Origin of the sequence: Streptomyces sp. NPDC000594 (assembly GCF_040299965.1) — a bacterium.
Taxonomy (GTDB): domain Bacteria; phylum Actinomycetota; class Actinomycetes; order Streptomycetales; family Streptomycetaceae; genus Streptomyces.
Genome location: NZ_JBEPCY010000001.1, coordinates 115,343 through 173,013 on the forward strand (window position 1 = coordinate 115,343; position 57,671 = coordinate 173,013).

Below are 57,671 nucleotides of genomic sequence, written 5' to 3' on the forward strand. Positions count from 1 at the left end.
GGAAGGCGTTCAGCCGCTGCTGATAGCCGGCCGACTCCGGGCGCTCCAGCGCCTGACCGCGCTCGATGTAGTTGTTCCCCGGCACCAGACCGGACATGAAGATGGTCAGCTCGGTGCCGAGGGAGATCCCCACGCCGGGGTGGCGGGCGCGCAGCACCTCGGCGGCGGACGCCACCGAGGTGACCAGGGCGAGCGTCTCCTCGGCGCTCCGGTCGAACTGCCGGGGCTCGAACCAGACGAAGAGGCCGTGCTCCGCCGCGATGGCCGCCGCCTCCGTCAGCCGGTCGAGACGGTGCCCGAGCAGCATGACCGCGTTCGCGCCCAACTGCCGCGCGATGGCCGCGATCTCCCGGCGGACGTACTCGGTGCGCCAGACCTCGCCGTCCGTGTCGTAGTTGACGCCCCGGACGGCGAGCGGTCCGGGGGTACGCGGCGACGCCGGGGCGGAGGTCTCCGCAGGGGCCGCCGTACGGGCCCGTGCGGGGTCCGCGACAGAGGCGGCGGCGAGGGCGGCGGCACCCACGAGCAGGGGGCGGCGGGGGATCGGTACAGAGGTCATACGACCACCCTGGCGGCGGGGCGGCCGGCGGGGCATCGGCCGAAGGGATACCGGGTACCGACCGAAGTCGACCCCCCGCCCGACTTTCGGCGCGCCCCGGGGCAGCCGTGAAGGAAGCCATGGGGAAAGCCGTGGGGGAAGCCGGGTACCCCCGGCTCTTTCGGGCGCTCCGGCGGGGGAGCACACCAGGTCCCGGATACGGGACCGGCGGCCGGGCGACTCGAACGTGTGCGGGAGTCCCTAGTACCACCGGAGCGTGTTCCAAACCTCCAAAGGATCAAGTTCACCGTATCGAAGGACGAAAGGCGCCTTCCAATGGCTGAACGGCAGTGCCAAAGCCTACGGTTCTCGCGGATCCGGGACGGACTTCCCAGATACCTCCTCCTCTTCCCTCTGTACCTCAGTACACCCAACTGACGTGCGCCTACGCAGAACGCCGTCCTGATGAAGGAGAGCCCCGCACGATGAGCGTGGACACCAGCCCGGAGCCGCGACCGGAAGCACGCCCGCAGAGCAGCCTCAGTACAGCGGCGGCTCGTAATCTCGCCACCACGACCAAATCCGCGCCGCAGATGCAGGAGATCACCTCCCGCTGGCTGCTCCGGATGCTCCCCTGGGTGGAGGTCGCCGGTGGCACCTACCGGGTGAACCGCCGGCTCACCTACACCGTCGGCGACGGTCGTATCGACTTCGTCCAGGACGGCGCACAGGTCCGCGTGATCCCCAGAGAGCTGGGTGAACTCTCCCTGCTGCGCGGCTTCGACGACGAGGAGGTGCTCACCGCGCTCGCGGAGCGCTGTGTGCAGCGCGACTTCCAGGCCGGCGAGGTGCTGGTCGAGCGGGGGACCCCCGCCGACCGGATCCATCTGATCGCCCATGGCCGTATCGACCAGATCTCCGTCGGCGCCTACGGCGACGAGACGGTGACCGCCGTCTTCGCCGACGGCGCCCGCTTCGGCCAGGAGGCGCTGCTGGACTCCCACGCCACCTGGGAGTACACCGCCGTGGCGCGCAGCTCCGGCACCCTGCTGACCCTCTCCCGTGAGGAGTTCGCCGCCGTCCTGGCCGGCTCGTCCGCCCTCCAGTCCCATGTCCAGGAGTTCCGGGCGCTGCCGGAGCAGCGGCAGAACCGCCAGGGCGAGGCGGAGATCGCCCTGTCCGCCGGGCACGAGGGCGAGGCCGAACTCCCCGGCGCCTTCGTGGACTACGAGTTGAAGCCGAGGGAGTACGAACTCTCCATCGCGCAGACCGTGCTGAAGGTCCACACCCGGGTCGCGGACCTCTACAACCAGCCGATGAACCAGACAGAGCAACAGCTCCGGCTCACCATCGAGGCGCTGCGCGAGCGCCAGGAGTTCGAGCTGATCAACAACCGTGAGTTCGGTCTGCTGCACAACGCCGCCTTCAACCAGCGGATCCAGTCCCACTCGGGCCCGCCCACCCCGGACGACCTCGATGAGCTGCTCTGCCGCCGCCGTGGTTCCAAGTTCTTCTTCGCCCACCCCCGGACCATCGCGGCGATCGGCCGCGAGTTCAACGCCCGGGGGCTCTACCCGGACCATGTCGATGTCGGCGGACAGCAGGTGCCGGCCTGGCGCGGGGTCCCGATCCTGCCGTGCAACAAGATCCCGATCACCAAGGAGAACACCAGCTCCATCCTGGTGATGCGTACCGGCGCGGACAACCAGGGCGTCGTCGGACTGAACCAGACCGGCCTTCCGGACGAGTACGAGCCCGGGGTCTCGGTGCGTTTCATGGGCATCGACGAGAAGGCGATCATCTCCTACCTGGTCACCACGTACTACTCCGCCGCCGTTCTGGTGCCCGACGCGCTCGGTGTGCTGGAGAACGTGCAGATCGCCCGTTCCAGCGCCTGACCGGACCGAGCGACGACGTGTTCCCCCACGGCCCCGTGGGGGAACACGGGACGGGCGTATGAGCGGGTACGAGGGAACCTCCCCGCCGGGAAGACGCCCCGGGCCCGGACGCCGGGAACAGACCAACTCACTCAAGGAGTCGTGGTGCCGTCATGAGCACCGAAGCCCTACAACGCATCCTGCGCGGCCCGAACGGTCTGGGCACGGCGGGCCTGCGCCTGGCACGGCGGGAGGAGGCGCCGGCGCCCGTCGGCGGGGATCCGGCCGGTGACGACCTCCGGGCCGGTGACCAGGGACCGGCCGGTGACGCGGGCCCGGCCGGGGAGGAGCCGCCCGCCGGGGGGCCGCCGCGCACCGGCACCCCGGTCCCCGGCCTCTATCACCACCCGGTGGCGGAGTACGACACCGTGCGCGCCGACGAGGTCGGCCGCAGGGTCAAGGCCTGGGCCATCGACGAGATCGAGCTGTATCCCCCGGAGTGGGAGGAGGAGTTCGACGGGTTCGGTGTGGGGACCTATATGACCGTCTGCCACCCCGACGCCCCGACCGTCGACCATCTCATGGTCGCGGCCCGTCTGATGGTCGCCGAGAACGCGGTGGACGACTACTACTGCGAGGACCACGGAGGATCGCCCGTCGGGCTGGGCGGGCGGCTGCTGCTGGCGCACACCGCCCTCGATCCGCTCCACACGGCCCCGGAGTACCAGCGCCCCTGGGCCGAGTCGTTCGCGTCGGACGCCCCCCGGCGGGCCTACCGCTCCGCCATGGAGCACTTCCTCCAGGTGGCCTCGCCCTCACAGGCGGACCGCTTCCGGCATGACATGGCCCGGCTGCACCTGGGCTATCTCGCCGAGGGCGCCTGGGACCAGATCGGCCATGTGCCCGAGGTGTGGGAATACCTCTCCATGCGGCAGTTCAACAACTTCCGTCCCTGCCCCACCATCACCGACAGCGTCGGCGGCTATGAACTCCCGGCGGATCTGCACGCCCTGCCGGCGCTCCAGCGGGTCATCGCCCTCGCCTCCAATGCCACCACCATCGTCAACGACCTGTATTCCTACACCAAGGAACTCAACAGCCCCGGTCGTCATCTGAATCTGCCCGTGGTGATCGCCGAACGGGAGCAGCTCCCCGAGCGCGAGGCCTATCTGAAGGCGGTCGAGGTCCACAACGACCTCATGCACAGTTTCGAGGTCGAGGCCGCGGCGCTCGCCGCTGCCTGCCCCGTACCCACGGTGGTGCGCTTTCTGCGCGGGGTGGCCGTCTGGGTCGACGGAAATCACCACTGGCACCAGTCCAACACCTATCGCTACAGCCTCCCCGATTTCTGGTAAGGAAGGAACCCGCACATGTCCGTAGACGACATGACCACTGTCCCCGACACGGTCACCATGCCCGCTCCCGCCACGCCCTATCAGGGCGATATCGCCCGCTACTGGGACGGCGAGGCGCGGCCCGTGAATCTGCGTCTCGGGGATGTCGACGGCCTCTACCACCACCACTACGGCATCGGTGAGGTCGATCACTCCGCACTCGGGGGCGACGGCCCCGACCGTGAGAAGCGGCTGATCACCGAGTTGCACCGGCTGGAGTCCGCACAGACCGATGTGCTCCTGGACCACCTCGGGACCGTCCAGCGGGACGATCTGCTGGTCGACGCCGGCTGCGGCCGGGGCGGCTCCATGGTCATGGCCCACCAGCGCTTCGGCTGCGATGTGGAGGGCGTCACCCTCTCGGTCAAGCAGGCCGATTTCGCCAACCGGCGCGCCCATGAACTCGGTATCGAGAAGTCCGTGCAGGCCCGGGTCTGCAACATGCTCAGCATGCCTTTCACCACCGGGCAGGCCACGGCCTCCTGGAACAATGAATCCAGTATGTATGTCGATCTGCACGACCTTTTCGCCGAGCATGCCCGTATTCTCGCCGTCGGCGGCCGCTATGTCACCATCACGGGCTGCTGGAACCCTGTCTACGGCCAGCCCTCGAAGTGGGTCTCGCAGATCAACGCGCATTTCGAGTGCAATATCCACTCACGCCGTGAGTACATGCGCTCACTGATCGACAACCGTCTGGTACCGCAGGCCGTGGTCGACCTGACCGAGGCGACCCTGCCCTACTGGGAGCTGCGGGCCACCTCCTCCCTGACCACGGGGATCGAGGATGCCTTTATCAATTCCTACCGGGACGGTTCCTTCCAGTACCTGCTGATCGCCGCCGACCGCGTCTGACCGGACGCGCCTCCCGTCTGGGACCATGGCGCCATGACCGAACGCAAACCACCGGGTATCAGCTTCGAGTCATGGGTCGACCGCCAGATCCGTGAAGCCGAGGCGCGGGGTGAGTTCGCCGCGCTTCCGGGAGCGGGACAACCGCTCCCGGAAGGCGTGGAAGCTCCCTACGACGAGTTGTGGTGGATCAAACGGAAGATGGTGCGGGAGGGGCTGGCCTGTCTGCCGCCCGCGCTCGCCCTCCGCAAGGAGGCGGAGGACGCGCTGGAGGCGGCCTGGGCGGCGCCCACCGCCGAGGCCGCCCGCCGGATCGTCGCCGAGGTGAATCCCCGGATCCGCGAGATGATGCTCAAGCCGCCGCCGGGCCCGCCGCTCGGCCTGAAGCCGTACGACCTCGACGAGATCGCCCGGGGCTGGCACGCCCGCCGTGCCGACCGTCCGGGCGGCGGCCCGGGGTAGCAGCGCCCGTCGGGTGGCCTTCGTCGGGCAGCCCCGTCGGGTGGCCCCCGTCGATCAGACCCCTTCCCCCCCGCACCGCTCACCCCCGGTGCCCCCGCCCTCATCGGCGGTGGGTGCCGGGGGTGAGCGGTGTGCCGGTACCCGGTCCTGTGTGCGGATCGCGGTTCCCCCGATGGGCTGGAAATGAACAGCGGAGGTGACGGCGGGCCGGAACCAAGGGGTAATCTCCGGCTGCCCTCTGAATGATCATCACGGTGAGGACCTCCGTATGAATCGCACACGTACCGCGCTCGCCGCGCTCGGCGTCACCGCCGGACTGCTGACCGCCCCGGTCGCGCACGCCGCTCCCCAGCAGCCCGCCGAGCGGACCGTGGCCGCCGCACCGCAGAGCAAGCAGTGCACCGGGAAGTTCAAGAACGACGCCCGGCTCGGCCCGAAGTGGCTGCCGAACAAGAAGCTCGCACCGGTCGGACCGCTGCTCAAGGGATATGAGCGGACCGGTGGGCTGAAGCCGGCGGACTTCCTGAAGAAGTACTGGGAGGGTCCCGCCGACACCGGCAGCTGGAAGTACCCGCCGAACGACGGCTTCGCCGAGGTCAACGGCGCCCTCGACAAGGAGCCCGCCAAGCTGCGGACCGGCCAGCGGCTGGACCGCTTCGGCTCCGAGTTCGGCAGCTATCTGGCACCCGCCGGAGACGCCTACTCCGAGCGCGCCCTGCCGCCGCAGAACCTCAACACCCGTGACGCGGCCGTCCCCTGCGACTACCGCGTCTACAAGGTGAAGAAGCCGTTCTGGGTGTGGCAGGGCAGCATCGCCCCCTGGTTCGAACAGCCCGGCGGCGGCCAGCAGATCAAGCTGGACCCGGTCTTCCTCGACCCCGGCCAGGGGCAGCGGCTCAATGTGAAGTGGCTCCTGGACAACGGCTATCTCACCGCCGTGGCACTGTAGCCCCCGGCACATGGCTGAAGAACGGCCGGAGCACCCGGGGCACCCGGATCACCCGGAGCTGGACCGGTACGCCCTGCGGGAGGCCCTGCGGGCGGCGGGCGTAGCCGACGCGTACTACCACGTCGAGGGCGTGCACGAACCCGTACCCACGCCGCCCGACCATGTCTTTCTGCGCAGGGGCCCGGAGGGAGGGTGGGAGACCGGGGTGTACGAGCGGGGCAGCCATGAGGTCATGGCACGCCATTCGCGGGAGTCCGACGCCTGTGACCGGCTGTGGCGGATGCTCGCCCCGCAGCGCTGAACCGCGACGCCGAAACCGCTGGTCGGGCGGGTGGGTGCCGGGAGCCCGGCGCTCGTGGCACCCACCGGGGCCGCTGTGCCACCGATCAGATCCGGCCAGAGAACGGGACGGCCGGGCCCCACCGTCGCATCGGCACGGATCAGCGGTGAACGACCGCGCCCGGACGGCCGTGCACACGGTGGGAGGGATGTCCGGCTCAGTGACCCGGCGTTTCTCCTGGACCGCCGGCGCGGATTGCGGCATCCGCGCCGGTATCCGTCCATCGAGGTCTCCGGAGGCAGCCGGATGTCCGGGAACGTGTGGGGTGTCCGGCGGGTGCCGGGACGGCGGCGGCGCCCTGAGCGCGTGACGCTACCCGTGCGCACCCGGCGTGACCCGCGCGCATTCGGAACCGCCCCGTACACACCCGGACCGGCCCGGACGGCCCGTCGCGGGCGGGGGCCACGGCTGCCCCTCACCCACCCCCTCCTCAGGAGTGCATATGGCCCGGCCCGAGCCGGAGTTACCCCCGGCGAGCGGAGCGGACGCCCGGCGTCTCCACGCCCTGGCCCAGGACGCCCTGCTCGCCGACCTGATCATCAGGGAACGGAGCCGCCGACTGCCCGCCGGAGTGCGCCCCTCCGGTCGCCCGGGGCCACAGCGGGCGCGGTCCCACGGAGGGCTGCTGCGTCCGATGCTGCTGGTCCGGAGCGCGCTCGCCACCGGGGGGTCCACCACCCCGGTGGTGCCCGCCGCCGTCGGCCTTGAGTTCCTGCTGACCGGCGATGGGCGCCCCGGCGACGACCCGGTGGCACGCGGACTGCCGGGGGCCCCGGCCCCGGGCGGCGCCGTCCATGACCGGCTGGGGTCGGCCACGGCGGTGGTGATGGGGAGCCTCCCCTTCCATGCTTGGTTCGAGGCGCTCTCCGAGTGTGCGGCCCGTGGGGTCCCGGAGGCGCGGATCGCCGCCGCCTGCCGGATCCAGGGCTGGTCCGCCCGCGCCGTCCGGGCCGGGCTGGCGCGGGAGCGGTCCCAGGCCGGCCGGCTGGACACCGAGGCCCGGCGCTGGCTGGAGGCGGCCCGGCTGACCACGGCCGCCCCCTTCGCCGCCGCCTGCCGGATCGGGGCGACCCTCGCCGGGGCCCGGCCCGAGCAGGCGGACGCGCTCGCCGCCTATGGCGAGCATCTGGGCGTGGCCCTGCTGATCCAGCACGAGACCCGTCCGTTCGTCCTGGCACCGCCACCGGAACCGGGCGCTCCGGAGGGACGGGAGGGCACCGGCAGCCCTCGTACCCCACGGGGAACGGGTGATACGGCCGGAGCGGGGGAGACGGCCAGGTCAGGAGAGGCAGCCGGAGCAGGGGATGCAGCCGGAGCGGGAGACACGGCCGGGACGGGGGAGACCGCCGGGACGGCGGAGGCCGAGGATGCCGAAGGGCCGATCCCGGCCGGACCATGGCCCGGGCCGCCGCCCGTACCCGTGCGCGGAACGCCCTCGCTGCCCGTGCTGCTCGCCCGCGACCGGGCCGATCCCGAGCAGCGGGCCGCCCTCCACCGGGCGTTCGCCGACCCGTATGGAGCCGGAGCCGATCGTTCCGTCCACTCCCTGGTGATCGAGACCGGCGGTCACCGGGCGGCGGCCGGGCTCGCCCGGCGCTATGCCATGCGCGCGGCGGGGGCCCTGACCGTCCTGCCCGACTCGGCCCACCGCAGACGCCTGGAGACCCTGGTGCCGGCGGTGGCGGGCGGCGCCGGACCGTTGCCCGGAACGCTCCCCTGAGCAGCACCTCGTACGACGCATCCGTCTCCCGCGCACCAGCGGCCGTCCAGCGCCACCCCAGCTCCGTACCGTCGCACTCCCGTAGATTCCGTGCCCCCTGAAGGCATGCCCTTCGAAGCCCCGTCCCGTACGCCCCTGCTCCGTACGCATCTGTCCCATGTGCCCCTGCTCCCGCTGTCCCTGCTCCCTCTGCTCCCTCTGCTCCTGTGCCGTCCCCGCGTGGCCGTACCTCGTGTGTCCGTACCTCGTTGGCCCGTACGCCCTGTGTCCGTACCCCGTGTGTGTCCGTACCCCGAGAAGGAGAGTGGCGATGAGCGCCGTCACCGATATGCCGACCGCACCCGGGGCCGTACCCGGTCTGGGGCATGCCCTGCCCCTGCTCCGGGATCCCATCACCTATCTCGACTCGCTGATCGGGCGCGGTGATCTGTTCGGTCTGCGGCTCGGGCCGAACCGGGTGGCCTTCCTCTGCGATCCCGCCACGATCCGCAAGGTCCTGGTCGACGACCGGACCTTCGACAAGGGCGGCCCGATCCTCAAGCGCACCCGGGAGGTGGTCGGCGACGGCCTCGCCACCTGCCCCCATGCCCGCCACCGCCGTCAGCGGCGGCTCTGCCAGCCGTCGTTCCAGGCGAGCCGGCTCGGCGCGTACGGGCAGATCATGGCGGAGGAGGGCGAGGCCTTCGCCGCCTCCTGGAGCGACGGCCGTACCGTGGCGGTCGCCGCCGAGACCGCCGCCCTGACCCTGCGGGTCGCGGTGCGGACGATGTTCGCCTCCGCGTACGCATCCGGGCTGCCGTCGGACTCCCGGCACCGGATCACCGATGACTTCTCCCTGCTGATCCGCGGCGCGATCCGGCGGTCCGTGATGCCGCACTGGATCGGACGGCTGCCGACCGCCGACAACCGCCGCTACCGGCAGGCGGACGAACGGATCGCGGAACTGGTCGACCGGACCATCGCCGCCCGCCGTGCGGACGGCGTCGACCACGGCGATCTCTTCTCCGCCCTGCTCCAGGCGCGGGACCCGGAGGGGGCGGGGGAGCAGCGGCGGCTGACGGACGGGGAACTCGCCGGGCAGGTCCGTACGTTCTTCATCGCGGGCGCGGAGACCACCGGGGGCACCATCGCCTGGGCCCTGACCCATCTCGCCACCCGCCCCGATCTCCAGACCCGGCTCCAGGAGGAGACCGACCGGGTCCTGGCCGGCGGACCGGTCACCCATGACGCCCTCTCCGGTCTTGAGCTGACCGCACGGGTGGTCACCGAGACCCTGCGGCTGCATCCGTCGGCCTGGCTGATGCACCGCTTCCTCACCCAGGACACCGAGCTGGCCGGGGTGGCGCTGCCCGCGGGCACCGTGGTGGCCTTCAGCCCCTATGTGGTCCACCGGAGGCCCGAGTTCTATCCCGATCCGGATGCCTTCGACCCCGACCGCTGGGCCGGCGGTCCGCCCGACCGTACCCGCTACATGCCCTTCGGCGGTGGCCCGCGGATCTGTATCGGTGAGCGGTTCGCGCTGATGGAGAGCGTCCTGGTGCTCGCGGCGATCGTGTCCCGCTGGCGGCTGGCCCCGCTCTCCCCGCTGCCGGTCCGCCCCCGGCTCAAGGCGCTGATGGCCCCGGAGGTCACCCTGCGGGTCCTCGCCCGGGACCGGGTACGGCCCGTGGGACGGGGCTGAGCGCGGGGTACGGATCCGGTACGCGGGGTTGACCCGGCGCCCGGGGCATGACCGGATGCGGTGTCATGGACACCGTCACCGTGGGGGAGTTCCTGGCGCTCGCGTGCGCCGCCGTCCTGGTCGGCTTCGCCAAGACGGCGGTCGGCGGCGCCGGGACCGTCGCGCTCGCCGTCTTCGCGGCCGTCCTCCCGGCGCGGGAGTCCACCGGGGTCCTGCTGCCGCTCCTGCTGACCGCCGATCTGATCGCCGTCCGGGCGTACCGGGGCCACACCCACTGGCCCACCCTGCTGCGGCTGTTTCCGGCCGTCGTCGCCGGGGTGGTCGCCGGGACCCTCTTCCTCGCCCATGCCGACGACCGGGCGGTGCGGACCTCCATCGGGACGATCCTGCTGCTGATGCTGGCGGTCACCCTGGCCGGGCGCCGCTCACGGGCCGCGCCTCCCGGGGGTGCCGCCGAGACACCCGCCGCGTCGCCCGGGGTCCCCGCGGCCACCGGCCGGGTACGGACCGGGGCGTACGGGCTCCTCGGCGGCTTCACCACCATGGTCGCCAACGCCGGCGGCCCGGTGCTCTCCCTCTATCTGCTCTCCGCCCGCTTCCGTGCCCTGGGCTTCCTCGCCACCTCCGCCTGGTTCTTCCTGGTCGTCAACGCCGCCAAGGTGCCCTTCAGCGTCGGCCTCGGACTCATCGACCGCCAGTCGCTCCTCCTCGACGCCGCCCTGGTGGGATTCGTCCTCCCGGGTGCCGCCCTCGGCCGCCGCTGCGCGGGCCGGATCGACCAGAGGCTCTTCGAACGGCTGGTTCTCGCGGCGACCGCCCTCGGCGCGCTGCATCTGCTGGCCCCGGTGGGGTGAGGGACCTATCCTCCGACCATGCGTGTGGCCCTCTTCGTCACCTGTGTCAACGACGCCCTCCACCCGTCCACCGGCATCGCCACCGTACGGCTCCTGGAACGCCTCGGTGTGGAGGTGGACTTCCCGGAGGAGCAGACCTGCTGCGGACAGCCACAGTTCAACACCGGCTACCGGCGCGAGACCGCACCCCTGGTACGCCGCACCGCACGGGCCTTCGCGGGGTACGAGTACATCGTCACCCCCTCCGGCTCCTGCGCCGCGATGGTGCGCGAGCACTATCCCTCCCTCGGTGAGCACACCCTCGGACCCCGGATGTACGAGCTGACCGAGTTCCTGACCGATGTCCTCGGCACCGTGGAGGTGGGCGCCTACTTCCCGTACACCGTCACCTATCACCCCTCCTGCCACGGACTGCGCTCCCTGCGCCTGGGCGACCGGCCCGTGCGGCTGCTGCGCGCGGTGCGCGGGCTGACCCTCCGCGAGCTGCCCGGGGCCGAGGAGTGCTGCGGCTTCGGCGGCACCTTCGCCGTCAAGAACCCGGATGTCTCCGCGGCGATGGGCCTGGACAAGGTCGGCAACGCCGCCGCCACCGGGGCGACGGTGCTCTGCGGCGCCGACAACTCCTGCCTCCTCCACCTCGGCGGGATCATCCGGCGCCGGCGCGAGCCCCTGCTGCCCCTGCATCTCGCCGAGATCCTGGCCGCCACCGAGGAGCACCCCTACCGCCCGCCGAGGGCCTGGGCCGGTGCCACCGCCCGGCCGTCCGCTGTCCCGGAGAGGCGGCCATGACCAGGACCGATCTCGGAATGCCGGCCTTTCCGCCCTTCCCCCGGGCCGCGGCGGAGGCCGTCCATGACCCGGTGCTCCGCGCCAATCTGCGCCATGCCACCCACACCATCCGGGAGAAACGCGCCCGTGCCGTCGCCGAACTGGACGACTGGGAACAGCTGCGCGAGGCCGGCCGCCGGATCAAGGACCACACCCTGCGCCATCTCGACCGCTATCTGCTGGAGCTGGAGGCCGCCGTCACCGCCGCGGGCGGTACCGTCCACTGGGCCGAGGACGCCGCGGAGGCCAACCGGATCGTCTCCGGGCTGGTACGGGCCACCGGCGAACGCGAGGTCATCAAGGTCAAGTCGATGGCCACCCAGGAGATCGGACTCAACGAGGCCCTGGCCGCCGACGGGATCCGGGTGTACGAGACGGACCTCGCCGAACTCATCGTCCAGCTCGGCGACGACCGGCCCTCGCACATCCTCGTCCCCGCCATCCACCGCAATCGCGGCGAGATCCGGGACATCTTCCGCGCGACCATGGGCGACTGGGGCCGGCCCGCCCCCGAGGACCTCGGGGACAGCCCCCGGGAACTCGCCGAGGCGGCCCGGCTGCATCTGCGGGAGAAGTTCCTGCGGGTCAAGGTCGCCGTCTCCGGGGCCAACTTCATGGTCGCCGACAGCGGCACCCTGGTGGTCCTCGAATCCGAGGGCAACGGCCGGATGTGTCTGACCCTGCCGGAGACCCTGATCTCCGTCGTCGGCATCGAGAAGACCATCCCGACCTGGCGCGACCTGGAGGTCTTCCTCCAGACCCTGCCGCGCTCCTCCACCGCCGAGCGGATGAACCCGTACACCTCCCTGTGGACCGGCACCACGGACGGCGACGGGCCGAGCGCCTTCCATCTGGTCCTGCTCGACAACGGCCGCACCACCGCCCTCGCCGACGACATCGGACGGCAGGCCCTGCGCTGCATCCGCTGCTCGGCCTGTCTCAATGTCTGTCCGGTGTACGAACGGGCCGGGGGGCATGCGTACGGCTCCGTCTACCCCGGGCCGATCGGCGCGGTCCTCAGCCCCCAGCTGCGCGGGATCGAGAATCCGGTCGACGCCTCGCTGCCGTACGCCTCCTCGCTCTGCGGCGCCTGCTACGAGGTGTGTCCGGTCGCCATCGACATCCCCGGGATCCTGGTCCATCTGCGGGAGCGGATCGCCGAACGCGGCGGCCCGGGACACCGCGTGGAGAAGGCCGCGATCCGGGCGGCGGGGTGGCTGCTGGACCACCCGGGGGCCCTGGCGGCGGGGGAGCGGCTGGCGGGGGCCACCCGTGCGGTCCACCCCTCCCGGCTGCCGGGGGCGGGGGCCTGGACGGACAGCCGGGAGCTGCCCGAGATGCCGCGGGAGTCGTTCCGCGCGTGGTGGCGGAGGAACCGCCGATGACCGGTTCGGCGCGCGACCGCGTCCTCGCCCGGATCCGTGCCGCCGTCGCGGACGCGCCGCCCGCGCCACCGCCCGAGCGCGACTACCGCGACAGCCATACGGGGGGTGATCCGGCGGCCCTCATGGATCTGCTCGACCGCAATCTCACCGAGTACCGGGCCACCGTGCACCGCACCGACCCGGCCGGTCTCGCCGCACTGATCGGGGAGATCCTGACCGGGCACGGCGCCCGCACGGTGGTGGTGCCCGAGGGGGTGCCCGACGGCTGGCTCGCCGCCACCGCCGCCGAACCGCGCCATGACGGTCCGCGCCGCGAGGGCCCGCGCCGGCCGGGTGGGTCCGCCCCGCTCACCGCCGCCGAGCTGGACGCCTGCTCCGCCGTCCTCAGCGGCTGCGCCCTCGCCATCGCCGAGACCGGCACCCTCGTCCTGGACGGGGGAGCGGCCCAGGGGCGCCGCGCCCTGACCCTCGTACCCGATCTGCATCTGTGCGTGGTGCGCGCCCCCGGCCAGATCGTGCCCTCGGTGCCCCGGGCGCTGCCGCGTCTCGATCCGACCCGCCCGCTCACCTGGATCTCGGGGCCGTCGGCCACCAGCGACATCGAACTCGACCGGGTCGAGGGGGTGCACGGGCCCCGGCGGCTGGAGGTGATCCTGCTGCTGGAGGAGTGAACCCCGTGCCGGGCCCCCGGTGTCAGCGGGTCAGCCGGGGGGACTCGGCCACCGGGTCGACCGGGCCCGCCCCGCTCTCCACCCGTGCGGCGAGGGAGCGCGCCCAGACGGCCAGGCCGGCGGTGTCCACCCCGTACGGACCGGTGCTCTCCTCCGTGATCCGGTCCGCGCCCCGGCGCAGCAGCCGGGCCCCGCCCCGGGCATTGCCGCGCGCGGCATGGGTCAGCCCCACCGCCAGCTGCGCGAGCCCCCGCCAGAGCTCGCGCTCGGCCTCCGGCCCGGACTTCCAGGCGTCCTCGAAGACCTCATGGGCATGGAAGGGCAGGCCCGCGTCGAGCAGCCGCTGCGCCTCCGCCAGGGTGGCGCCCGGGGTCCGCACCACCCCCTCGGGCTGCCGGGCCACTCCCGGTGCCCCATAGGGCAGCGGTCGGCCCAGCCCGTCCCGGGGCCGCGCACTGCGGGCCCGCCCCTCGGTGTCCCGGTCCCTCGCCGCGCCACTCTTCCGTCGTTCCACCCCTCGATTCTCCCCCCTCGCCCTCAAGGCTCCCTGGCACGCTCCCCGACCCCGCCGCGGACCACCCCGGCGGCCCGCCCGGTCATGGTCCACAGCGCCCCCCTACGTGGGGTAATGTTGTCTTGCACGCCGGGCCACAGGGCCGGAAGGCGAGCAAACGGGACGTGGCGCAGCTTGGTAGCGCACTTGACTGGGGGTCAAGGGGTCGCAGGTTCAAATCCTGTCGTCCCGACCAGCGTTTTCGCAGGTCGTAGGCGGTATCGGAGAAATCCGGTACCGCCTTCCGGTTTTTCTTGGGGACCAGTTGGGGACCAGCGGATCCAGCGGTGCCTGGCGGGTCCTGCCGGGGACACGGGCAGGGCGACCGGTGCGCGGACAGGGCTGGGATAGACGCTGAGGGATGGGCCGGCGTCGGTGATCTTGTGCATGTCGGGGTGGAGGTATCTCGGTACCAGGGAAGTTCACGCTGGAAAGTGCCCTCTTGGCAGAAGACGCTCATCTCCGCCGCTCTGGTAACCATCCCGAGGACTGCCGACTCCGCGAGCTCAGGGCGGGGAGTGTGCCCCGCGCCTTCTGTCGGCCTTTTGGGCGCCGAAGACCCGGGACCGAACGGCGTGTGCATTCCACGAGCTGGTCCGGCTGCGTGGCAGGCCCGGCGGGATCGATCCCGCCGGGCGCTGACCTCTGTTGTACGTCGTCTCGGCCCGTATCGGCTTGATCGGCGGCGGAGTGGAGCCGGTGCTCCTGCCTGCCGGACCGTGCTGTGCGCGTGCCCCACCGCAACGGGGCCGGATCTCTGTGGAGGGTGCTCATCAACCCCCGGCCGGGGGCTGGGGGCAGTGTTCTGTCAGGCCTTGCCGTAGCGGTACTCGGAGGCGACGGTGCCCGTGGGGGTGCGCAGGGTGGCGGTGTCGCCCTTGTCGTTCCAGATCGCGCGCTTGCTGTGGAAGGAGAAGCCGCCCCATTCGGGGTGGATCTCGTTGGTGTGGATACGGATGCGCCGACCGGGCCAGAGGATCGCGGACGGCAGGGCGAGGTTCTGGCCTTCGTCTCCCGCGTCCACGGTCCAGCCGTCGAGGTTGACCTGGTACACGCTGCGGTTGAGGATCTCCACGTACTCGTCCGACTGGGTGCGTGCGACGTTGCCCTGGTGCACGGTGGTAATTCGCAGATCCGGGGCGTCGGTGCGGACCATGACCGCCATCACGGAGACCGCGGTGTCACTGTTCTCCGGGCTGGCGAAGGAGGGGTTCACCAGTGGGCTCGGCGTGGTTTCCCGGCCCGGGGCCGCGAACCTGGTGACGTGGGCCACGTAGGTGGTGCCGTCGAGGTCGATCCCGGGGCCCCAGCCGCCGAGGAAGTCGATCACGTCGTCGACGGGACCGCCGAGGTCCGGGGTCTCCTGGTGGCGGATTGCGTAGCCGTTCTGCAGCGAACGGCCGTCGGGGAACGTGAGGGTCAGTGCCAGCCGGGCGATGAAGCCGGGGCCGGCCGCCCCGGTGGGGCGGTTCGCGTGGGTCAGGGTTCCGACGATGAACTCCGAGCCGTCGGTGGGGATCTCACCGGTGGCGCCCTGGAAGGTGAGGGAGTTGGGCGCGCCGCCCTCCGGCGGTAACCCCCAGGTCAGCTGTCCCGTGCCGAGCCCGCCGGCGTTGGGTGCGGGCGGAAGCATCACAAAGTCCAGCCAATGGGCTGTCGACGTGGCTGTGTGCATGTCCTGAACTCCCTTGTCCCCACCTGGCCATTCCAGGCATTCACCGGCTGAACGTAGTCGGCCGACCTCCAAGCCGTGCCGACTATCGGAAAGTCCGGTTGTCCGGGCCGAAGGTCCGGTATAACGACCCCGCCGGGCCGTGGCCGGGCCCGGCTCTTCCGAGGCCGGCCACCGGCTCGGCGACCGATCTCGCGCCGACGCCACCCGCACGGCCCTCGCCACCCACCTGCCCCACCAGGACGACATCCGCGAGGGGAAAGCCGCCGGAGTCAGTGGTGCAGTCCTGGAGAGCGGTTGTGGCGGTTGGGGCTTCAGCCGGTGTTCGGGCCGGCGATGCGGTTGATCCATTTCTCGACGGCGTGAGCGGTGGTTTCGGCGTGTTCCCGCGTCATGGTCAGGTGGTCGCCGGGCGTGGTGGTGCTCGGGACGAGGGGGAATTCGGCCTTCAGGCCGAGGGTCGGCGTCTCGGCCGCCACAAGGAGGGCGGGTAGTCGGGGGTGGTCCGGCTTCCATGCGGTGAACAGGTCGAAGTAGTGGCTCATCGCGGTGAGGCCGGCTGTGTCGAGGAGGTCCGCCTCTCCGGTGTGTTCCCAGGAGCGCCAGGTCACTTCGGTCGCGAGGTCGGGTGTGATCTCACGGCCGACGCCGGTGTCCAGGAGGACGACTCCGAGGGGTGGGTTCGGGTGGCCGGAGAGCTGCTGGGCTGTGGCGTAGGCGACCCAGCCGCCGCTGGAGTGTCCCAGCAGTACGTAGGGTTCGCCCTGTGACGCTTCCCGCGCGGCTTCGGCCATGGTGCTGACGAGCGTGTCCCGGGTGGGCGGCAGCGGTTCGCCTTCGGTGTAGCCCGGGAGTGGGAGTACGGTCACGCCCCGGTGCGGGTGCAGGTACCGGGCCAGCGTCCGGTACTGGAGTGGGTCGGCCGGGGCGGGCAGCGCGGGGACGCAGATGATGCGGGGCGCCCACCCTCCCTGGGCCAGGACTGTGGGCCGGGCCGGCGCCGCCCGTGTCCTCCCGCGGCGTTCCGCGGCCAGACGCGTCTTGGTGGCGGCGCGTGCCGTCGTCGTGGCGCCGGCCGGGTCGCCCGCCCGTCGCGCGGCGTGGTAATCGGCGATGTGATGGTCCGGCCCCTCGGTGCCGGTGCCGGGCGGGGCGCTGGTGGAGGAGAGCAGGGTGGTGAGATGTTCGGCCAGCTTCCGGGGGGTGGGGTGGTCGAAGACCGCGGTCGTGGCCAGGTGAACACCTGTCGCGATGGTGAGGCTGTTGCGGAGCTGGACGGACGCGAGGGAGTCGAACCCGGCGGCGCGGAAGGGGCCGTCCGGGTCCACGGCGTCCCCGCCAGTGTGTCCGAGCGCCGAGGCGGCGCGGTCGAGCACGAGATCGAGCAGGGCGACTCGCTGCTTCTCGGCTCCGAGGCCGGCCAGTTGAAGGGCGGTGGAGGGTTCGGTGTCCGGTGTGCGGCGGATGGGCCGGTTCCGTGGCCGGACGAGGTCGCGCAGCAGGGGCGGTGTGCTGTCCCGCGAGGAGTCGGCGAGACCGAGGGCGGCTGCGGCGAGGAGGGGTTCCTCGGACCGAACCGCCGCGTCGTAGAGGGCCAGGCCCTCCTGGTTCGTGAGGGAGCGCAGGCCCTGACTCCGGATCCGGGCCCGGTCTGCGTGGTCCAGATGGCCGGTCATGCCGCTGTCCTGTTCCCAGTGGCCCCAGGCCAGGGAGATGCCCGGAAGGCCCTGGGCGCGACGGTGTTGTGCGAGGGCGTCCAGGAAGGTGTTGGCCGCGGCGTAGTTGGCCTGCCCGCCGGTGCCGAGCTGCCCGGCCATGGAGGAGTAGAGCACAAAGGCCGACAGATCCATGTCACGGGTGAGTTCGTGAAGGTGGAGGGCGGCGTCGACCTTCGGGCGCAGTACGCGGTCCACCTGTTCGGGGGTCAGGGTCGTGAGGGTGGCGTCGTCGAGGATGCCGGCGGTATGGATGACGGAGGTCAGCGGGTGCGCGGGGGGCACGGTATCGAGGAGACGGCGCAGGGCGTCGTAGTCCGCGGTGTCGCAGGCGGCGATGGTGACCCGGGCGCCGAGCGAGGTCAGCTCGTCGCGCAGAGCGGCGGCTCCCGGTGCGCCGGGTCCTCGGCGGCTGGTCAGCAGCAGGTGGCGGGCGCCGTGTTCGGTGACCAGGTGGCGGGCGAGGAGGCTGCCGAGGGTTCCGGTGCCGCCGGTGATCAGGACGGTGCCGTCGGGGTCCGGGACGCGGGGTGTGATCAGGACGTTCTTGCCCGTGTGCCTGGCCTGGCTCATATGGCGGAACGCCTCGGGAGCGCGGCGGGCGTCCCACGCGACCACGGGGAGGGGGAGGGCGACCTCCCGGCGGATCAGGTCGGACAGCTCGGTGAGCAGGGTGTGCCAGCGGCCGGTGTCCGCCGACGACAGGTCGATGACCCGGTAGGCCACACCGGGGTGATCGTTCGCGACGGTCGCGGGATTGCGGAGGTCGGTCTTCCCCAGCTCGACGAAGTGTCCGCCGCGGGGCATCAGGCGCAGTGAGGCGTCGATGAACTCCTCTGCGAGGCAGTTCAGTACGACATCCACCCCGGCTCCCTCGGTGCGCCGGAGGAAGTCGTGCTCGAAGTCGAGGGTGCGGGAGGAGGCGAGGTGAGTGTCGGCGATCCCCATGGCCCGGAGGGTGTCCCACTTGGCGGCGCTCGCGGTGGCGTAGACCTCGGCGCCCAGATGGCGGGCGAGTCGGACGGCGGCCATGCCGACCCCGCCGGCCGCGGCGTGGATCAGGACCTTGGCGTCCTTCTTGAGGCCGATGAGGCGTACCAGGGCGTCATGGGCGGTGAGGTACGCCACCGGCACGGTGGCCGCCTGAGGGAAGGACCAGCCGTCCGGGACGGGAAGCAGCCGCCGTTGGTCGATGATCGCTTCGGTGGCGAACACGGTGCAGCCGGGTAGCAACCCCATGACCCTGTCACCGGGGACGAAGCCGGTGACACCCGGCCCGGTCCCGGTCACCACACCCGCCGCCTCGGCGAAATGAGCATGGTGGTCCACGATCATTCCGAGGGCCATGAGGACAAAGCGAAAGTTGATGCCGGTCGCGCGTACGGAGACCCGGACCTCTCCGTCGCCGGGCTGACGGTCCGCCTCGGGCGCGGGCATCAGCCGCATGCCGTCGAGGGTGTTCGTGGTGCCGAACTCCAGCTTCCAGGGGGCTTGGAGGTCCGGTGGTGTCAGCGCGGCCGTCGTGGCGGCCGGGGCGAGCCGGGGTGTGCGCAGGGTGCCGTCGCGCAGCGCGAACTGGGGTTCGCCGATGGCCAGTGCGGTGGGCAGGGCCCGGAACGAGGTTTCCAGGCCGTCGAGGTCGGCGAGGGTGAACCGTCCCGGGTGCTCGTTCTGGGCGGAACGCAGCAGTCCCCAGAGCGCGGCCTGCCCGGGGGAGCGGAGCTCCTCGCCTGCCTCGGTGGTCACCGCCCGGTGGGTGACCACCAGCAGACGGGTGTCGGTGTGCCGGTCGTCGGCCAGCCACGCCTGAAGCTGGTCGATGGTCTCCCGGACGAGCGCGCGCACTCCGGACGCGGTGACGTCGTCGCCGTCCTGGAGCGGAGGGACCAGGACGGCAGTCTCCGGGATCGGCGCCCCGGCCGCGGCGGCTTGCCGGAGGGCCGCGAGATCCGGACGGCACAGGTCCTGGGGTACGAGACCGGCCGTCACCGCGCGCAGCGCCGTACCGGAGCCCGCCCAGACCCAGTCGGTGCCGCCCGCGTCGTCGGCCGGGGCGAGCGGCTTCGTGGGCCAGACGGCACGGTACAGAGCCGTTTCGGCGATTGCCGACGACCGCAGGGCGTTCCCGCTGACGGGGCGCAGGACCAATGACCGGGCCTCGGCCACCGGCGCGCCGGAGGGGTCGCTCACCGTGACGCCGACCGTGCCGTCCGATTCGCGTACGAGACGGGCCCGCAGGCGGGTGGCTCCCGTGGTGTGGAGCCTGACATCGTGCCAGGAGAAGGGGAGCGTCAGTCCCTCCGTACCGTCATCGGACTCCGCGAGCAGCGCATGCAGGACCGCGTCGAGCAGGGCGGGATGGAGGACGAAGCGGTCGGCGTCGGCGTGGTGTTCACGGCTGAGTCCCGCCTCGGCCAGGATCGTGTCGCCGTCGCGCCATACGGCTGTCAGATTACGGAAGGCCGGACCGTACTCGTAGCCGGTGTCCGCCAGCCGCGGATACAGGCCGTCGATGCCGACGGGCAGCGCTCCGGACGGCGGCCAGGGCCGGCCGGTGGGCGCGGCAGGTGCCGCGGGGGACCCGGCGGACAGCACCCCGGAGGCGTGACGGGTCCAGGGAGTGCCGTCGGCGGCGTTCTCGGCGCGCGAGTGGACGCGCAGGGTGTACGTGCCGTCGGAAGAAGGTGCGGCGGCGATCTGGATGCGGACGGCATCGTCCCCGGGCAGGACGAGTGGCTGTTCCAGGACGACTTCGTCGACACGGTCGCAGCCCAGCAGGACAGCGGTGTGCAGGGCCAGATCCAGGAAGGCCGTACCGGGTAGCAGCACCGTCCCGCGTACGGCGTGGTCGGCCAGCCAGGGGTGGGTGGGCCGGGACAGCCGTCCGGTCAGCAGCAGTTGCCCCGAATCGGCGAGATGGGTCTGTGCGCCGAGCAGCGGATGGTCGGAGGCGTCCTGGCCGCTGGTGGCGGCACCGGAGCGCCGGCCCGGGGTTTCGTCCAGCCAGAACCGTTCGTGCTGGAAGGCGTACGTCGGCAGATCCACCGGCCGCGCGCCGGTTCCGGCGAACACCGTCGCCCAGTCGGCCGGGACCCCGTGGACATGCGCCTCGGTGAGCGCCCGGTGGAAGCGGTCCATGTCACCGTCGTCGCGTCGCAGCGTCGACAGCACGGTGGCCGGGGAGCCCGCGGTCTCGGTGATCTCCTGCATGCCCATGGCGAGTACCGGATGCGGACTGATCTCGACGAGGGCGGTGTGCTCATCGCGCAGGAGGGACTCCAGGGCGGGGGCGAACCGGACCGGCCGGCGCAGATTGCGGAACCAGTAGGAGGCGTCGAGTCCACCGGTCTCGATGAGGCCCCCGGTGACGGTGGAGCAGAACGGGAGCGTGCTCCGCCGGGGCCGGATGTCCGCGAGTTCGGCCGACAGGCGTTCCCGGAGGCGTTCGACGTGCGGGGAGTGCGAGGCGTAGTCGACGGCGATCCGCCGGGCCCACACCCCGCGCTCCTCGCACCGGGCCAGCAGCTCCGCGAGCGCCCGCGCTTCGCCGGAGACGACCGTACTCCCGGGACTGTTGTGAGCGGCGACGGACAGCCGTCCCTCCCAGCGGCCGAGCAGTTCCCCGGCGTCCTCGGCGCACAGCGCCAGTGTCGCCATACCGCCGGTGCCGGAGAGTTCGAGCAGCGCCCGGCCGCGCAGCGCGACCACCTTCGCCGCGTCCTCCAGGCTCAGGGCACCGGCGACACAGGCCGCGGCGATCTCGCCCTGGCTGTGGCCGATGACGGCGTCGGGCTCGACCCCGTGGGCCCGCCACAGCGCGGCGAGCGACACCATGACGGCGAACAGCACCGGCTGCACCACATCCACCCGGTCGAGACCGGGGGCGTCCGGGGCACCGCGCAGGACATCCGTCAGCGACCACTGCACATGCGGGGACAGCGCCCGCTCACATGCCTCCATCCGCTCTGCGAAGACCGGCGACGACGCCAGCAGATCGACGGCCATGCCCGGCCACTGGGAGCCCTGGCCGGGAAAGACGAAGACCGTGCGCGCCGGAGCGTGTGCCGTGCCCCGTACGACATCCGGTGATTCGACGCCGTCCACCAGCCGTCGCAGCGCTGCGGTCAGCTGCTCGCGGTCGGTGCCGAACACCGCCGCGCGGTGCTCGAAGCGTGCCCGGGTGGCGGCCAGCGACCAGCCCACGTCGACGGGCGCGAGGGTCTGGTGTTCCCGCAGGTGGGTCAGCAGCCGTTGCCCCTGGGCCCGCAATGCCTCGGCAGTCCTGGCCGACAGGATCCAGGGCCTCATGGAAGTGGGTGCGACCGGTTCTCCGGCGGGTGGCACCGGCTGCCGGGGCACGGCCGACGGCGGAGGAGCCTCCTCCACGATCACATGGACGTTGGTGCCGCTCACTCCGTAGGACAGGACCCCGGCCCGGCGCGGCGGCCCGAATCCGGGCCAGGGGATCGACTCGGTGAGCAGCCGCAGGTGCCCGCTGTCCCAGTCGACTTCGGGGTTCGGTGTCCCGGCGTGCAGGGTCTTGGGCAGTGTGCGGTGCCGGATGGCCTGGATCACCTTGATCAGACCGGCCGGACCGGCTGCGGCCAGGGTGTGCCCGATATTGGACTTCACCGAGCCCACATGGACCGGTCGGCCGGCGGGCCGGTCCTGCCCGTAGGTGGCGAGCAGAGCACCCGCTTCGACCGGGTCGCCCAGTCGGGTCCCCGTGCCATGGGCCTCCACCAGATCCACGTCCCCGGGCGCGAGCCGGCAGTCGGCCAGGGCCGCCCGGACGACGCGCTGCTGCGCGGCTCCGCTCGGGGCGGAAAGACCCTGGCTCGCGCCGTCCTGGTTCCAGGCCGTACCTCGGATCACCGCCAGGACCGGGTGCCCGTGGCGCCGTGCGTCCGAGAGCCGCTCCAGCACCAGCATCGCGGCGCCCTCGGCCATGCCGAATCCCCGGGCCCCGCAGCCGAAGGCGCGGCTGCGGCCGTCGTCGGCCAGTACCCCCTGTCGGCTGAAGTCGACCAGCAGCCCCGGTGTCCCATGGACGGATGCCCCACCGGCCAGGGCCAGCGGGGACTCGCCCGACCGGAGCGACCGGACGGCCAGATGCACCGCCGCGAGGCCGGACGAGCAGGAGGTGTCGACGACGGTCGCCGGGCCTTCGAGGCCCAGGACATAGGAGAGGCGCCCGGCGGCGACACCGGTTGAACCGATCAGCAGATGCCCCTCCGCATCGCATCCCTCGTGCATCCGCGGGCCGTAGTCGGTGTGGAACGCGCCCACGAACGATCCCGCGCCGGTGCCCCGCAGCGACCCCGGGACGATTCCGGCGCTCTCGCACGCCTCCCACGCGGTCTCCAGCAGCAGCCGCTGATGCGGGTGCATGGCCGCGGCCTCGCGCGGCCCGATGGAGAAGAACCGGGCGTCGAAGCCGGCCGGATCGTCGAGGAAGCCGCCCTGCCGGACGTAGAAGGTGCCCCGGCTCCGCGGGTCCGCGTCGTACAGCGAATCGAGGTCCCAGCCGCGGGAGGTGGGCAGATTCCCGATGGCCTCCCCGCCGGAGGCCACCAGCCGCCAGAGATCCGCCGGAGTGGAGATGCCGCCCGGGAAGCGGCACGCCATACCGATGACGGCGACCGGCTCGCCCTCGGACGACGTCCGCGCCACCGTTCGTCCCGAAGGGGCCGCGGCGGCTGTTCCGTCGGGGAGTGGTGCGGTCGTACTGAAGGTGCTCACGGCGGTGTTCCTTCCGGCCGTGCTGCCCGGAGGGCGCCCAGTCGTGGTTGCGGAGAGGAGGGGGAGGGGGCCGGGCGTTCGCCGTGTGCACCGCTCGCACAGCGGCGTCCCGCCCTGCGCCGCGGTGTTCCGGAGGTCACCCCACCCGTGGCACCTGACCTCCGGTGGTCGAAAGTGCCTCTGTCCGCAGCGCTGTTGTGCAGTATGGCGAAGAAGTCCTGAGGCTGGAGGGCAGGGGAGAGTCCCGTTCGAGTGGAACCGAGGACAGGTGTACGGCCCGGCAGCGGGCTCATCGCCTCGGCCGTCCGGCCGGCGGCGCGGCACACCCCGGGCCACCGGCCCGGGTCGGGCCGGAGGCCGGCCGCGCTCCGGCGACAGGGCGAAATTGTGTGCTGGTCCTACTGGGCACCGGTACGGGCGAAGGGCGGTCGTACGGTGGCGACATGATGATGAAACGTGCCGCTCTCGGCGGATCCTGCGGAAGCTGTCCGCTCATCGCGGCAGGGACGGACGGCGAAGATGGTATCGCCGAGCGCCGGCATCAACGCTCGGTAACGGAAATCCGCTGGCCAGCGCGGCGTCAGACCATGATCAACGAGCGTCAGGATATCGCCCGCAACGCCCGCAAAGCACATGACGCACATCGGCAAAATCGCAGGTCAGACGGCCTTCTTGGCCGGTTTGGACGCCATTTTGTTTGGCGTGATCTTGCGGCACTCCGGAGTGATGGCTGCTGTGCTTGTCGAACGGTTGGCGCCTGAAGGCTTGTGGGAGTTGTTCCGGTGGGTGGTGTCGCCGGCCCCGCAGCGTGCGCAGGGCGGTGGGCATCGCCGCCGGGGGGATCGTGAGGTGCTGGCCGCGATCATCTTCGTGGCCACCTCGGGCTGTACCGGGAACCAGCTTCCGCCGGGGTTCGGGCTGTCAGGGGTGACCGCCTTCCGCCGGTTCACCGAGTGGACCGAGTGGACCGAGGCCAGGGTGTGGGCCAAGCTCCACCGCCTGGTCCTGGACGAACTCGGCGCCCGGGGAGACCTGGACCGGTCGCGGTGCGCGATCGACTCCGTCAGCGTCCGGGCCCTCAAAGGGGGCGGCTGACAGGACCGAATCCGACCGACCGGGGCAAGAACGGATCGAAGATCCACCTCATCGCCGACCGCCGGGGCCTGCCCCTTTCCGTCGGCGTCTCCGCCGCGAACCTCCACGACAGCCAGGCCCTCATCCCTCTGGTCCGCGGCATCCCGCCCGTCCGCTCACGTCGCGGCCCGCGACGTCGCCGACCCGGCAAGCCGCATGGCGACAAGGGATACGACTGCGGAACCGGTCGGCCTGCCGGCGGTGTGACGGTTCGTTCGCTGCGCTCCGGGCCGGGCCCAGCCCGCCACGGGGGTGCGGGCGGGGCGGCTCAGCGGGTTCGGGTCGGGCGACGTCGGGCGGTCCTGGCCGCGGAGCGGAGCAGCCTGGTGTACGGGCTCCACCGGGCGGGCCGCGCGACCGTTCCCGTCCCCGACTGCTCGGCGCGGTCAAGAGCGTCCTCGATCAGGGCGTCGTGGAGCGGGCGGAAGAACAGGGGCCAGGTGAGCCGGGCCGGTCCGTGCGGGACGAGGAGCAGGGTGTGGCGGAGCAGCGTCGTGCCGTCGTCCGCCGGGCGGACGGTCAGTTCGTGATGGCCGTCGAAGCCGGCCGGACCGGTGAAGCGGAAGCGCACCTGCCGGCCCGGCTCATGGGCGACGACCGTGTAGCGGACCGGTCCGTGCCCGCCCGTGGCGCCGACCGCGAGCCCCGGCTCCAGCCGCATCCTCGGCCAGTGCGCGACGGGCCACAGCGGGTCGTCCGGTGAAGCGAGCTTGTCGAGCAGTGCGCCGATCCGCTCCGGCGGTGCCGCGATCCGGCGTTCGTGGACATTCCGTACGGCCATCCGCTCGACCTCCCCGGGGCCCGGACGGACCGGGCCCGCTCCCGACACAGGTTACTGAAGAGGCTGTTGGGGTGATGGCGCGGGCCCGCACGGTGAGGGGAATCCGGGGTTCCGGTTGTGTGCCCGAAGAACGGGATACGGCGGTCCCCTCATCGTCGGGAACGATATGTGCGCCCGCTGCCCTGCGGGCTGCCGGGGAGTGCTCGCCGCTGGTGAACGAGGCGAGCAGAGGGCGTTCGCCGTCCGGGCGGCATGGGTGGTGTGGGCTTCGTCCGGCGGAGGGGTCGGCTTCGCGTACAAGGGCGGAGGTTTTGCGCCAACTCGCTTGTTTTACATCCGAGTTGATGTGTGGCGATCTTATGTTCAAGGAGTTCACAGCGGGCCCACAGCGGGCTCACGGCCGATGTCGGCGCTTCACCGTTCCCTTTCCGCTTCCGCGGTCTGCCCAGGAGGTCCGATTGCAGCCCAGACGTATCCTCGCTCTCCCCCGAGCGTTACACCGTTCCCCTCTGCTCATCGCCTTTGCCCTCGGCTCGTTGCTCGTCGGGGTCACGCCATGGCTCGGCGTGGCGAGTACCGGGCCGGGCGGCGGCCCCGACGGGGCAGCGCTCCGGCCGGCGTCCGCACCAGTCGGCCAGCAGGCGGCGAAGGCGTCACCGCACCACGCCGTGGCCCCGGCGAACGCCATGGAGCCCGCGGCTCCGCTACTCGACCGGACCGGATGGACCGTCACGGCGAGCGATGAGGAGACCGCCGCCGAGAACGGCCGTGCGGCCAACGTCCTCGACGGTAACGCGGCCACCATCTGGCACAGCAGGTATGCCGGCACCTCGGCCCCGCTGCCGCACAGCATCACCATCGACATGAACCGCACGGCGGTCGTCTCCGGCCTCGTCTACCTGCCGCGCAACGACGGCCCCAACGGGCGCGTCGGCGAGTACAGCATCAGCATGAGCGCGGACGGGCAGAACTGGGGCAGTCCCGTCGCCACCGGCACCCTCGCGGACGACGCCGCCGCCAAGACCCTCGGATTCGCCCCGACGGGCGCCCGGTTCGTCCGCCTCACCGCCGTCACCGAGGCCGGCAACCGCGGCCCGTGGACCACCGCCGCCGAGCTCAACCTGCTCGGCGACCCGGGAACCCCGGCCGCCACCGTCGACCTGCCCCGCACCGGATGGACGGCCACGGCGAGCGATGAGGAGACCGCCGCCGAGAACGGCCGCGCGGCCAACGTCCTCGACGGTAACGCGGCCACCATCTGGCACAGCAGGTATGCCGGCACCTCGGCCCCGCTGCCGCACAGCATCACCATCGACATGAACCGCACGACGGCCGTCTCCGCCCTCGTCTACCAGCCCCGCAACGACGGCCCCAACGGACGCGCGGGCGCGTACACCGTTACCACCAGCACCGACGGGACCACCTTCGGCACCCCGGTCGCGGCGGGCACCTGGCGCGACGACGACACCGTCAAGACCGCCACCTTCACCCGCACCGCGACCGCCCGCTACGTGCGCCTGACCGTGACCGGCGAGGCCGGCAATCGCGGGCCCTGGACCACGGCCGCCGAGATACGCCTGAGCGGACCGGCCAACCCGGCCACCCACGGCTCCTGGGGCCGGATCACCGGATTCCCCCTCGTACCGGTGGCCACCGCCGTCCTGCCCGGCGACAAGCTCCTGGCCTGGTCGGCGTACGCGGTCGACCGCTTCGGCGGCAGCAACGGCTACACCCAGACCGCGATCCTCGACCTGAAGACGGGCAAGGTCACCCAGCGCCGCATCGACAACACCGGCCACGACATGTTCTGCCCGGGCATCGCGATGCTCGCCGACGGCCGGGTCCTGGTCACCGGCGGCAGCAACGCGGAGAAGGCCAGCATCTACAACCCGGCCACCGACACCTGGTCCGCGACCAGCAACATGAACATCGCCCGCGGCTACCAGTCGATGACCCTGCTCTCCACCGGCGAGGCCTTCGTCCTCGGCGGGTCCTGGAGCGGAGCCCCGGGTGACAAGGCCGGCGAGGTCTGGTCCCCGAACACCTCTACCTGGCGCAAGCTCCCCGGCGTCCCGGCCACTTCGACCATGACCGCCGACCCGGCCGGCCCCTACCGCGCCGACAACCACATGTGGCTGTACGCCACCTCGGGCGGCAGGGTGCTCCAACTCGGCCCGAGCAAGCAGATGAACTGGATCACCACCGCCGGGAACGGCAGCGTCACCCCGGCCGGAACCCGCGCCGACAGCCAGGACGCCATGACCGGCAACGCCGTCGCGTACGACATCGGCAAACTGCTCACCCTGGGCGGCTCGCCCGCGTACGACAACGTGCCCGCCACCCGGCGCGCGTACACCGTGAGCATCAACGGCGGCCAGGTCCAGGCCGCGCGTACGGGCGACATGGACCAGGCCCGTGCCTTCGGCAACAGCGTCGTCATGCCCGACGGCAAGGTCGCCGTCTTCGGCGGCCAGTCGTACCCCGTGCCGTTCAGCGACGCCACCTCCGTGCTGACCCCCGAACTGTGGGACCCGGCGACCGGCAGCTTCACCCCGCTCGCCACCATGGCCATCCCGCGGAACTACCACAGCGTGGCGAACCTGCTGCCCGACGGCCGGATCTTCTCCGGTGGCGGCGGCCTCTGCGGCGACTGCGCCACCAACCACGCCGACGGAGCCGTGTTCACCCCGCCGTACCTGCTCAACGCGGACGGCTCACTCAAACCGCGTCCCACCATCACCGGCGGCGTACCGTCCCAGGCCCCCGCGGGCACCTCGCTCACGGTCACCACCGGCGGGCCGGTGGCCTCCTTCGTGCTGATGCGGGCGGCGGCCGCGACCCACTCCACCGACAACGACCAGCGGCGCGTCCCCCTGACCTCCACCCCCGCGGGCGCCAACACCCATACGGTCTCCATCCCGGCCGACAGGGGCGTCGTCCTCCCCGGCACCTACATGCTCTTCGCCCTCAACGCCCAAGGAGTCCCCAGCACCGCCCGCTTCATCACCATCCCCTGACCCTCACCACTCCCGACCACCACCTGAAACCCCCTCGCCCCGCCCCGTCACCGGGGCGGGGCGAGGGCGAGCCCACCCCCGCATGCGCTGGCGCAACCAGAACGCCCGCCACCCCGACGTCCTGGCCGCCCAACGACGCGAACGCGCCCGAATCCGCAGCGAGAAGGGCGTCCGCTGGGGAGGCAGACCACTACCAACCGCAGTCTGACCACCCAACCCGGCAAACGTTCCCGGTCACAGCACTAGGCACCGGGCGTCAGCGCATTCTTCGGCCCCAGCCAATTGCGTCTGCACCAGATCTTGATCAGCCATCTCCTCGGCAACGCAGGCACCGCCTCGACTACGCCCACCACATCGACGCCAATACGCTGCCGACGGCGGAACCTACGGGCGACCGCCGCAGGCACCGGCGTTTTTCGCGGGTCGTAGCCGGCGGTGCCGCCGGGTTCGGGCGAAAGACCTGAACCGGTACCGGGATCAGGCCGCGGCGAGCTTCTGCCTCCGGTCCGGCGTCTTGGTCTTGGGCTTCCTGTTCGGCAGCGAGAGCCGGAAGACCTTGCACCACGCGGAGAACACCTGCTTGGGCAGCGGCCCGGTGACGTACTCCAGCTCGTACTTCTCGAACAGCGCGCGCACCTTCACCGCGACCTCGGCGTACCGGTTGCTCGGCAGGTCCGGGAACAGGTGGTGCTCGATCTGGTGGGAGAGGTTGCCGGTCATGAAGTGCATGGCCTTGCTGCCGCTGATGTTGGCCGAGCCCATCATCTGGCGCAGGTACCACTGGCCGCGCGTCTCGCCCTTGATCGAGCGGCGCTCGAAGACCTGCACGCCCTTGGGGAAGTGCCCGCACATGATGACCGAGTGCGTCCAGAGGTTGCGGACCAGGTTCGCGGTGAAGGTGGCGGCGAGCGTGGTGAAGAACGACGGGCCCGACAGCAGCGGGTGGATCACGTAGTCCTTGAGCACCTGCTTGCGGATCTTGCGGCCCACGGCCTTGACCCGTGCGCGGAACTCCGGGCTCTTGCGGCGGCGCTTGTGCAGGTTCTTGCCCAGCTCCAGGTCGTACGCCGCGATGCCGTACTCGAAGAAGCAGGCGTTGATGAAGTTCCACAGCGGCTGGCCGAGGTGGAACGGGTGCCACCGCTGGTCCTCGTCGACGCGCATGATGCCGTAGCCGAGGTCGTTGTCCTTGCCGATCACGTTGGTGTACGTGTGGTGCAGCTCGTTGTGCGAGTGCTTCCACTGGTCGGCCGGCGAGACATGGTCCCACTCCCAGGTGGTGGAGTGGATCTTCGGGTCCCGCATCCAGTCCCACTGGCCGTGCAGGACATTGTGGCCGATCTCCATATTGTCCATGATCTTGGCCACGGACAGACCGGCGGTGCCGATCAGCCACGCGGGCGGGAAGATCGAGAACAGCAGCACGCCCCGGCTGGCCAGCTCCAGCTTGCGTTGCACCGAGATGACCTTGCGGATGTAGGCGGCGTCCTTCTCGCCCCGGTCGGCGAGCACCTCGTCGCGGATCGCGTCCAGCTCGCGGCCGAGCTCCTCGATCTGCTCCGCGGTCAGGTGGGCGGTGGGGTCGATGGCGGTCAAGGTGTTCCTACCGTTCGATCTCGCAGGGGCCCGCCGCGGCGGACACACAGGTCTGGATGAGGACGCCCGGCTCGGCCTCGGTGATCTCGCCGGTGCGCAGGTCGCGGACGGCGCCCGCCGTGAGCGGTGTGACACAGCCGAAGCAGATGCCCATGCGGCACCCGGAGGGCATGAGGACGCCCGCCTCCTCGCCGACGTCCAGCAACGGCGTGGTGCCGTCCGCGTCGGCGGTCCTGCCGGTGGTGCTGAACGTGACCTCGCCACCGCTACCGTCGCCGACGACGGCGATGGCGGGGCGGAAGCGTTCGGTGTGCAGGCGCTCCTGTACGCCGTGCTCGGCCCAGTGCGCCTCGGCGGCGTCGAGCAGGCCCGCGGGCCCGCAGGCCCAGGTCTCGCGCTCGGCCCAGTCGGGCACGAGCTCGTCGAGACGGGCGATGTCGAGCTTGCCGTCCGTGTCGGTGTGCACCTCGGTGAGGCGGAGCTTCTTCTCCGCGACCAGGTCGTGCAGATCGGTGCGGAAGATCACGTCCTGCGGCTGTGGCGCGGAGTGGACCATGACGACATCGTCGAACTCGGTGTCGCGCAGCATGCCCATCACCGGTGTGATGCCGCTGCCGGCCGTCAGGTAGAGCACCTTGGCGGGCTTGGCCTCCGGCAGCACGAAGTCACCGGTCGCCTGGTCGAGCTGGATCAGCGTGCCCGGTTCCGCCCTGCGGACCAGGTGGTTGCTGACCTTGCCGTCCGGGATCGCTTTCACGGTGATCGTGACGCGGCCGTCCTGGCGGTTCGTCGGCGAGGTGATGGAGTAGGCACGCCACAGGCGCACCCCGTCGACGTCGACCCCGATCCGTACATACTGACCGGCCGTATGGCCGCGCCAGCCCCGTCCCGGCCTGATCACGATGGTCGCGGCGTCCCCCGTCTCGGGGTGCACGGCCTCGATGCGCCCCCGCAGGTCGGCGCCCGTACGCAGCGGGCTGACCAGGTCGAGGTAGTCCGACGGCAACAGCGGCGTCGTGACCATCTCCAGCAGTTTCCACGCCCTACTGCGGAGGGCTGTACTCGTCATGAAGCCAGCTTGATGCGCCGCAGGGCGTAAAGTCCTACCCGTAGGACGTAAATCTTGTCGGCTGAATTGTTCGCAGGGAACAAAACATGGGGTATGCAATCCGGAGGGCCACCGAACCGGCACTGGATGAGACGACGGTCACCGCACTGCGGGCCGCGCTGAAGAGCACGGCCGACGAGGTCGTCCAGGCGATCATCGACGAGGTCCCTCCCTACGCCAACGCTCTCTCGGGCCGCATGGGCGGCACCATCCGCCGCTCCGTCCGCACCGCCCTGGGGCACTACCTGGACCTCGCGAGCGGGAACGCCACGGGCGGCGACGCCGGTGACGCGGCCTATGAGCTGGGCCGCGGCGAGGTGCGCGACGGCCGTTCGATGGACGCCCTGCTCAGCGCCTACCGGGTCGGCGCCCGCGTGGCCTGGCGATGCCTGGCGGCGGGTGCCGTACCCGCGGGTCTGCCCGCCGCCGAGGTCGCCAGGTTCGCCGAGCTGACCTTCGCCTACATCGACGAGCTCTCCGCCGCGAGCGCCGCGGGCCACGCCGACGAGCTGGCCGCCCGGGGCCGCGCCCACGAGCTCCACCTGGAACACCTGGCCCGCGACCTCCTCGCCGGCGCGAGCCCGGATCTGCTGCTGGCCTCCGCCCAGCGGGCAGGGTGGCAGCCTCCGGCTTCGCTGACGGCGGTCCTGCTGCCCGCCGCCCAGGCCCGGCCCGCCTACCGCGCGCTCGACCCGAGCACCCTCGTCCTCGACGACCTGCCGGACGCCACCGGTGTGCTGCTCGTCCCCGATGCCGACCGATCACATCTGCTGAGGCATCTGACCGACCGCACCGCCGTGGTCGGCCCGGCCAGGCCATGGACTCGGGCGTCCGCCTCGTACGCGCGAGCCGTCCGCGCGCGCTCCCTCTCCGCCGATGTCCGCGACACCGAGAGCCACCTGCCCGAGCTGGTGCTGACCGCCGACGCGGACGCGTTCGCGGACCTGCGTGCCCGAGCTCTCGCACCGTTGCGGACCTTGCCCGCCGGGACGGCACGGCGGCTGGAGGAGACGCTGCGGGCGTGGCTGCTGCACCAGGGCCGACGGGACGAGGTGGCGGCGGCGTTGTTCGTCCATCCCCAGACGGTCCGGTACCGGATGGCGCAGCTGCGGGAGCTGTTTCCGGATCTCGCATCGCCGCACCGGGTCCTCGAACTGACGCTGGCGGTCGGTCTTCCGGCCGACTGATGTGTACTCCGGGGGGCCGTGCGGCGGGCGCCATGCGCGACATCGTGGCGACGCCGTGGCAACTGCCCATGGCGATCGTCGCGGTCACCCATCGCGCGACGGACATCTGGGACGCCACCGACGTCATCACCCTGGAGGGACGCACCCCCTCCGCCTGACGCGACGGCGATGTACCGCGTGGCAGGGTGCGGATCACGAGATATGGGGGGAATTTTTCCCCTCAAGGGGGAAGTTTCCCCCACCTCGACCTTCAACCCCCACACGCCCCACCGTTATCGTTGCGCCTGGCGGCCTCCGAACACGTCGGCGACCGCCCCGCGGCCGCCGTGGAGTCATCCCTCCGGCGGGCCGCCTTCATCACCTGTGGGGGGTCTCTTTGACGCGCTCCAAGCGCACGCTGCCGTATGCCCTGGTGCGTACAGCGGCTGTTTTCGCACTCGCGGCGGGTGTCGCGACACCCGCTCTTATCACCGCTCCGGCCGCTTCCGCCGCGGCGGTCGTTCTCGATCCGGGACCGGTGACGCTCGACGACGGACGGATCGACCTGACGGGGCTGGAGGAAGACATCCTCTGGGCCACGGTCAGTGTGCTGGAGTCCACCGCTCCGGATGCCGCCGTGCTCGCCTCCACACAGGAGCTGTCCTTCTACGAGTACCAGGCCGGCGAGGAGATGGAGCGCAGCTGGCGGACGGACGAACCGGTCCATCTCCCCGTCGGTACCCCGCTCGGGGAGTACCCGGTCTCCGTCTCGTACCGCACGGTCGGCGGGCCGGTGCGGCACTGGACGGGCGGGTCCTACAAGCACCTGCTGCGGACCGGTGTCACCGCGCTCTCGTACGACCGCGAGCACATCGAGATGGACGACCGCGAGGTCACCGTCTCCGGCGCCGTGACGACCTACAACCCCTCGACCCGTGTCCGGTCGGCCGCCGGTGAGGGCCTCAAGGTCGAGGTCTTTCTCGTGGCCAAGTGGGCGCGGGAAAATCACCGGGTCACCGCCGTCACCGGCCCCGGGGGGAAGTTCTCGATCACGCTGACCCTGAACGGCCCGGTCGTCACGGGAGCGGCGCGGGTGCTGGAGGCGGAGCCGGGCGTCGATCTCGACGAGCGGTTCCCGGCGCCGCCGCTGCCGGCCCTGACCTTCCCGTACCGCATCACCTCCCAGTTCTCCAAGACCCGGGTCGTCCCGGGTGAGGAGGTCCGGGTGACAGGGCGCGTCGAGCGGCTGACCGACGACGGCTGGAAGCCCTACTCCGGCGCATCCGTGATCACCTCCAACAGCACTCCCTCCTCCTGGCAGACTCCCCTGGGCACCAGCACGGTGGCGGCCGACGGCTCGTTCTCCCATCAGGTGAAGGCCTCGGAGAGAGGCATGTTCACCACCACCTATGTGGCCCGCTCGCCGTTCCACACGAAGTGGGCGTACAAGTCCCAGTCGCTGTACATCCCGGGCCGGATGGCCTTCCAGGACACAAAGATCACCCTCGACGCGTTCGGCCAGGTCAAGGCCGCCGGACGGGTCCAGGACACCGGGCGACCGGACGCCGGCACCTGCCAGAGCATGGATCTGGCGCTCCAGCACTCCACGGACGGCAAGAGCTGGCGCACGCTGCGCTCCACGCGCAGTGAGTACGGCTGCGCCTTCTCCGTGACGGCCGCCAAGGTCTACAACAGCGCGTACTACCGCGTCCACCATGCCGAGCAGGACAACTTCTGGGCCAACTCCAGCCCGGCCGTGCGCCAGTCCCGGAACCCGACCCGGTTCAGCGATGACACGATCACCCCGTTGCGACCGGCGAAGAACGGCACGGTCACCGCCTCCGGCACGCTCCAGCGGAAGACCGACGACACCTGGCGCTCCTACGCGGGCGGCAAGGTCGGGCTGCACTTCCGGCCGAAGGGCACCACGGAGTGGAAGCGGGTCGCCCAGGGCTCCGCGAACAGCCGGGGCGGCTACACGCTCAAGGGCAAGGCGACCGGTGACGGCGACTGGGCCGTCCGTACCGAGGTCGTGTCCGGACACTTCTTCAGCGAGACGAAGGTGACCTACGTCGATGCGCGCTAACACCAAGGGACTCACGTTCTCCCTCGTGGCGTCGGCGGCGGCGCTCTCCCTCGCCGCCTCCACCGCACCCGCCGTCGCGGACCCCTCCGCGCCGGTCCACATCGGCAGGGCCGAGACCGACCAGCGACAGCGGGGCTCGTTCTCCGTGATCGCCGCGTCGGACGCGGCGGGTGCCACGGTGACATCCGTCTCGGCGACGGTGCGCCGGGGCGACACGGTCGTCGCCGAGGTCGCCTCCCTCACCCCGCACGCGAAGCCGGACCGGTTCACGGTCCCCGCCGACGCCCCGCTGAAGCTCACCGAGGACGGCGGCACCATCCCCGAACTGGGGCGGTACACCATCGATGTGACCGCCACCGACAGCGCGGGCAACACCGAGACGCGGCGGAACGCGGGCACGCTCGACTTCACCCTGCGGCCGGAGCTGACCCTGACGGCGTCCAAGCCGACCTGGCAGGACCGCTCGGCCCGCCCGCACGGCAGGCTCACCGGTGTCCAGCCCGGCTCCGGCGACGAGGTCGCGCTCCCCGGCCGTACGGTCGACGTCAGCCGCACCGACGGCGTGAACGACACCACCCATGCCGTCACCACCTCCGCGAACGGCGAGTTCACCGCCCCCGCCTTCCCGCTCACGGCGCCGCGGGGCACCTTCCGCGCGGCGTTCTTCGAGAGCGGTGTGCCGGTCCAGGGCGCCGTCACCCGGGACGCCGTCATCACGGAGTACGAGCAGCGCCCGGTGAACCTCACCGCGACGGCCGACCGGGCCCGGGTCCTGCCCGGTGAGAAGGCCACCGTCAGCGGCCGGGTGCTCTACGGCACCGCGCCCGCCGCCGGGGTCGCCGTGCGGATCCGGCTCACCCATGGAACGACCGAGTCCCACTTCGACACCACCGTGACCACGGACCGGAACGGGCGCTTCACGGCCCGGGTGGCCGCGATGCCCCAGCGGCGTCTCGACGGCTGGGTGGCCCGGCCCGTCGACGGGTTCCTGGGCGGCTCCGCCACCGGGAAGCTGGCGCATCCGGCGGCGGCCACGATCGAAGTGCACAAGGCGACCCTGGCCGCCGATGGCCAGGTCAAGGTCCGTGGGCAGATCAGGACGGCCTCCGAGTCCGGCCTCCATACGCCCGGTCCGCACGCCGTGCGCATCGAGCGGTCGGCGGACGGCCGGACGGGCTGGAAGCAGGTGGGCTCCGGCCAGACCGTCGGCAGGATCTTCACCAAGCTCACCGGAAAGGTCACCGCCGGGGGGTACTTCCGTGTCCGGCACCCCCTCTCCGACGCGTTCCTGGACACCACGAGCCCGGTCGTCCACCTGCCCCGCACGGAGACCCGGATCGTGTCCGTGAACGCCACCCCGGAGCCGGTCAGGAAGGGTGCCAAGCTCACCGTCACCGGCACCGCCGGTGAGAAGGTCGGTACGGTGTGGAAGGCGCTCGCCGCGAAGCCGGTGGAGCTGTGGTTCCAGCCGAAGGGGTCCACCACCTGGTCCCGGGTCACCCGCGCCACCACCAACGCGGAGGGACGCGCCTCCTTCACGGCGAAGGCCCAGGAGAGCGGGACCTGGACCATCCGCTACTACGGCAATACGACCCGCCTGGACTCCGTCGCCACCGGTGACGTCGTCGAGGTGCGCTGAACCGCTCCGACAGGTCCGCCCCGGGCACTCCCCGGGGCGGTACCACCGGGCACCCTGGACGAACCGTGGGTCCCCCAGGACAATGGTGGCTCGATGCCCACCACGACCGTCAGACGCCGACCGGAGCGGGCCCGCGGCAGGCGCCCCACGGACATCCCCGGCTTCTTCGAACGCCACCCCGTGGCGGGCATGTCCCCAGCGGTGACCCTGGCATGCCGCCCTCTTCCGCCGCTGCTCCGCAGGGCGGGGTCGTCCGCCCGGACCGCGGAGAGCGGCCGGCGGAGGGGCCTCCTCACCAGCTGACACACCCCTCATGCCCGGGAGACCTCGATGACCGACGAACCCTCCGTGCATCCCGCCGTCCCGTCGTCACCGGACGGCGGCCGGCTCCATGACCGGCACACCGAGACCGACCAGCGGACCGGGAGCGACGACCGCACCGGGACCGACAGGCCTACCGAGACCGTGGACGGTGCGGCCGTCGACGGGAACATCCACGTCGGCTACTGGGAGAACGCCGCGGACGACCGTTCGCTCGACCAGGCGACCGACCGGCTCACCGATCTCGTGGCGGGGCGGCTGGCCGCCGCACCCGGCCGGCGCCTGCTGGACGTCGGCTGCGGAACCGGACGGCCCGCCCTGCGCATCGCACGGGCCACCGGCGCCCGGGTGTCAGGAATCTCGGTCAGCGAAGAGGACATCGACCTCGCCCGCACCCGGGCGGAGGCCGCCGGGCTCGCCGACCGGGTGGACTTCCGGTACGCGGACGCCCGCGCACTGCCCTTCGAAGCCGCGTCCTTCGACGGTGCCTGGGCGATCGAGTCCATGATGCACATCGGCGACCGGACCGCCGCCCTCACCGAGATCGCCCGGACCCTGCGACCCGGTAGCCCGCTGGTCATCACCGATGTGCTGCTCCGGTCGCCGGTGACCGGGGACGCCGCCGAGACGGTCCGCCGGACCTGCCGGGCGTTCGGCTCCCCCGCGCTGCCCGAACCGGCGGAGCTCCGCACGGCCCTCGACCGCGCCGGTCTGGAGATCGTGGAGTTCGACGACATCGGGGAGCATGTCCGGCGCACCTACCAGGCGTTCGCCGACGCCTTCGCCGATGTCGAACCCTCCGCCGACGAGCAGCATCACGATTTCTTCGCCTTCACCCGCTCCCTTCCCCGGTTCGGTGCGCTTCCGCAGATCGGCTATGTCTTCGTGGTCGCCCGCCGCCTGTGAAAGGGCTCCCTCATGAGTCGACGATCTGGCCAACCTATTCCCGCGTGATAAGCCCAACGGTGGCAAGAAAACCGTCGTTTGCGGGGCAGCGCGATGAGGGAGCCTCTCGCCCATGGAGCAGGTGGACCGAGGGGAGGCGGCCCGCGGATCGGTAGGGGCCGCCCGGACTCCCGCGCCCCGGCCGGCCGCGCGGTGTCCAGCGGAACACCCTTCCCGGCGCATGGATTGACGCTGTGTCAAGAAGAAGTTGAGGCGTCCTGAGTCATGTGTGGACCCAGGTGCCTCCTGGGGGGCCGGGTAGTGTTCCAGGGGGAAATGCAGGTCCGGCGACCATCACGAGTCGGTGAGAAAATTCGGGCCGCTTTACTATCACCGTTCACACTGTTCGACTCTGTGCGAATTTTACCCGGTGTATGGTGCATGTGCGTTTTGCGTGCAGGTGAAATGAGGGAAGAATGGTCAGCTCGATCCGCGAGGCGACATCTCCGTACGGAAACGGCTGACATGGCCGAGGCGACCGAACCCCGACGGGTGGTGGGCGCGCTGATCCGCGACCCGGACGACCGTATCTTCGTCCAGCGCCGCTCGGCCGACCGACAGCTCTTCCCCGGGTGCTGGGACGTCGTCGGCGGAGCCGTGGAGGAAGGGGAGTCCCTCCAGGACGCGCTCCGCCGGGAGATAGCGGAGGAGACCGGGTGGCGGCTGCGCCGTGTTCTCGCCCGGGTGGCGCACGAGGAGTGGACGGCGAACGGAGTGCGGCACATCGAGTCGGACTATGTCGTCGAGGTGGACGGGGACCTCTTGGCGCCCGTACTCGAACGGGACAAGCACACCGAGTTCGCCTGGCTGGCGGCCGGGGAGGTCCCGCTGCTCGACGAGAACGCACAGCGCAGCGGAAGCACCTTTATCAAGGACGTGGTGACCGCGGCACACGCCTGGCTCGCCGATGCTTCCGGGAAGAGCCGCGGAGCGCTCTGAACCGCCTGCGGCCATATGTTCGATCGGGGCCTCCGCGTGCCTTTCCGGCTGCCCGCTCCATCCTCAGATGATGTTCTACGAGGGGGATATTCCGCATGCCCGGCGACAGGTTGAAGAATGCGCGTCCGCGACCACGCGTACTGGTCATCGGATTTGCTGGACATCAAGGAAAAGAATATCTGCCGATCGTACAAGAGAGTGCCGATGTCGTCGGCGGCGTCGACCCCGCCCCGGCGGCCTCGTCACTCGCCGACGCATGGGGATTCCCGCATTACGACAACCTCACCGACGCGCTGGAGAAGGCGGACTTCGACGCCGCGGTGGTCACCGTGCCGCACAGTGAGCACTTCCCGGTCAGTATGCGGCTCCTGGCGCACGGCAGGCACGTGATCAAGGAAAAGCCGTTCGCCGTCACCGAACACGAGGCCCGGCAGCTCGTACATCTGGCGCAACGGGCCGACCGCAGCGTCTTCACGCTGCTGCAACGGAACTTCAGCCCGGTCTTCCAGTACGCCCAGGAGAACCTCGCGCGGATCGGCGAGCCCTACTGGTTCTCCTACGACTACCACTTCAACCTGGCTCATCCGACCACGGGCTGGCGTGCCTCCCGGGAGCAGGCGATGGGCGGTGTGCTCCTCGACATGGGCTACCACCTCATCGATGCGCTCGGGGGAATGTTCCCCGGACTCGAACCCCCTCGGGTGCACTCCGCCTTTGTGCACCACTACCAGGAGATGCGGGACCGCCGGCTGGAGGATCTCGTCAGCCTCATGTGCGCCTACCCCTCGACGGGGCTGGCGGGCTCGCTGCGGATCTCACGCCACAACTACGAGAAGACCGAACACCTCTGTGTGCTCGGTACGGAGGGCGCGTTGAGCGTCGCCCCCGGGGCCGCCGTCCTGCACTCCGTCGGAGGGTTGCCGCTGGAGCGCTACACCTGGGAAGGCCCCAGGAGCGATGCGGTGCGCTCCATGATCGCCCACCATCTGGGGCACCTGGACGACCGCTGCTACCGCCAGGGCCATCTCCAGCGCCAACTCACCACCGTGCGCACGATCGACGGGATCTACCGGGACCGGTTACGCGAGCGGAACGCGTTCGCCGACCGGTGCGCCTGACCCCGCCGGCGCCCGACCGACCGGGCCGGCCGTACTGACCGTACCGACCGGGCCGGCCGTACCCGCGCCGGGACCGACCGTACCCGCGAGAGCAGGAAGGACCCATGGCCACCGCCGAACGAATCGCCCTCCTCGGAGGCGCACCCGTCATCGACAAGCCGCTGCCGCACGAGGTCTGGCCGCCCCCCGCCGACGAGGCGGAGCTGTCCGAGCTGGCCGGGCAGCGGAACACCGATATCTCCATCAAGGGCAACAGCGGTCCCATCGGCCTGCTGGAGGCCGACTTCCTCGCCTTCCTGGACGGTGGAGCCCGCTTCGCGGTCACCTTCAACTCCGGTACCAGCGCCCTCCTCGCCGCCTACTTCGCGCTCGGCGTACGCGAAGGTGTGGACGTCGTGGGACCGGCACTCACGTACCACGCGGCACTGAGTCCCGTCTTCGCCCTCCGCGGCGATGTCGTCCTGGCCGATATCGACCCCGACACCCGCGGTCTGGACCCCAAAGCCCTTCAGACCGCGCTCACCGAGCACACCAAGGTCATCACGGTCGTCCACCAGTGGGGCCACCCCTGTGACATGGACGCGATCCTGGGGATCGCCGAGCGGCACGGGCTGCGCGTTCTGGAGGACTGCTCCCACGCCCATGGCAGCCGGTACAAGGGCAGGCCCGTCGGCACCTTCGGCGACGCCGCCGTCTTCTCCCTCCAGGCCAACAAGGCCGTCTACGCGGGGGAGGGCGGCATCCTCGTCACGAGCGACCCCCAGGTGCACGACCGCGCCACGCTCCTCGGGCACTACCGGGACCGCTCCCGGGAGGCCGTCCTCGACGAGGAGCTGCGCGCCCACTGGGTCACCGGCTTCGGGCTCAAGCTGCGCATGTCGCCCTTCAACGCCATCGTCGCCCGGCACGCGCTCGCGGCGTTCCCGGCCCGCAAGGAGGCCCGGCACCGCTGTCTGCGCCACTTCGGCGAGCGACTCGCCGACGTGACCTATCTGGAGCCGGTCCACATCGCCGACCATGTCGACATGGGCGCCTGGTACGGCTACAAGCCGCTCTACCGGCCCGAGGCGCTGGGCGGCGTCCCCCGCTCGGTGCTCATCGAGGCGCTGCGCGCCGAAGGGATGGAGGTGGGCGCCCCCTCCGGCCCCCGGCTGTCCACCCTGCCGCTCTACGCCCGCCCGGAGAACCCCCTCTTCCCCGGAACGCCGAAGAAGGGCATCGCACCGGAGGCCGGCTCGCACGCCGAGCATGTCGAGCGGCACGCGCTGTCCCTGCCCACCTTCACCGACTGGCCCGGGGACACCGCGCTCATCGACCAGTACGCCGAAGCCTTCCGCAAGATCGGCCGCCACCGTGAGGCACTGGTGCGGTACGCGGCCGGCCCGTCCCGATGACCGACACCACCGAAGAGGGAGCGACCATGACGTTCGAGGAGTCCCCCGAGGACGTGGCCCAGGCCCTCCAGCACGCCCTCGTGGGCGACGACCTGCCGGACTCCTTCACCCTGCTGGGGCGGGAATGGAGCCTGCACCGGGGGGTCTTCCCCGGCACCCTGAGCGCCGCCACCGAGGTGATGGCCTCGATCGTGCCCTATCCCCGGGGCGGCTCGTTCCTGGAGGTCGGCTGTGGCACGGGCGTCATCTCCGTGACCGCCGCGCTGGGCGGCTGCGCCTCCGTCACCGCGCTGGACATCAACGAGAAGGCGGTGGCCAACACGGCCGCCAACGCCGAGCGGCACGGTGTGGCCGACCGGGTACGCGTCCTCCACAGCGATATGTACACGGCGCTCGGTCCCCAGGAGCGCTTCGACGCCATCTTCTGGAATGTGCCCTGGACCTATGTGGAGGCCGACTTCGCTCTCTCCACCGATCTGCACTCCGCCGTCTTCGACCCGGGCTACCAGGGCCAGGCCCGGTATCTGGCCGGCGCCCCTGAGCATCTGGCCGAGGGCGGCAGGCTGCTGCTGGGCACGGCCGATCTCGGGGACCGGGAACGGCTGGACACCATCGCCGAGGAGGCCGGCATGCGGGTCGAACTGCTGCGCCGCGTCCGCCGGATCGAAGAGGTACGGGTCATGGAGTACCACATGCTCGAACTGCACCCGAAGTGATCCCGGTGAGGCGCCCCGTGCCACCCCAGGACGATCTCGAACTGGCCCTGCGACTCGGCGATATCGCCGACGGCATCACCGGCCGGCGCTTCCGGGCCCTCGATCTGCGGGTCCAGGAGAAGCCGGACCGTACGCCCGTGACCGACGCGGACACCGCCGTCGAGACGGCCGTACGCGAGGCACTGAGGTCCGCCCGCCCGGACGACGCCTTCGCCGGGGAGGAGACCGGCGGCTCCGTCACGGCCGGGCGCACCTGGATGGTCGACCCCATCGACGGCACCAAGAACTTCCTGCGCGGGGTGCCGGTCTGGGCGACCCTGATCGCCCTGCTGGAGGACGGCCGGCCCACCGTCGGTGTGATCAGTGCCCCCGCCCTGTACAGCCGCTGGTGGGCGGCGGCCGGGCGGGGCGCCTGGCTGCGGCGCGGACCGGCCGGCAGTACCCCTCTGCCCCTGCGGGTCTCCGGGAACACCCGGCTCGCCGCCTCCTATCTGTCCACCACCAGCACCCGTACCTGGGACGTCTTCCACTCGCGCGAGGCCTATCTGCGCCTGGCCGAGGCGTGCTGGGAGGACCGTGCCTTCGGAGACTTCCTCCAGCACTGCATGGTGGCCGAAGGAACCCTCGACATCGCGGCCGAGCCGGTCGTGAATCCCTGGGACATCACCGCCGTGCAGATCCTCGTGGAGGAGGCCGGCGGTGTCTGCACCGATCTCCTGGGCGCCTCGCCCCAGAGCGGCACCGGCGCCCTGTCCGCCAATCCGCGGCTGCACCGGCTCGCCCGGGAAGTCCTCTCGGCCCCGCCCGGCGCCGCCGTGGACCACGACCGTCCCGGCCCCGGCTGACCACGGCTCCCATCCGTCCGGCCGGACATCCACAGAGAAACGGACCATCATGCTGATTCTTTCCCTCAAGGAAGGCCATGACGGGGCGATCGCGGCCGTCGAGGACGGCAGGCTGCTCTTCTCCCTGGAGGCGGAGAAGGATTCGTTCCTCCGCTACAGCACCCTGACCGCCGAGGCGTTCGCCGTAGCGGCGGACCGGCTGGACAAACAACCGGACGTCATCGCCATGAGCGGCTGGATCAAGGGGACCCAGGCCACCCACCAACCCTCGCGCGCCGGATACTTCGGGGTGGGCGGATCCGCGATCTCGGACGAGGCCGGCCGATTCTTCGGAAAGAATGTGCGGGTCTTCTCCTCCACACATGAGCGCTCCCACATCATGACGTCCTATGGAATGTCGGCATTCCGCCGGGACCAGCCCTTCTACAGCCTGGTGTGGGAGGGGAACATCGGCTCGTTCTACCGTATCGACGAGCAGGGGAAGGTGACCCACCTCAAGGAGGTGCTCAACTACCCGGGCAACAAGTACTCCTACGGCTTCGCGCTCGCCGACCCCGGCTTCAGCTCGCACCAGGAATTCGTCCGTTTCCAGGACGCGGGCAAGCAGATGGCCCTGGCCGGATTCGCCGGGAACCGCTCGGCGACCCCGGCGGAACAGGGCGTCATCGACTTCATTCTCGGCCAGAAGGAGGTCATCACCGGCAGCCTGAAGGACCGGATGACCGATTCCCCCTTCTACAACATCGGCGTGGAGACGGATGCGTACAAGAGCCTCGCCGCCCGTCTGTCGGACGCCATCTTCGAGCGGTTCCACGCCTATGCGAGGGAACATCTGACGGAGGGCCTCCCGCTGCTCATCTCGGGCGGCTGCGGACTCAACTGCGAGTGGAACCGCCGCTGGCGCGAGTGCGGACTCTTCCCCTCGGTCTTCGTCCCGCCGTGCCCCAACGACAGCGGCTCCGCGATCGGGACCGCCATCGACGCCCAGCACTTCTACACCGGGTCGGCCGACCTGGACTGGGACGTCTACGCGGGCGGCGAATTCGTCGAGGACCGGGAATTCGACCCGCAGCGGTACGAGATCCGCCCGGTGAACCACGACGAGGTCGCCCGCTATCTCCGTGACGGGAACATCATCGGCTGGGCGCGGGGCCGCTGGGAAATCGGCCCGCGCGCGCTCGGGAACCGTTCGATCCTGGCCGCTCCCTTCACCGAGGAGACCACCGTCAGGCTCAACAAGATCAAGCAGCGCGAGGGCTACCGCCCCATCGCCCCGATCTGCCTGGAGCGGGACGCGGGCCGCTGGTTCGGTGGCGGCGGCCCCGACCCCTATATGCTGTATTTCAGCCAGGTCGAGTCCGGTGAACTCCGCGCGGTGACGCATGTCGACGGAACGGCACGCACCCAGACCGTGGACCCGGCGGCGAATCCGGACATCGCCGATCTGCTGACCGCCTTCGGTGAATTGACCGGATTCAGCGTCCTCTGCAATACCTCGCTCAACTATTCGGGGCGGGGATTCATCAACCGCAACAGCGATCTGATCGCATACGGCGAACTCCACGGGCTGGACGGCTATGTGGTGAACGACTCCTTCATCACCCCGCGACGGTAGGGCACCGGCCGCCGGAGGGCACCGCCCACCGGACGGGACAGCCTGACAGGGGCCCCTCGCCGCCCCGTGCGAGGGGGACGTCAGGGCGCGCAGGCCGCCGCGATCGACAGGCTGTCCTCGTAGAGATGGTGGCGGGTGATCCGTCCGCCCTCGACGGTGAGCCGGAGGGCGAACGGCCCCTCGAAGGACTTCCCCGTCGCGCGGACCGTGCCCGACAGATGCCCCGTCAGGACGGCATCCGCCCCGTCGACCAGGAAGGCGTCCACCCGGGCCGTCGCCTTCTCCGGCACGGTGTGCTCCAGCAGCTCGGTGAGCTGTGCGGCGCAGTCGGCGGCGGTGGAGCGGGGGCGGATCCACGGGACGGTGGGGTTGTCGGCGAGCAGCCAGTCGACCTCGTCCGCGAAGAGTTCGGTGAGCCGCCCGATGTCCCCGGCCACCCGCGCGGCGAGGAACTCCTCGACGACCGCGCGGGTCCGCTCGCCGTGGTTCTCCGGGGCGGTCAGGGGCTGAGTCGTCATCGTGCTCTCCTCGGTACGGTCCATCCGGGCGGGGTTCCCGCCGGCAGGGCCGATCCTGCCCGGTGGGGGGCGGGCCGGTCGATGACCCCGGAGGTCATGGCCGTACGGACCGCCCCGCGCGCCGGGCGGTGGCGACCGCTCGCGACACGGGACCGAACGGCCGGGCACTGGGCAAGCGGGGGACCGAACGGCCGGGCACTGGGCCGGCGGGGGGCCCGTCGGCGGGTCATCGGCGTGCCGGAGCCCCAAGACGCGCGGAGGCTTATAGCAATACGTCCATGCCTGTTGTCCCTCTTGTCGCGAACGCCGTCGGCGGCGGACGGGGATCCGCCCGCCGAGGCCCCCGCGTGCACGGGGCCGTATGGCAGCGCTGATCCTCTGCCACTTCCTGCTCGCGGCCTGCGCGGGACCGCTGGTCGGGCGGCTCGGCACCCGGGCCTTCGTCGTCCTGGCGCTGCCACCCGCCGCCGCCACGGCCTGGGCCGCCGCCCAGTGGGGCACCGCCGCGTCCGGCGGATCGGTGGGCTGGTCGCTGGCCTGGCTCCCGGACTACGGCGTCTGGCTCGCGCTGCGCCTGGACGCGCTGTCGCTGCTGATGACGCTGCTCGCGGCCGGGGTGGGCGCGCTGGTGCTGCTCTACTGTGTGCGGTACTTCACCGACGACACCCCCCTGCTCGGCCGGTTCGCGGGATATCTGCTGGCGTTCGCCGGGGCCATGCTGGGTCTTGTCCTCGCCGACGACCTCGTCCTGCTCTATGTGTTCTGGGAGCTGACCACGGTCTTCTCCTATCTGCTGATCGGCCACGGCAGCGAGCGCAAGGGCAACCGCCGCTCCGCGCTCCAGGCGCTGACCGTGACCACCTTCGGCGGGCTGGCGATGCTCGTCGGCTTCCTGATGCTGGGGCGGGCGGCGGGCACCTATCGCATCTCCGCCCTGGTCGCCGACCCTCCCGAGCCCTCCACCACCGTGTCGGTGGCCGTGGTCCTCATCCTGCTGGGCGCCCTGTCGAAGTCCGCGATCTGGCCGTTCAGCCTCTGGCTGCCCAACGCCATGGCCGCACCGACCCCGGTCAGCGCCTATCTGCACGCCGCCGCCATGGTCAAGGCGGGCATCTATCTCATCGCCCGGCTGGCCCCCGCCTTCGCCGACGCCCCGCCGTGGCGGCCCCTGCTGCTGACCCTCGGCGCGCTGACCATGCTGCTCGGCGGCTGGCGGGCGCTGCGCCTCAACGATCTGAAGCTGGTCCTCGCCTATGGCACCGTCAGCCAGCTCGGCTTTCTCACCGTGCTGGCCGGGGCCGGCCACCGGGACACCGCACTCGCCGCCGGGGCGATGATCCTCGCCCATGCCCTCTTCAAGGCGCCGCTCTTTCTGGTCACCGGGATCGTCGACCATGCCACCGGCAGCCGTGACCTGCGCGAACTCTCCGGAGTGGGACGGGCGCTGCCCCAGGTCGCCGTGGTCGCGGCCATCGCCGGGGCATCGATGGCGGGGCTGCCGCCGCTGCTCGGCTTCGCCGCCAAGGAGGCGGCGTTCACCGCGCTGGAGCAGGGGAGCGCGGCCGAGCGGTGGACCCTGGCCGTCTGTGTCGCCGGGTCGGCGCTGACCACCGCGTACACCCTCCGCTTCCTGTGGGGCGCGTTCGCCCGTAAACCCGGTCTCGCGGACACCCCCGTCCACCGGGTCGGCGCCGCCTTCCTCGGACCGCCCGCGGTGCTCGCGGCGGGCTGTGTGCTGCTGGGACCCGGAGTGGTGTGGCTGAACGGGCTGCTGGGGGCGTACGCCGACGCCTTCCCGGCCCCCGCCCACCCGTACCGCCTCTCGCTCTGGCACGGACTCGGCACCGCGCTGCTGCTCTCCGGGCTCGCCTGGACGGGCGGTCTGGCGCTCTTCCTGGCGCGCGGCCCGGTGGTACGGCTCTCCCGGCGGGTGGCCTGGCCCACCGCCGACCGGGTCTTCGGCCTCGGACTGCTGGGGCTCGAACGGCTCGCGCTCCAGGTCACCGGCTTCTTCCAGCGCGGATCGCTCCCCGTCTACCTGGCCACCCTGCTGCTGGTGCTGCTCGCGGGACAGCTCACGGTGCTGGTGGTGGACCGGCCCTGGCACGGCGCCGAGCCGCCCCGGCTCTGGGACTCGCCCGTACAGGGCGCCATCGCCCTCCTCACCTGCGGGGCGGCGCTGCTCTGTCTCCAGGTCCGCCGCCGGATGAAGGCCGTGGTGATGGCGGGGCTGACCGGATACGGCACGGCCCTGCTCTTCGTGGTGCAGGGCGCCCCCGATCTGGCGCTCACCCAGTTCTGTGTGGAGACGGTGTCACTGCTGGTGTTCGTGCTGGTCATGCGGCGGATGCCGGTGTACTTCCAGGAGACCATCAGCCGGTGGAGGCTGCTGGTCCGGGTGCCGCTGGCGCTCGCCGCCGCGGCGGCCGTCTCCCTGGTGCTCTGGGTGGTGGCCGCCGCCCGCCGGGCCGACCCGGCGGGCCGGGCCCTGGTGTACGAGACCGCCCACCACGGGGTGAAGGACGTGGTGGCGACGATCCTGGTGGAGTTCCGGGCCTGGGACACCCTCGGCGAGTCGGCCGTGCTCGCCGTCGCCGCCGTGGGGGTGACCAGCCTGATCTACTTCCACCGCCGCACCGGGTCGCCCGACGACTCCGCGTACGAGACCGCCACCGTCGCCCCCGCCGGAGCCGTCCCGCAGACCGGGCGTACCGCCTGGTCGTTCGGGACCGGCACCGTCACCCCCGTACCCGCCCCCGACGACAACGCCCCCGAGCGCACCTGGCTCGCCGCCGGGCGGACCCTCGCCCCCGAGTACCGCTCGGTGGTCTTCGAGGTGGTGGCCCGGCTGGTCTTCCACCCCATCCTGGTCCTCTCCGTCTATCTGCTGTTCTGCGCGGAGAATCTGCCGGGCGGCGGCTTCGTCGGCGGGCTGGTGGCGGGCGTCGCGATGATGGCGCGCTATCTCGCGGGCGGCCGGTACGAACTGGGCGAGGCGGCCCCCGGCCACCCCGGGCTCTTCACCGGCCTCGGTCTCTGTCTCTCCTCGGGCGTCGCCCTGCTGGGGCTCTTCGAGGGGACCGCGCTGCACGCCTTCGCGTACGAGGGTCACTGGCCGGTCCTCGGTGCGGTCCATATCGGTACGCCGGTCCTCTTCGACGCGGGTGTCTATCTGCTGGTGCTGGGGGTGGTCCTGGACATCGTGCGGGCGCTCGGCGCCCGGGTGGACCGTCAGATCGAGCGGGAGGCGGCGGAGCGCGAGGCCGCGGGAGCGGGGGGCGGCCGATGACCGTCAGCCTCAGTCTGCTGGTGACGGCGGGGGTGCTGTGTGCCGTGGGCGGGGTGCTGCTGCTGATGCGCGCGCTCAGCCGGATCCTGATCGGCGCTGTGGTGCTCGGCAACGGCATCAATCTGCTGATGCTGAGCGCGGGCGGTGCCGCCGGGCTCGCCCCGCTGCTCTACCCGGGGGTCGAACTGTCCCGGGTGACCGATCCGCTGCCGCAGGCCATCGCGCTCACCGCCATTGTCATCACGCTGGCCACCACGGCGTTCCTGCTGGCGATGGCCTATCGCGGCCAGCGCGTCACCGGGACGGACGAGGTCCAGGACGACATCGAGGACCGCCGGGTCGCGCTCCGTGCCGAGGTCCAGGAGCAGCGGGCGGCGCTGCGGGAACGCCATGGCCCCCGGGGGCGCGGGCCCGAGGGGGACCGGGCCGAGTACCGGCTCGAACGGCGGCGGCTGCGGACCGTGCTCCGCGAGGACCGCGCCCTCCAGGCACGGGCCCGGGACGCGTCGGGCGATCTGTGGAACGACATCCTCGGCGAGGACCCGGAGGACCGCGAGGACCGCGAGGACCCGGACGGCCGGGAAGGCCGCCAGGACCGGGCAGGCCGTGAGGGCCGTGAGGGCCGGTCCCGCGGAACCGGCGGGCGCGACGGACGGCCCCACCCCGAGGAAGGCCCCCGATGAACGCTCTCGTACCACTCCCCGTCCTGCTGCCCCTCCTCGCGACCGGCTTCGAACTCGCCCTGGGCCTCCGCTTCCCGCGCGCCCAGCGGATCGTCAGTGTGGTCGTCCTCGCCGCCGTCCTGGCCCTCTCGGTGACCCTGCTGATCGCCGCCGACACCCGGGGCCCGCTCGTCGTCCATCTCGGGGACTTCGCACCGCCGCTCGGGATCACCCTGGTCGCGGACCGGCTCGCCGGGCTGATGCTCACCGTCTCCTCGGCGGTGACCCTCTGCGTCCTGGTCTACTCCCTCGGACAGGGCATGGCCGACCGGGACGACCGCACCCCCATCGCCGTCTTCCACCCGGCCTATCTGATCCTCGTCTCCGGCGTCTCCTGCATCTTCCTCGCCGGTGACCTGGTCAACCTCTATGTCGGCTTCGAGATCATGCTGGTGTCCAGCTTCGTCCTGCTGACCCTCGGCGGCACCGCATCGCGGCTGCGGGCCGGTTCGACCTATGTCGTCGTCTCCCTGGTCTCGTCCATGATCTTCTTCACCGCCGTCGCCCTGGCCTACGCGGCGGCGGGCACCGTCAACTTCGCCCAGCTCGCGGTGCGCCTGGCGGAACTCCCCCTCGGGGTACGCACCCTGCTGGAGACCATGCTGCTGACCGTGTTCGCGGTGAAGGCGGCCGTCTTCCCGCTGGCGGCCTGGCTGCCGGACTCGTACCCCACCGCGCCCGCCCCGGTCACGGCCGTCTTCGCCGGACTGCTCACCAAGGTCGGGGTGTACGGGATGCTCCGCACTGAGACCCTGCTCTTCCCCGGCAACCGGCTGGGCCATCTGCTGCTGGCCGCCGCCTTCGCCTCACTGCTGGTCGGGGTGCTCGGCGCGGTGGCCCAGACCGATCTGAAACGGGTGCTCTCCTTCGTCCTGATCAGCCATATCGGCTACATGATCTTCGGGATCGGGCTGGGCTCCCGCGACGGGATCGGTGGCGCCATCGTCTATGTCGTCCACCACATCACCGTGCAGACCGCCCTCTTCCTCGTCGCCGGGCTGGTCGAACGGCGCTCCGGGACCACCGAACTGACCCGGATCGGCGGCCTCGCCCGGGCCGCCCCCCTGCTCGCCGCCCTCTTCTTCCTCCCCGCGCTGAATCTGGCCGGGATCCCGCCCATGTCGGGCTTCATCGGCAAGCTGCAACTGCTGCGGGCCGGTGTCGCCGGGGCCGATGCCTGGGCGTACACCCTGGTCGCCGCCGCCACCCTCACCAGCCTGATCACGCTGTATGTCATGGCCAAGGTCTGGAACCTCGCCTTCTGGCGGACCGCGCCACCGGAGGGGCCGGCCCGCGGCACCGTCCTGGAGGAGCGGGACAGCCATGACGACTGCGGCGACGGCGCGGGGGACATGGACCCCCGGGCCGCCCGCGCCACCGGCCCCTCCCGGGGCCAGCCCGCCGGACAGGCGGTGACCGCCACCCTCTTCGGCCGGACCATCACGACCACCACCGACCGGCCGCCGTCCACCATGACCTGGGCGACGGCGGCCCTGGTGCTGCTCTCCCTCGCCTATACGGTGCTGGGCGACCCCTTCACCTCGCTCACCGACCGGGCGGCGGCCGAACTCCTGGAACGTTCCCCCTATATCGAGGCGGTGCTCGGCCGGTGACACCCCCATGATCTCCTTCCGCTTCCGCGCCCCGGACCTTCCGCCGTACAGCTGCGCCGTGGTGGGCCGCCGGCGGCGGGTCCTGGATCTGCCGCTGCTCGCCTGGCTCACCGTCATCTGGGTCCTGCTGTGGGGGAACGCCAGCTGGGCCAATGTGGTCAATGGCTTCGTGGTGGCCGTGGTCCTCTGTCTGGCCTTCCCCCTGCCGTTGGTTGACATCCGGCTCCGGCTCCATCCGCTGGGCATCGCCCGGCTGGTGGTCCATCTGCTCGTGGACATGTACACCTCCGGGGTGAAGGTGGCCCGGCAGATGTTCGACAGCAGGCCCTACCGGGCGGCCGTGCTCGCGGTCCCGCTGCGCTGCCGCACCGATCTGATGCTCACCGCGGTCGCGGTCGCCGTCTCCAATGTCCCCGACGGCTCGGTGGTGGAGGTACGCCGCGCCAACGCCACCCTCTTCGTCCATATCCTGGAGGCCGACGACCCGGACGCGGCGGACCGTGCCCGCCGGTCGGTATGGCGGATGGAGGAGTTGACGGTACGCGCCTTCGGCGACCGCGAGGAGATCGCCCGGGTACGGCGGGAGCCCCGGCCCGGGGAGCGGCCCGGGGAGGGCGGGCGGTGAGCGTGGCCCGTACCGTGGACGAGGCGCTGCTGACCGCCGCCGCGGTGATGATCCTGGTCGCCGGGGCGCTGGTGGTCTACCGGCTCTGGCGCGGCCCCTCGATGCTGGACCGGGCGATGGCCCTCGATGTCATCGCCGCGCTCATGATCGCGGGGATCGGGGTGCGGTCCGCCTTCACCCGGGACGCCTACTACTTTCCGATCATGCTGGTGGTGGCCTTCCTCGGGTTCACGGGCTCGGTCGGCATCGCCCGCTTCATCGCGGTCCGCGACCGTGCGCCGGACACCCCGGAGCACCCCAGCGGTTCCGGTTCCGGTTCTGGCTACGGGCCCGGTTCCGGTTCCGGTTCCGCCGAGGGGAGGAGCGGATGAGCGGCTGGGAGCAGACGGCCGACACCGCCGGAGCGGTCCTGCTCCTCCTCGGCGCGGCCGTCAGCCTGCTGGGCGCGATCGGCATGCTGCGGCTGCCCGATGTGCTCTCCCGGAGCCATGCCGCGACCAACCCCCAGTCGCTCGGCATGCTGCTGGTGCTCTTCGGGGTGGCGCTGCGGCTCCGCAGCGGCATCGACCTCGGCACCCTCGGCCTGGTCGGCTTCTTCCAGCTGCTGACCGGCCCGGTCGCCGCCCATCTGGTGGCCCGGGTGGCGTACCGCACCGGCCATGTCGGGCGGGCGGGGCTGCTCTTCGACGAGCTGGACGAGCAACTCAGCGCCGGACCCCGGGGTGACGGCGGCGGACCCCAGGGGGACGGCGGCAGAACTCAGGGGGCCGGGGGCGGGCCGGGCCGGGGATAGCCGCGCCGGCGGACGACCTCCTCGGTCAGCCGGGCGAAGGCGCGGGCGGCGGCGCTCCGGTAGCCGCCGTCCCGCTGGAGCAGGACGACCGTACGCCGGGGCAGGGCCGGCTCCAGCGGGACCGGCGTCAGCAGCGGATGGTCATGGGTGATGGCATCGGGCAGCACCGTGGCCAGCCCGGTGCGCCGCACGATCTCGGTGAGGGCCTGGAGGGAGTCCGCCTGGACCACGATCCTCGGCCGGACCCCGTGCGCGGCGAAGTAGGCGTCGATGTACCCACGGGTGGCGAAGGCGTCACTGAGCAGCGCCAGTCGGTACGAGGCCAGCTCGCGTACCGGCAGCGGCACCGGCAGCGGCGCGGGCGGCCCGGGGCGGGCGCCGGCCCCGGCGGATCCGGCACCCGTCCCGTCGGACTCGGCATCCGTCGCGGTGGATCCGGCGCCGACGACCAGGCCGAGGCTCTCCAGGAACAGCGGCGTCGCGGCGATACCCGGCGGGTGCGGGCCGTCGAAGGCGATACCGAGATCGATCCCGTCCGCCGCGAGCCCCGCCTCGATGCGGTCCTGGGACATCTCCCGGACCTCCAGGGTGATCCCGGGGTGACGGCTGTGGAGTTCGGCGGTGAGCGGACCGACGAGATAGGCGGTGAAGGTCGGGGTGACGGCCAGCCGCAGATGACCCCGGGAGAGATCGGCGACGTCCAGGACGGCCCGCTCGGCCGCGGCCAGGTCCCGGAGCGCGCCACGGGCGTGCCGGGCGTAGATCTCCCCGGCGTCCGTGAGGCTCACCGTCCGTCCGCCCCGGTCGAGCAGTTGCGCCCCGACCGTCCGTTCCAACTGCTTGATCTGCTGGGACAGGGTCGGCTGGGAGATCCGCAGCCCCTCGGCGGCGCGGGTGAAGTTGGCGTGCTCGGCGACCGCGAGCAGATAGCGCAGATGACGCAGTTCCAGGGCCATGACTCCAGTGTAGACGGAGGTATAGATGACATCGATAGAAGTCATGGTTACTACGTCTTGGACGCTATAGGTACAGGTCATGCATGGTGGATCCCGTCGGCCCCACCGGGCCGGAAGCCATCGAAGGGAGTGACCCGTGCGCGACCTCATCGAAGGCGTCGCCCGATTCCGGCAGGACGCCTACCCGGCCCGGGCGGAGCTTTTCGCCGAGCTGGCCACCGTCCACCGGCCCACGACGCTCTTCATCAGCTGCTCCGACGCCCGGGTGGTGCCGGAACTGATCACCCAGAGCGAGCCGGGCGAGCTGTTCGTCGTCCGGACCGCCGGAAATCTCGTCCCGGCCCATACACCCGGCTCCGACGGAGTGGCCGCGAGCATCGAGTACGCGGTCGCCGTCCTGGGTGTGCGCTCCGTCGTGGTGTGCGGGCACTCCGCCTGCGGCGCCATGACCGCGCTCGCCGAGGAGCACGATCTGAGCGCCGCCCCCGCCGTCGCCGACTGGCTGCGGCACGCGGACGCCTCCCGGGCCCGCGCGGGCACCACCGGCAGCGGCGCCGGGCGGGTGGACGCCCTGGTACGGGAGAACGTCCTCGCCCAGCTGGCCAACCTCGCCACCCATCCCTCGGTGGCCCGCGCCCTCGCCGGGGGCACCGTCACCCTGCACGGCTGGGTGTACTCGATCCCCGACGGCACGGTCGAGGTGCTCGACCCCGTGTCGTCGGTTCCGGGCACGCGGCCCGCCGACCGGAACGCCACCGCCGCCCTCGCGGCCTGACCCACCCCCCGAAGCCGCTCCCGCAGAGGGGAACGGCCCACCGAAAGGAAACCTCTCATGGTCCACGCACAGCTCGACCCCGCCGCCCGCCAGGCGCTCGCCGTCACCGCCGTCGAGGCCAAGATCCGCAAGGATCTGACCTGGCAGCGGATCGCCGACGCGGCCGGCCTGTCGGTCGCCTTCGTCACCGCCGCCGTCCTCGGACAGCACCCCCTCCCGGAGACGTCCGCCCGGGCCGTCGCCGACCTGCTCGGCCTGGACGACGACGCCGTGACCCTGCTCCGTACCGTCCCGGTGCGCGGCACCGCCCCCGGCGCCGTCCCCACCGACCCGACCATCTACCGCTTCCACGAGATGCTCCAGGTCTACGGCACCACCCTGAAGGCCCTGATCCACGAGCAGTTCGGGGACGGCATCATCAGCGCGATCAACTTCAAGCTGGACGTACGGAAGGTCGCCGACCCCGAGGGCGGCGAGCGCGCCGTCATCACCCTGGACGGCAAGTACCTGCCGACCAAGCCCTTCTGACCTGCCGCCACGGTACGTCGGTGGCGCCGTCGACCGTCCTGGACAGGGGGGATACCCTGCCCGGGACGGTACGCCCGTCCGGCCCCATCCCCGTACGAGCGGAGCCCTCGTGACCGAAACCTCGCCGCCGCACCCGTCCGCCCTCCGGCTCGACCCCCTGGTCCGCGATCTCGACGGGGAGACCGAACACCTCCGCGCACGGGGCCCGTTCGTCCGGATCGATCTGATGGGGGTCCCCGCCTGGACCGTCACCCGGCACGAGCAGGCCCGGCAGCTGCTCACCGATCCCCGGCTGGTCAAGGACATCGACGCCTGGCGGCTCTGGCGGTCCGGCGCGGTCACCTGGGAGTGGCCGCTGATCGGCATGGTCGACACCCGGACCTCCCTGCTCGGCAAGGACGGACCCGAACACCGCAGACTGCGGGCGAGGATGACCCAGGCCCTCACCCCCCGGCAGCTCACCGAAGTGCGCCCGGTCATCCAGGAACTCATCGACGGATGCCTGGAGCGCACGGCCGGAGAGGCGGGCCCCGACGGCCGGGTGAACCTCAAGGAGACCTTCGCCCAGCCGCTGCCCATGGGCGTCGTCTGCGCGCTGCTGGGGGTGGACCCCGGCGCCATCCCGCATCAGCTGCGCCTCTGGCGTACCTTCTTCTCCACCCAGACCTCGCCGGACGAACGGCGGGCGGTCATCGGCGAGCTGGAGGAGATCTTCACCGCCCTGGTACGGGAGCGGGCCGCACGCCCGGCCGCCGATCTCACCAGCGCACTCCTCCTCCCGGACGGCGCGGGCGAACCGCTGACCCAGGAGGAGGCGACCGGCAATCTCCAGGTGCTGGTCGCCGCCGGGCACGAGAGCACCGTCGCCCTCCTGCTGAGCGCGGTACGGGCGCTGCTCACCCACCCCGACCAGCTGCGGCAGGTCCTCGACGGCCGGGTCCCCTGGGAGGCGGTGGTGGAGGAGACCCTGCGCTGGGACCCCCCGACCTCCCATGTGCTGATGCGGTTCGCCACCGAGGACATCGACATCGACGGCTTCGTCATCGAGGAGGGGGAGGCGCTGGCCGTCTCCTACCGGGCGATCGGCCGTGACCGGGACCGGCACGGTCCGGGGGCCGACTCCTTCGACATCACCCGGCCCGCCCCGGCGCGGCATCTCTCCTTCGGCCATGGGCCGCACCTCTGCCCCGGCGCCGGGCTCTCCCGGCTGGAGGCGGCCATGGCGCTGCCCGCGCTCTTCGAGCGGTTCCCGGAGCTGGCCCTGGCGGTCCCCGCCGAGGAGATCGGCCATCTGCCGGTGATCACGCAGAACGACCTCGCGTCCTTCCCGGTGCTGCTGTACGGCTGACGCGTCCCTGAGGCCGGCTCAGCGGAAGTCGTCCACATGGTCGCGGGCCCATGCGGCATAGGTGCGGGCGGGGCGGCCGGTGATATCGGCGGAGGTCAGCCAGGGGATCTCGGGCTCCTGCCAGGCCTGCTCCGCCGCGTCCGCCTCCGCCCCCTCTTCCGTCCCGCCGTCGCCGTCGCCGTCGCCGTTGTCGCCGTCGTCACCGGTCGTGGCGCCCGCGTAGTCCTCGAAGCCGAAGAGATAGTCGGCCATCTCCGCCGCCCAGCCGCCCTGGGCGCGATAGAACGCCCTGGCCTCCTCCGGCCCGGTCTCCGTCACCCGCAGCGGCTCGCCGAGGGCGGCGGAGATGGCGGCGATCCGCTCGCGGGGGGTCAGCTCCTGCGGCCCGGCGATGCTGTACGCCTGCCCGGCGTGCCGGTCGTCCAGCAGGGCGTCGGCGATGACATCGGCGATGTCCTGTTCATGGATGGGGATGCCGGGGGTGTCCAGATCGACATCGACCACCCGGCGCTCCGCCCGGACCGAGGGTCCCCAGAGCAGCAGGGAGTTCAGCGCGAACTCCCCGGGCCGGACATGGGTCCACTCCAGGCCGGACCGCTCGACGGCCTGCTCGACCGGATAGTGGTACTCGCGGTCGTGACCGGCGGTGACGGCGGCGGAGGAGAGCACCACGACACGGCGGACACCGGCCTCCACCGCGAGCGAGACCACCTCGTCCACGGCCTCCCCGACCGGGAAGAGCAGCATGGTCCGTACGCCCTCCAGCGCGGGCGGGAGACTCCCGGGGCGGGTGAGATCGCCCTCGACGACCCGTACCCCGGGGGCCGGTGCGACGCTCCCGGGCCGGCGGGTCAGCGCGCGGACCTCCTGTCCGGCCCCGGTGAGCCGGGTGAGCACATGCCGTCCCACATTCCCTGTCGCACCGGTCACCAGTATCGCCATGACATGCACTCCTCTCGACGGATCCGTCCGACAACGATCACATACCGACGGGGAGGCACTCCGGCGCACCGTGGTCAACGGCGGTTTCGGACGGCGCACTTACCGACCGTGTCCCGCCGTGTCCCGGCCGCAGCGCTCCGTTCAGCTCCTGCTCCCAGAGCCGGTGGGTGATCCGGTCCACGGCCTCCCGGAGATGGCGGCGATAGGTACTGAAGGGGAGGCCGAGGCGGGCGGCGACGGCCTGTTGGGGGGCGGGGCGGCGGTGGGCGTAGGTGGCGGTGAAGGCACGGTGGCGGCGCTCACCGCCCCGTTCGTCGGGGAGCCGCTCGGCCGCGCCCAGCAGGGCCCGGGTCAGATCACCCCCGTACACGGCGACGACCCGGCTGCGTGCCAGCGGGTTGCACCGTAACTCCCCGGGTGAACCGAGGGACTTCAGCGCCTCCCGTACGGCGGTCCCGAACTCGGTACGGGAGAGAACGACGTGCCCGGTCCCGGTCCCGGGGACACCGCTGTCGCCGTCGGGGGAAGGGCCCGCCGGAGGCGGTGGGGGCGGGGACACGGCCGGACGCACGGTCACCGGCCCGGCGCGGTGGTCGCGGGCGAACAGCCGGTACTCCCGGGCGCCGACCCGGACCGGGTCCCCGGCCGGGAGCAGGCCGTACTCCGCCAGGGGGCCGTTCCGGCAGGGGTCGTCCCGGTGCACCACCACATGGAGGGCGAGCCGGTCGAGATGGAGCCAGGCCCCGGTCAGCGCCCGCCGGTGGGCCGGGGAGAGGGGGGACGAGGGCCGGTGGGGGAGGCCGGGGTGGACGAAGAACCGGCTGACCGCGATCCGTTCCCCGCGCCGCACCGGAGCGTGCCGGCGGGCGTACCGGCGCACGGCGGCGACCACGGGGTCGAAGGCGGAGCCGTCCTCCGCCCCGCCGTCCCCGCTGTCCTTGTCGGCCCCGCTCTCCTCGTCGTCGCCGTTGTCGCCGTCCAGCCACAGGGTGGTGGTGAAGGAGACGACCGGTCCGCCGTGGGCCCGGCGTTGGACACGGAAGGCGGCGGGGCGGTGCTCCAGCCACCGCCGGACGATCTCCGCGACGGCGGCGCCCTCCACGGCCCGGGCCAGCTCCAGCACGGCCGCCCGGTCGCCGGGGCCACGGAGGGACTCCTCGACCGGAGCCGGGTTCCGCTCCCCGTCGTCGTCGGGATGGTGGCCGGGGCGGTACAGATACTCCAGCGCGGCCACGGTGGGGCCGAGCCGCGCGGCCGGTGTCCGCCGCAGCCGTCCCAGGAAGTGGTCGTGCAGCCGTTCGTGGAGGGCGCGGTACCCCTCGGGGTCGCGCCAGCGCAGATCCGCCGCCAGGGCCGCCCGTACCGCGTGCTGCGGGTGGAGCCCGGCGGCGGACGGCTCCAGGTACGGCTGGGCGCGCAGCCAGGCGAACAGCTCCGGCGCCCGCTCCCCGAACAGGGCGTGCAGCAGATCCTCGGAGATGTGGGGCGCGAGCCCGCACACATCGAGGGCCCGGCGGTGCGGCGGGGACGGCGGGTCGCCGATCAGCCGGGGGAGCAGTGCGGCGATCACCTCTTGGCCGGGGGTCCAGCCGGTCCCCGGGGTCCCGCCGGACCGCGCCCGGGGGGCGGTGAGGGAGAGCGCCAGCGGATGGCCGCCCGTGAACTCCAGTACGGCGTGGTGGGCGGCGGCCGGGACGCCCCGGCGGCGCAGATGGGCCAGGGCGTCCGCCGGGGGGAGCGGGCCGAGCCGCCGCACCGTGAGATGGTCCGCCCAGCCGCACTCCGCCGTCCAGCGGGTGTCCGGGGCGGTGCGCCCGGCGAGCACGGCGACGGCGCCCACCGGCAGCTCCGGCAGGAACTGTTCCCACAGCCACTCCGCCGGCCGTCCGCACCGGTCGGCGGCGTCGAT

At 71.8% G+C, this 57,671-nt stretch carries 43 protein-coding genes, 1 tRNA gene and 3 pseudogenes (2 of these 47 running past the window's edge); 36 read left to right on the forward strand and 11 right to left on the reverse strand.

Translation table 11 applies throughout. The features are described 5' to 3' along the window. Positions 1–559: the 5' portion of a glycoside hydrolase family 113 protein gene (locus tag ABT354_RS00215; protein ID WP_351486759.1), read on the reverse strand. The gene continues 554 nt to the left of window position 1, outside the view; only the first 559 of its 1,113 coding nucleotides appear in the window; it begins with the start codon at positions 557–559; its stop codon lies beyond the left edge, outside the window. 464 nt (positions 560–1,023) lie between these two features. On the opposite strand from ABT354_RS00215, the gene ABT354_RS00220 reads away from it, so the two are divergent. The 12 genes and pseudogenes from ABT354_RS00220 to ABT354_RS00275 all read left to right on the forward strand — a co-directional run bounded on the left by ABT354_RS00220 (position 1,024) and on the right by ABT354_RS00275 (position 13,551). Then, the gene (locus ABT354_RS00220) at positions 1,024–2,436 is read left to right on the forward strand and encodes a family 2B encapsulin nanocompartment shell protein (protein WP_351486761.1); all 1,413 of its coding nucleotides are present in this window, start codon (positions 1,024–1,026) and stop codon (positions 2,434–2,436) included. Between the two features lie 98 nt (positions 2,437–2,534). After that, a pseudogene (locus ABT354_RS00225) lies at positions 2,535–3,770 on the forward strand (family 2 encapsulin nanocompartment cargo protein terpene cyclase); the annotation flags it as partial. Positions 3,771–3,785: 15 nt separating this feature from the next. Then, complete coding sequence (locus tag ABT354_RS00230; protein ID WP_351486767.1) at positions 3,786–4,664, forward strand: geranyl diphosphate 2-C-methyltransferase; 879 nt, start codon at positions 3,786–3,788, stop codon at positions 4,662–4,664. A 33-nt stretch (positions 4,665–4,697) separates the two neighbouring features. Then, a complete protein-coding gene (locus ABT354_RS00235; RefSeq protein ID WP_351486770.1) occupies positions 4,698–5,123 on the forward strand; it encodes a DnaJ family domain-containing protein in 426 nt (141 codons plus the stop codon). 268 nt (positions 5,124–5,391) lie between these two features. Continuing rightward, positions 5,392–6,072 carry a TNT domain-containing protein gene (locus ABT354_RS00240; RefSeq protein WP_351486772.1) on the forward strand — a complete coding sequence of 227 codons (681 nt, stop codon included), beginning with the start codon at positions 5,392–5,394 and terminating at the stop codon, positions 6,070–6,072. Positions 6,073–6,130: 58 nt separating this feature from the next. Beyond that, the gene (locus ABT354_RS00245) at positions 6,131–6,373 is read left to right on the forward strand and encodes a hypothetical protein (RefSeq protein ID WP_351488010.1); all 243 of its coding nucleotides are present in this window, start codon (positions 6,131–6,133) and stop codon (positions 6,371–6,373) included. Between the two features lie 481 nt (positions 6,374–6,854). Next, positions 6,855–8,132, forward strand: coding sequence for a polyprenyl synthetase family protein (locus tag ABT354_RS00250; protein ID WP_351486775.1), 1,278 nt, complete (start codon positions 6,855–6,857; stop codon positions 8,130–8,132). Positions 8,133–8,442: 310 nt separating this feature from the next. Continuing rightward, positions 8,443–9,813, forward strand: a complete 1,371-nt coding sequence (locus ABT354_RS00255) for a cytochrome P450 (RefSeq protein WP_351486778.1) — start codon at positions 8,443–8,445, stop codon at positions 9,811–9,813. 65 nt (positions 9,814–9,878) lie between these two features. Then, positions 9,879–10,667: a sulfite exporter TauE/SafE family protein gene (locus ABT354_RS00260; protein ID WP_351486781.1), complete on the forward strand. Its 789-nt coding sequence runs from the start codon at positions 9,879–9,881 to the stop codon at positions 10,665–10,667. An 18-nt stretch (positions 10,668–10,685) separates the two neighbouring features. Beyond that, positions 10,686–11,456, forward strand: a complete 771-nt coding sequence (locus ABT354_RS00265) for a (Fe-S)-binding protein (RefSeq protein WP_351486784.1) — start codon at positions 10,686–10,688, stop codon at positions 11,454–11,456. Next, positions 11,453–12,880 (forward strand): lactate utilization protein B, encoded by a 1,428-nt coding sequence (locus ABT354_RS00270; RefSeq protein ID WP_351486787.1) that lies wholly within the window; start codon positions 11,453–11,455, stop codon positions 12,878–12,880. The genes ABT354_RS00265 and ABT354_RS00270 overlap by 4 nt, the downstream gene beginning before the upstream one ends. Next, entirely contained in the window at positions 12,877–13,551 is a 675-nt protein-coding gene (locus ABT354_RS00275; RefSeq protein WP_351486790.1) for a LutC/YkgG family protein, read from the forward strand. Before ABT354_RS00270 ends, ABT354_RS00275 begins: the two co-directional genes overlap by 4 nt. A gap of 22 nt (positions 13,552–13,573) precedes the next feature. On the opposite strand, the gene ABT354_RS00280 is transcribed toward ABT354_RS00275, so the two are convergent. Further along, positions 13,574–14,065, reverse strand: coding sequence for a DUF309 domain-containing protein (locus ABT354_RS00280; RefSeq protein ID WP_351486793.1), 492 nt, complete (start codon positions 14,063–14,065; stop codon positions 13,574–13,576). A gap of 158 nt (positions 14,066–14,223) precedes the next feature. Between ABT354_RS00280 and ABT354_RS00285 the strand changes: the two genes are divergently transcribed. Beyond that, positions 14,224–14,300: transfer RNA gene (locus ABT354_RS00285), tRNA-Pro, on the forward strand. A 612-nt stretch (positions 14,301–14,912) separates the two neighbouring features. Here the strand turns inward: ABT354_RS00285 and ABT354_RS00290 are convergent. Both ABT354_RS00290 and ABT354_RS00295 read right to left on the reverse strand, forming a co-directional pair. Further along, positions 14,913–15,779 carry a lamin tail domain-containing protein gene (locus ABT354_RS00290; RefSeq protein ID WP_351486795.1) on the reverse strand — a complete coding sequence of 289 codons (867 nt, stop codon included), beginning with the start codon at positions 15,777–15,779 and terminating at the stop codon, positions 14,913–14,915. A gap of 311 nt (positions 15,780–16,090) precedes the next feature. Further along, positions 16,091–23,233, reverse strand: a complete 7,143-nt coding sequence (locus tag ABT354_RS00295; RefSeq protein WP_351486797.1) for an SDR family NAD(P)-dependent oxidoreductase — start codon at positions 23,231–23,233, stop codon at positions 16,091–16,093. A gap of 726 nt (positions 23,234–23,959) precedes the next feature. Here ABT354_RS00295 and ABT354_RS00300 point away from each other — a divergent pair. Continuing rightward, positions 23,960–24,621: pseudogene (locus ABT354_RS00300) on the forward strand (IS5 family transposase); the annotation flags it as partial. Between the two features lie 14 nt (positions 24,622–24,635). Here ABT354_RS00300 and ABT354_RS00305 read toward each other — a convergent pair. After that, positions 24,636–25,148: an SRPBCC family protein gene (locus tag ABT354_RS00305; RefSeq protein WP_351486800.1), complete on the reverse strand. Its 513-nt coding sequence runs from the start codon at positions 25,146–25,148 to the stop codon at positions 24,636–24,638. Positions 25,149–25,714: 566 nt separating this feature from the next. Between ABT354_RS00305 and ABT354_RS00310 the strand changes: the two genes are divergently transcribed. Both ABT354_RS00310 and ABT354_RS00315 read left to right on the forward strand, forming a co-directional pair. Further along, positions 25,715–28,165, forward strand: coding sequence for a galactose oxidase family protein (locus tag ABT354_RS00310; RefSeq protein ID WP_351486802.1), 2,451 nt, complete (start codon positions 25,715–25,717; stop codon positions 28,163–28,165). Positions 28,166–28,238: 73 nt separating this feature from the next. Then, positions 28,239–28,373 (forward strand): annotated as a pseudogene (locus ABT354_RS00315) (IS630 family transposase); the annotation flags it as partial. A 269-nt stretch (positions 28,374–28,642) separates the two neighbouring features. Here ABT354_RS00315 and ABT354_RS00320 read toward each other — a convergent pair. Both ABT354_RS00320 and ABT354_RS00325 read right to left on the reverse strand, forming a co-directional pair. After that, positions 28,643–29,761: a fatty acid desaturase family protein gene (locus tag ABT354_RS00320; RefSeq protein ID WP_351486804.1), complete on the reverse strand. Its 1,119-nt coding sequence runs from the start codon at positions 29,759–29,761 to the stop codon at positions 28,643–28,645. A gap of 7 nt (positions 29,762–29,768) precedes the next feature. Continuing rightward, positions 29,769–30,830, reverse strand: a complete 1,062-nt coding sequence (locus ABT354_RS00325) for a ferredoxin reductase (protein WP_351486806.1) — start codon at positions 30,828–30,830, stop codon at positions 29,769–29,771. Between the two features lie 86 nt (positions 30,831–30,916). On the opposite strand from ABT354_RS00325, the gene ABT354_RS00330 reads away from it, so the two are divergent. The 11 genes from ABT354_RS00330 (at position 30,917) to ABT354_RS00380 (ending at position 43,653) form a co-directional block, all read left to right on the forward strand. After that, positions 30,917–32,056, forward strand: coding sequence for a PucR family transcriptional regulator (locus tag ABT354_RS00330; protein ID WP_351486808.1), 1,140 nt, complete (start codon positions 30,917–30,919; stop codon positions 32,054–32,056). Between the two features lie 32 nt (positions 32,057–32,088). Further along, positions 32,089–32,214: a hypothetical protein gene (locus tag ABT354_RS00335; protein WP_351486811.1), complete on the forward strand. Its 126-nt coding sequence runs from the start codon at positions 32,089–32,091 to the stop codon at positions 32,212–32,214. A gap of 359 nt (positions 32,215–32,573) precedes the next feature. Beyond that, positions 32,574–34,121 carry a hypothetical protein gene (locus ABT354_RS00340; protein ID WP_351486814.1) on the forward strand — a complete coding sequence of 516 codons (1,548 nt, stop codon included), beginning with the start codon at positions 32,574–32,576 and terminating at the stop codon, positions 34,119–34,121. Further along, a complete protein-coding gene (locus ABT354_RS00345) occupies positions 34,111–35,760 on the forward strand; it encodes a hypothetical protein (protein WP_351486817.1) in 1,650 nt (549 codons plus the stop codon). The genes ABT354_RS00340 and ABT354_RS00345 overlap by 11 nt, the downstream gene beginning before the upstream one ends. Positions 35,761–36,090: 330 nt before the next feature. After that, entirely contained in the window at positions 36,091–36,987 is an 897-nt protein-coding gene (locus ABT354_RS00350) for an SAM-dependent methyltransferase (protein WP_351486819.1), read from the forward strand. 504 nt (positions 36,988–37,491) lie between these two features. Beyond that, entirely contained in the window at positions 37,492–37,965 is a 474-nt protein-coding gene (locus ABT354_RS00355) for an NUDIX hydrolase (protein WP_351486822.1), read from the forward strand. A gap of 95 nt (positions 37,966–38,060) precedes the next feature. Further along, complete coding sequence (locus tag ABT354_RS00360; protein WP_351486825.1) at positions 38,061–39,083, forward strand: Gfo/Idh/MocA family protein; 1,023 nt, start codon at positions 38,061–38,063, stop codon at positions 39,081–39,083. A 104-nt stretch (positions 39,084–39,187) separates the two neighbouring features. Beyond that, positions 39,188–40,477 (forward strand): DegT/DnrJ/EryC1/StrS aminotransferase family protein, encoded by a 1,290-nt coding sequence (locus tag ABT354_RS00365; RefSeq protein WP_351486828.1) that lies wholly within the window; start codon positions 39,188–39,190, stop codon positions 40,475–40,477. A 26-nt stretch (positions 40,478–40,503) separates the two neighbouring features. Next, positions 40,504–41,193 (forward strand): methyltransferase, encoded by a 690-nt coding sequence (locus ABT354_RS00370; RefSeq protein ID WP_351486830.1) that lies wholly within the window; start codon positions 40,504–40,506, stop codon positions 41,191–41,193. 17 nt (positions 41,194–41,210) lie between these two features. After that, positions 41,211–42,038: a histidinol-phosphatase gene (hisN, locus tag ABT354_RS00375; RefSeq protein WP_502983302.1), complete on the forward strand. Its 828-nt coding sequence runs from the start codon at positions 41,211–41,213 to the stop codon at positions 42,036–42,038. 49 nt (positions 42,039–42,087) lie between these two features. Beyond that, positions 42,088–43,653 carry a carbamoyltransferase C-terminal domain-containing protein gene (locus ABT354_RS00380; RefSeq protein WP_351486834.1) on the forward strand — a complete coding sequence of 522 codons (1,566 nt, stop codon included), beginning with the start codon at positions 42,088–42,090 and terminating at the stop codon, positions 43,651–43,653. An 80-nt stretch (positions 43,654–43,733) separates the two neighbouring features. On the opposite strand, the gene ABT354_RS00385 is transcribed toward ABT354_RS00380, so the two are convergent. Then, positions 43,734–44,171, reverse strand: a complete 438-nt coding sequence (locus tag ABT354_RS00385) for a nuclear transport factor 2 family protein (protein WP_351486837.1) — start codon at positions 44,169–44,171, stop codon at positions 43,734–43,736. Positions 44,172–44,532: 361 nt separating this feature from the next. On the opposite strand from ABT354_RS00385, the gene ABT354_RS00390 reads away from it, so the two are divergent. Genes ABT354_RS00390 through mnhG form a run of 6 tightly spaced genes read left to right on the forward strand, consistent with a single transcriptional unit; the run spans position 44,533 to position 51,213 of the window. Continuing rightward, positions 44,533–47,460: a Na+/H+ antiporter subunit A gene (locus ABT354_RS00390; RefSeq protein ID WP_351486840.1), complete on the forward strand. Its 2,928-nt coding sequence runs from the start codon at positions 44,533–44,535 to the stop codon at positions 47,458–47,460. Further along, positions 47,457–48,143, forward strand: a complete 687-nt coding sequence (locus ABT354_RS00395) for a Na(+)/H(+) antiporter subunit C (RefSeq protein ID WP_351486842.1) — start codon at positions 47,457–47,459, stop codon at positions 48,141–48,143. Before ABT354_RS00390 ends, ABT354_RS00395 begins: the two co-directional genes overlap by 4 nt. Next, the gene (locus ABT354_RS00400) at positions 48,140–49,795 is read left to right on the forward strand and encodes a Na+/H+ antiporter subunit D (protein ID WP_351486845.1); all 1,656 of its coding nucleotides are present in this window, start codon (positions 48,140–48,142) and stop codon (positions 49,793–49,795) included. Before ABT354_RS00395 ends, ABT354_RS00400 begins: the two co-directional genes overlap by 4 nt. A 7-nt stretch (positions 49,796–49,802) precedes the next feature. Then, positions 49,803–50,420: a Na+/H+ antiporter subunit E gene (locus ABT354_RS00405; RefSeq protein ID WP_351486847.1), complete on the forward strand. Its 618-nt coding sequence runs from the start codon at positions 49,803–49,805 to the stop codon at positions 50,418–50,420. Further along, positions 50,417–50,791 (forward strand): MrpF/PhaF family protein, encoded by a 375-nt coding sequence (locus tag ABT354_RS00410; RefSeq protein WP_351486850.1) that lies wholly within the window; start codon positions 50,417–50,419, stop codon positions 50,789–50,791. The genes ABT354_RS00405 and ABT354_RS00410 overlap by 4 nt, the downstream gene beginning before the upstream one ends. Continuing rightward, complete coding sequence (mnhG, locus tag ABT354_RS00415; protein WP_351486853.1) at positions 50,788–51,213, forward strand: monovalent cation/H(+) antiporter subunit G; 426 nt, start codon at positions 50,788–50,790, stop codon at positions 51,211–51,213. Before ABT354_RS00410 ends, mnhG begins: the two co-directional genes overlap by 4 nt. On the opposite strand, the gene ABT354_RS00420 is transcribed toward mnhG, so the two are convergent. Next, positions 51,180–52,169 carry a LysR substrate-binding domain-containing protein gene (locus ABT354_RS00420; protein ID WP_351486856.1) on the reverse strand — a complete coding sequence of 330 codons (990 nt, stop codon included), beginning with the start codon at positions 52,167–52,169 and terminating at the stop codon, positions 51,180–51,182. The two genes, mnhG and ABT354_RS00420, sit on opposite strands and share 34 nt — an antisense overlap. A 136-nt stretch (positions 52,170–52,305) precedes the next feature. Between ABT354_RS00420 and ABT354_RS00425 the strand changes: the two genes are divergently transcribed. The 3 genes from ABT354_RS00425 to ABT354_RS00435 all read left to right on the forward strand — a co-directional run bounded on the left by ABT354_RS00425 (position 52,306) and on the right by ABT354_RS00435 (position 54,820). After that, positions 52,306–52,944, forward strand: a complete 639-nt coding sequence (locus ABT354_RS00425) for a carbonic anhydrase (protein ID WP_351486858.1) — start codon at positions 52,306–52,308, stop codon at positions 52,942–52,944. Between the two features lie 57 nt (positions 52,945–53,001). Next, positions 53,002–53,472, forward strand: coding sequence for a cyanase (gene cynS, locus ABT354_RS00430; protein WP_351486861.1), 471 nt, complete (start codon positions 53,002–53,004; stop codon positions 53,470–53,472). 109 nt (positions 53,473–53,581) lie between these two features. Beyond that, on the forward strand, positions 53,582–54,820 hold the full coding sequence (locus ABT354_RS00435; protein WP_351486864.1) for a cytochrome P450 family protein: 1,239 nt from the start codon (positions 53,582–53,584) through the stop codon (positions 54,818–54,820). Between the two features lie 18 nt (positions 54,821–54,838). Here the strand turns inward: ABT354_RS00435 and ABT354_RS00440 are convergent, their stop codons facing one another. Both ABT354_RS00440 and ABT354_RS00445 read right to left on the reverse strand, forming a co-directional pair. Then, positions 54,839–55,762 (reverse strand): SDR family oxidoreductase, encoded by a 924-nt coding sequence (locus tag ABT354_RS00440; RefSeq protein WP_351486866.1) that lies wholly within the window; start codon positions 55,760–55,762, stop codon positions 54,839–54,841. Between the two features lie 37 nt (positions 55,763–55,799). Further along, a protein-coding gene (locus tag ABT354_RS00445; RefSeq protein ID WP_351486869.1) for an ATP-binding protein crosses the window boundary here: on the reverse strand, positions 55,800–57,671 show its 3' portion. The gene runs 405 nt beyond the window's last position; the window shows 1,872 of its 2,277 coding nt (coding positions 406–2,277); its start codon lies off the right edge, out of view; it ends in the stop codon at positions 55,800–55,802.

Bases quoted from the DNA above. Each gene is read 5' to 3' on its own strand.
- ABT354_RS00220 (WP_351486761.1), top strand. From the start codon at position 1,024: ATGAGCGTGGACACCAGCCCGGAGCCGCGACCGGAAGCACGCCCGCAG.
- ABT354_RS00230 (WP_351486767.1), top strand. From the start codon at position 3,786: ATGTCCGTAGACGACATGACCACTGTCCCCGACACGGTCACCATGCCC.
- ABT354_RS00235 (WP_351486770.1), top strand. From the start codon at position 4,698: ATGACCGAACGCAAACCACCGGGTATCAGCTTCGAGTCATGGGTCGAC.
- ABT354_RS00240 (WP_351486772.1), top strand. From the start codon at position 5,392: ATGAATCGCACACGTACCGCGCTCGCCGCGCTCGGCGTCACCGCCGGA.
- ABT354_RS00250 (WP_351486775.1), top strand. From the start codon at position 6,855: ATGGCCCGGCCCGAGCCGGAGTTACCCCCGGCGAGCGGAGCGGACGCC.
- ABT354_RS00255 (WP_351486778.1), top strand. From the start codon at position 8,443: ATGAGCGCCGTCACCGATATGCCGACCGCACCCGGGGCCGTACCCGGT.
- ABT354_RS00260 (WP_351486781.1), top strand. From the start codon at position 9,879: ATGGACACCGTCACCGTGGGGGAGTTCCTGGCGCTCGCGTGCGCCGCC.
- ABT354_RS00265 (WP_351486784.1), top strand. From the start codon at position 10,686: ATGCGTGTGGCCCTCTTCGTCACCTGTGTCAACGACGCCCTCCACCCG.
- ABT354_RS00270 (WP_351486787.1), top strand. From the start codon at position 11,453: ATGACCAGGACCGATCTCGGAATGCCGGCCTTTCCGCCCTTCCCCCGG.
- ABT354_RS00275 (WP_351486790.1), top strand. From the start codon at position 12,877: ATGACCGGTTCGGCGCGCGACCGCGTCCTCGCCCGGATCCGTGCCGCC.
- ABT354_RS00290 (WP_351486795.1), bottom strand. From the start codon at position 15,779: ATGCACACAGCCACGTCGACAGCCCATTGGCTGGACTTTGTGATGCTT.
- ABT354_RS00305 (WP_351486800.1), bottom strand. From the start codon at position 25,148: ATGGCCGTACGGAATGTCCACGAACGCCGGATCGCGGCACCGCCGGAG.
- ABT354_RS00325 (WP_351486806.1), bottom strand. From the start codon at position 30,830: ATGACGAGTACAGCCCTCCGCAGTAGGGCGTGGAAACTGCTGGAGATG.
- ABT354_RS00330 (WP_351486808.1), top strand. From the start codon at position 30,917: ATGGGGTATGCAATCCGGAGGGCCACCGAACCGGCACTGGATGAGACG.
- ABT354_RS00335 (WP_351486811.1), top strand. From the start codon at position 32,089: ATGCGCGACATCGTGGCGACGCCGTGGCAACTGCCCATGGCGATCGTC.
- ABT354_RS00345 (WP_351486817.1), top strand. From the start codon at position 34,111: ATGCGCGCTAACACCAAGGGACTCACGTTCTCCCTCGTGGCGTCGGCG.
- ABT354_RS00350 (WP_351486819.1), top strand. From the start codon at position 36,091: ATGACCGACGAACCCTCCGTGCATCCCGCCGTCCCGTCGTCACCGGAC.
- ABT354_RS00355 (WP_351486822.1), top strand. From the start codon at position 37,492: ATGGCCGAGGCGACCGAACCCCGACGGGTGGTGGGCGCGCTGATCCGC.
- ABT354_RS00360 (WP_351486825.1), top strand. From the start codon at position 38,061: ATGCCCGGCGACAGGTTGAAGAATGCGCGTCCGCGACCACGCGTACTG.
- ABT354_RS00365 (WP_351486828.1), top strand. From the start codon at position 39,188: ATGGCCACCGCCGAACGAATCGCCCTCCTCGGAGGCGCACCCGTCATC.
- ABT354_RS00370 (WP_351486830.1), top strand. From the start codon at position 40,504: ATGACGTTCGAGGAGTCCCCCGAGGACGTGGCCCAGGCCCTCCAGCAC.
- ABT354_RS00380 (WP_351486834.1), top strand. From the start codon at position 42,088: ATGCTGATTCTTTCCCTCAAGGAAGGCCATGACGGGGCGATCGCGGCC.
- ABT354_RS00385 (WP_351486837.1), bottom strand. From the start codon at position 44,171: ATGACGACTCAGCCCCTGACCGCCCCGGAGAACCACGGCGAGCGGACC.
- ABT354_RS00390 (WP_351486840.1), top strand. From the start codon at position 44,533: ATGGCAGCGCTGATCCTCTGCCACTTCCTGCTCGCGGCCTGCGCGGGA.
- ABT354_RS00395 (WP_351486842.1), top strand. From the start codon at position 47,457: ATGACCGTCAGCCTCAGTCTGCTGGTGACGGCGGGGGTGCTGTGTGCC.
- ABT354_RS00400 (WP_351486845.1), top strand. From the start codon at position 48,140: ATGAACGCTCTCGTACCACTCCCCGTCCTGCTGCCCCTCCTCGCGACC.
- ABT354_RS00405 (WP_351486847.1), top strand. From the start codon at position 49,803: ATGATCTCCTTCCGCTTCCGCGCCCCGGACCTTCCGCCGTACAGCTGC.
- mnhG (WP_351486853.1), top strand. From the start codon at position 50,788: ATGAGCGGCTGGGAGCAGACGGCCGACACCGCCGGAGCGGTCCTGCTC.
- ABT354_RS00420 (WP_351486856.1), bottom strand. From the start codon at position 52,169: ATGGCCCTGGAACTGCGTCATCTGCGCTATCTGCTCGCGGTCGCCGAG.
- cynS (WP_351486861.1), top strand. From the start codon at position 53,002: ATGGTCCACGCACAGCTCGACCCCGCCGCCCGCCAGGCGCTCGCCGTC.
- ABT354_RS00440 (WP_351486866.1), bottom strand. From the start codon at position 55,762: ATGGCGATACTGGTGACCGGTGCGACAGGGAATGTGGGACGGCATGTG.